The 45279-nt window shown below is 63.0% G+C and carries 44 protein-coding genes, 1 tRNA gene and 2 pseudogenes (1 of these 47 running past the window's edge); 11 read left to right on the forward strand and 36 right to left on the reverse strand.

What is annotated here, in order from left to right:
- The 6 genes from NKI47_RS11530 to msrB form a co-directional block, all read left to right on the forward strand.
- On the forward strand, positions 1-512 hold the 3' portion of the coding sequence (locus tag NKI47_RS11530) for an AAA family ATPase (RefSeq protein ID WP_352590015.1). Its footprint begins 328 nt before the window's first position; only the last 512 of its 840 coding nucleotides appear in the window; its start codon lies off the left edge, out of view; it ends in the stop codon at positions 510-512.
- A gap of 116 nt (positions 513-628) precedes the next feature.
- Complete coding sequence (locus tag NKI47_RS11535) at positions 629-1075, forward strand: GNAT family N-acetyltransferase (protein ID WP_352590018.1); 447 nt, start codon at positions 629-631, stop codon at positions 1073-1075.
- A 33-nt stretch (positions 1076-1108) separates the two neighbouring features.
- Positions 1109-1369 carry a type II toxin-antitoxin system HicB family antitoxin gene (locus tag NKI47_RS11540; protein WP_352590021.1) on the forward strand — a complete coding sequence of 87 codons (261 nt, stop codon included), beginning with the start codon at positions 1109-1111 and terminating at the stop codon, positions 1367-1369.
- Positions 1370-1372: 3 nt separating this feature from the next.
- Positions 1373-2563, forward strand: coding sequence for a vWA domain-containing protein (locus NKI47_RS11545; RefSeq protein WP_352590024.1), 1191 nt, complete (start codon positions 1373-1375; stop codon positions 2561-2563).
- The gene (locus NKI47_RS11550; RefSeq protein WP_352590027.1) at positions 2564-3385 is read left to right on the forward strand and encodes an MBL fold metallo-hydrolase; all 822 of its coding nucleotides are present in this window, start codon (positions 2564-2566) and stop codon (positions 3383-3385) included.
- 109 nt (positions 3386-3494) lie between these two features.
- Entirely contained in the window at positions 3495-3899 is a 405-nt protein-coding gene (msrB, locus tag NKI47_RS11555) for a peptide-methionine (R)-S-oxide reductase MsrB (protein WP_352569565.1), read from the forward strand.
- Between the two features lie 3 nt (positions 3900-3902).
- Here the strand turns inward: msrB and NKI47_RS11560 are convergent, their stop codons facing one another.
- From NKI47_RS11560 to NKI47_RS11620, 13 genes and pseudogenes are all read right to left on the reverse strand, one after another.
- Positions 3903-4217 (reverse strand): hypothetical protein, encoded by a 315-nt coding sequence (locus tag NKI47_RS11560; protein ID WP_023678043.1) that lies wholly within the window; start codon positions 4215-4217, stop codon positions 3903-3905.
- Between the two features lie 66 nt (positions 4218-4283).
- Positions 4284-4724, reverse strand: coding sequence for a hypothetical protein (locus tag NKI47_RS11565; RefSeq protein WP_352590031.1), 441 nt, complete (start codon positions 4722-4724; stop codon positions 4284-4286).
- Positions 4725-4785: 61 nt separating this feature from the next.
- The gene (locus NKI47_RS11570; protein WP_023719653.1) at positions 4786-5046 is read right to left on the reverse strand and encodes a DUF2312 domain-containing protein; all 261 of its coding nucleotides are present in this window, start codon (positions 5044-5046) and stop codon (positions 4786-4788) included.
- Between the two features lie 160 nt (positions 5047-5206).
- The gene (gene pyc / locus NKI47_RS11575; RefSeq protein WP_352590034.1) at positions 5207-8665 is read right to left on the reverse strand and encodes a pyruvate carboxylase; all 3459 of its coding nucleotides are present in this window, start codon (positions 8663-8665) and stop codon (positions 5207-5209) included.
- Positions 8666-8896: 231 nt separating this feature from the next.
- Positions 8897-10027 carry a branched-chain amino acid ABC transporter substrate-binding protein gene (locus tag NKI47_RS11580; protein WP_023678047.1) on the reverse strand — a complete coding sequence of 377 codons (1131 nt, stop codon included), beginning with the start codon at positions 10025-10027 and terminating at the stop codon, positions 8897-8899.
- Positions 10028-10165: 138 nt separating this feature from the next.
- The gene (locus NKI47_RS11585) at positions 10166-10513 is read right to left on the reverse strand and encodes a DUF6867 family protein (protein ID WP_023678048.1); all 348 of its coding nucleotides are present in this window, start codon (positions 10511-10513) and stop codon (positions 10166-10168) included.
- A gap of 19 nt (positions 10514-10532) precedes the next feature.
- Positions 10533-11261, reverse strand: a complete 729-nt coding sequence (locus NKI47_RS11590; RefSeq protein WP_023678049.1) for an ABC transporter ATP-binding protein — start codon at positions 11259-11261, stop codon at positions 10533-10535.
- Positions 11262-11269: 8 nt separating this feature from the next.
- Positions 11270-12430 (reverse strand): annotated as a pseudogene (locus NKI47_RS11595) (ABC transporter ATP-binding protein); the annotation flags it as partial.
- The gene (gene livM, locus NKI47_RS11600; protein ID WP_023678051.1) at positions 12430-14058 is read right to left on the reverse strand and encodes a high-affinity branched-chain amino acid ABC transporter permease LivM; all 1629 of its coding nucleotides are present in this window, start codon (positions 14056-14058) and stop codon (positions 12430-12432) included. The gene livM and the pseudogene NKI47_RS11595, both read right to left, overlap by 1 nt.
- Before the next feature lie 4 nt (positions 14059-14062).
- Complete coding sequence (locus NKI47_RS11605) at positions 14063-14965, reverse strand: branched-chain amino acid ABC transporter permease (RefSeq protein ID WP_023678052.1); 903 nt, start codon at positions 14963-14965, stop codon at positions 14063-14065.
- A gap of 333 nt (positions 14966-15298) precedes the next feature.
- A complete protein-coding gene (locus NKI47_RS11610; protein ID WP_023678053.1) occupies positions 15299-16300 on the reverse strand; it encodes a 4-hydroxyproline epimerase in 1002 nt (333 codons plus the stop codon).
- Positions 16301-16328: 28 nt separating this feature from the next.
- Complete coding sequence (locus NKI47_RS11615; RefSeq protein ID WP_352590037.1) at positions 16329-17579, reverse strand: NAD(P)/FAD-dependent oxidoreductase; 1251 nt, start codon at positions 17577-17579, stop codon at positions 16329-16331.
- Positions 17580-17627: 48 nt separating this feature from the next.
- Entirely contained in the window at positions 17628-18521 is an 894-nt protein-coding gene (locus NKI47_RS11620) for a dihydrodipicolinate synthase family protein (RefSeq protein ID WP_352590039.1), read from the reverse strand.
- Positions 18522-18687: 166 nt separating this feature from the next.
- Between NKI47_RS11620 and NKI47_RS11625 the strand changes: the two genes are divergently transcribed.
- Complete coding sequence (locus tag NKI47_RS11625; RefSeq protein WP_502895519.1) at positions 18688-19278, forward strand: GntR family transcriptional regulator; 591 nt, start codon at positions 18688-18690, stop codon at positions 19276-19278.
- A 13-nt stretch (positions 19279-19291) separates the two neighbouring features.
- Here NKI47_RS11625 and NKI47_RS11630 read toward each other — a convergent pair whose 3' ends face one another.
- The 3 genes from NKI47_RS11630 to NKI47_RS11640 form a co-directional block, all read right to left on the reverse strand.
- On the reverse strand, positions 19292-19606 hold the full coding sequence (locus NKI47_RS11630; RefSeq protein ID WP_352569558.1) for a hypothetical protein: 315 nt from the start codon (positions 19604-19606) through the stop codon (positions 19292-19294).
- 303 nt (positions 19607-19909) lie between these two features.
- On the reverse strand, positions 19910-20206 hold the full coding sequence (locus tag NKI47_RS11635; protein ID WP_352574655.1) for a hypothetical protein: 297 nt from the start codon (positions 20204-20206) through the stop codon (positions 19910-19912).
- 208 nt (positions 20207-20414) lie between these two features.
- On the reverse strand, positions 20415-21911 hold the full coding sequence (locus NKI47_RS11640) for a CoA-acylating methylmalonate-semialdehyde dehydrogenase (protein ID WP_023678059.1): 1497 nt from the start codon (positions 21909-21911) through the stop codon (positions 20415-20417).
- Between the two features lie 378 nt (positions 21912-22289).
- Between NKI47_RS11640 and NKI47_RS11645 the strand changes: the two genes are divergently transcribed.
- Positions 22290-23171 (forward strand): LysR family transcriptional regulator, encoded by an 882-nt coding sequence (locus NKI47_RS11645; RefSeq protein ID WP_352590043.1) that lies wholly within the window; start codon positions 22290-22292, stop codon positions 23169-23171.
- Between the two features lie 37 nt (positions 23172-23208).
- Here the strand turns inward: NKI47_RS11645 and NKI47_RS11650 are convergent.
- From NKI47_RS11650 to rsfS, 8 genes and pseudogenes are all read right to left on the reverse strand, one after another.
- A pseudogene (locus tag NKI47_RS11650) lies at positions 23209-24486 on the reverse strand (D-amino acid dehydrogenase); the annotation flags it as partial.
- A gap of 117 nt (positions 24487-24603) precedes the next feature.
- Positions 24604-25755, reverse strand: coding sequence for an alanine racemase (gene alr, locus NKI47_RS11655; RefSeq protein ID WP_352590046.1), 1152 nt, complete (start codon positions 25753-25755; stop codon positions 24604-24606).
- Positions 25756-25784: 29 nt separating this feature from the next.
- Entirely contained in the window at positions 25785-26306 is a 522-nt protein-coding gene (locus NKI47_RS11660; RefSeq protein WP_352574652.1) for an RNA pyrophosphohydrolase, read from the reverse strand.
- A gap of 1 nt (position 26307) precedes the next feature.
- Entirely contained in the window at positions 26308-27504 is a 1197-nt protein-coding gene (locus NKI47_RS11665; RefSeq protein ID WP_023678064.1) for a divergent polysaccharide deacetylase family protein, read from the reverse strand.
- 202 nt (positions 27505-27706) lie between these two features.
- Complete coding sequence (locus tag NKI47_RS11670) at positions 27707-29032, reverse strand: S41 family peptidase (RefSeq protein WP_023678065.1); 1326 nt, start codon at positions 29030-29032, stop codon at positions 27707-27709.
- A complete protein-coding gene (locus NKI47_RS11675) occupies positions 29033-30376 on the reverse strand; it encodes a murein hydrolase activator EnvC family protein (RefSeq protein WP_023678066.1) in 1344 nt (447 codons plus the stop codon).
- A gap of 151 nt (positions 30377-30527) precedes the next feature.
- Positions 30528-31010 (reverse strand): 23S rRNA (pseudouridine(1915)-N(3))-methyltransferase RlmH, encoded by a 483-nt coding sequence (gene rlmH / locus NKI47_RS11680; RefSeq protein WP_023678067.1) that lies wholly within the window; start codon positions 31008-31010, stop codon positions 30528-30530.
- A gap of 61 nt (positions 31011-31071) precedes the next feature.
- Complete coding sequence (gene rsfS / locus NKI47_RS11685; protein ID WP_023678068.1) at positions 31072-31449, reverse strand: ribosome silencing factor; 378 nt, start codon at positions 31447-31449, stop codon at positions 31072-31074.
- 239 nt (positions 31450-31688) lie between these two features.
- Between rsfS and NKI47_RS11690 the strand changes: the two genes are divergently transcribed.
- A complete protein-coding gene (locus NKI47_RS11690; protein ID WP_023678069.1) occupies positions 31689-32546 on the forward strand; it encodes a mechanosensitive ion channel family protein in 858 nt (285 codons plus the stop codon).
- Positions 32547-32575: 29 nt separating this feature from the next.
- Here NKI47_RS11690 and NKI47_RS11695 read toward each other — a convergent pair whose 3' ends face one another.
- The 5 genes from NKI47_RS11695 to obgE form a co-directional block, all read right to left on the reverse strand.
- On the reverse strand, positions 32576-33865 hold the full coding sequence (locus NKI47_RS11695; RefSeq protein WP_023678070.1) for an MFS transporter: 1290 nt from the start codon (positions 33863-33865) through the stop codon (positions 32576-32578).
- A 74-nt stretch (positions 33866-33939) separates the two neighbouring features.
- Positions 33940-34527: a nicotinate-nucleotide adenylyltransferase gene (locus NKI47_RS11700; protein WP_031212055.1), complete on the reverse strand. Its 588-nt coding sequence runs from the start codon at positions 34525-34527 to the stop codon at positions 33940-33942.
- 250 nt (positions 34528-34777) lie between these two features.
- Complete coding sequence (locus tag NKI47_RS11705) at positions 34778-36064, reverse strand: glutamate-5-semialdehyde dehydrogenase (RefSeq protein WP_023678072.1); 1287 nt, start codon at positions 36062-36064, stop codon at positions 34778-34780.
- Between the two features lie 13 nt (positions 36065-36077).
- Positions 36078-37232 carry a glutamate 5-kinase gene (proB, locus tag NKI47_RS11710; protein WP_023678073.1) on the reverse strand — a complete coding sequence of 385 codons (1155 nt, stop codon included), beginning with the start codon at positions 37230-37232 and terminating at the stop codon, positions 36078-36080.
- A 2-nt stretch (positions 37233-37234) separates the two neighbouring features.
- Positions 37235-38266, reverse strand: coding sequence for a GTPase ObgE (gene obgE, locus NKI47_RS11715; protein WP_352590050.1), 1032 nt, complete (start codon positions 38264-38266; stop codon positions 37235-37237).
- Between the two features lie 171 nt (positions 38267-38437).
- Between obgE and NKI47_RS11720 the strand changes: the two genes are divergently transcribed.
- Complete coding sequence (locus tag NKI47_RS11720; protein WP_023678075.1) at positions 38438-39307, forward strand: endonuclease/exonuclease/phosphatase family protein; 870 nt, start codon at positions 38438-38440, stop codon at positions 39305-39307.
- 10 nt (positions 39308-39317) lie between these two features.
- On the opposite strand, the gene NKI47_RS11725 is transcribed toward NKI47_RS11720, so the two are convergent.
- From NKI47_RS11725 to NKI47_RS11735, 3 genes are all read right to left on the reverse strand, one after another.
- Complete coding sequence (locus NKI47_RS11725) at positions 39318-39905, reverse strand: GNAT family N-acetyltransferase (RefSeq protein ID WP_023678076.1); 588 nt, start codon at positions 39903-39905, stop codon at positions 39318-39320.
- Between the two features lie 120 nt (positions 39906-40025).
- Entirely contained in the window at positions 40026-40295 is a 270-nt protein-coding gene (gene rpmA, locus NKI47_RS11730; RefSeq protein ID WP_023678077.1) for a 50S ribosomal protein L27, read from the reverse strand.
- Positions 40296-40393: 98 nt separating this feature from the next.
- On the reverse strand, positions 40394-41101 hold the full coding sequence (locus NKI47_RS11735; RefSeq protein ID WP_023678078.1) for a 50S ribosomal protein L21: 708 nt from the start codon (positions 41099-41101) through the stop codon (positions 40394-40396).
- Positions 41102-41439: 338 nt separating this feature from the next.
- Here NKI47_RS11735 and NKI47_RS11740 point away from each other — a divergent pair.
- Positions 41440-41529 (forward strand) — tRNA-Ser (locus NKI47_RS11740).
- Positions 41530-41741: 212 nt separating this feature from the next.
- Here the strand turns inward: NKI47_RS11740 and NKI47_RS11745 are convergent.
- The 4 genes from NKI47_RS11745 to NKI47_RS11760 form a co-directional block, all read right to left on the reverse strand.
- Entirely contained in the window at positions 41742-42074 is a 333-nt protein-coding gene (locus tag NKI47_RS11745) for a hypothetical protein (RefSeq protein WP_352590053.1), read from the reverse strand.
- Between the two features lie 284 nt (positions 42075-42358).
- The gene (locus NKI47_RS11750; RefSeq protein ID WP_502898033.1) at positions 42359-43219 is read right to left on the reverse strand and encodes a hypothetical protein; all 861 of its coding nucleotides are present in this window, start codon (positions 43217-43219) and stop codon (positions 42359-42361) included.
- A 53-nt stretch (positions 43220-43272) separates the two neighbouring features.
- Positions 43273-44559: a DEAD/DEAH box helicase family protein gene (locus tag NKI47_RS11755; protein ID WP_352590056.1), complete on the reverse strand. Its 1287-nt coding sequence runs from the start codon at positions 44557-44559 to the stop codon at positions 43273-43275.
- Between the two features lie 436 nt (positions 44560-44995).
- Entirely contained in the window at positions 44996-45148 is a 153-nt protein-coding gene (locus NKI47_RS11760; RefSeq protein WP_352590059.1) for a hypothetical protein, read from the reverse strand.
- Positions 45149-45279: the final 131 nt, after the last annotated feature.

The raw sequence follows: 45279 nt of genomic DNA on the forward strand, positions 1-45279 counted from the left end.
TCGTGCTTCTGATCGACGAGATCGACAAGGCCGATATCGAGTTCCCCAACGATCTGTTGCAGGAACTGGATCGGATGGAGTTCTTCGTCTACGAGACCGGCGAGACCATCCGTGCCACCGTCCGGCCGATCGTCATCATCACCTCCAACAACGAAAAAGAGCTGCCGGACGCCTTCCTGCGCCGCTGCTTCTTCCACTACATCCGTTTTCCCGACGTCGAGACGCTGCACAAAATCGTCGACGTGCACTATCCCGGCATCAAGCAGAACCTGGTGCGCGCCGCACTCACGCAATTCTATGAAATCCGTGACGTGCCGGGCCTCAAGAAGAAGCCGTCGACCTCCGAGGCACTCGACTGGATCCGCCTGCTGGTCGCCGACGACATCGCGCCCGAGGACCTGCGCGCCGAGCCGAAGAACGCGCTGCCCAAGCTGCACGGCGCCTTGCTGAAGAACGAACAGGACGTGCATCTGTTCGAGCGCCTGGCCTTCATGGCGAGACGGCAGGGGTGAGGGGCGGTCGGCCGGAAGCCCACGAAGTCACCGGACAGCGCTTTCCCGGTGCTGGACCGTTGCCTCTAGCCGGGCACGGAGGCAGCTTCGGGTTGCCGACTTCAGAGGGAAACGAAATGACCGAGATCACCGTCCGCCCATTGGCGCAATCCGACCATGCCGATTGGCGGCGTCTGTGGACCGCCTATCTCACCTTTTACGAAACCAAGCTGCCGGAAGCGGTTTATGCCGTCACCTGGAAGCGGCTGTTCACGGCGGGCGAGTTCGAGCCGAAAGGTTTCATCGCCACCCTCGACGGCAAGGCCGTCGGCCTGACGCACTATCTCTACCATCGCTCCTGCTGGTCAGAGATAAACAACTGTTATCTGCAGGACCTGTTCGCCGACCCCGATGTGCGCGGCAAGGGCGTCGGCGCCGCCCTGATCGAAGCGGTCAAGCAGGAAGCCGGCAAGATCGGCGTCAAGAACGTCTACTGGATGACCCACGAGACCAACACCACCGCCCGCAAGCTCTACGACCACGTGGCGCGCAGGACCGGCTTCATCGAATATGATCTGCTGTGATGAGAGCGGTTGAAATACCTGAGGACGAGCTGAATGATCTGCTATTTCGGAATTCTGGATAGCGCGAATGACGTCTGGGGAGTGCGGGTGCCCGATCTTCCCGGCTGCCACGGCGGCGGCGCAAGCCCCGAGGAAGCAATCGCCGACGCGACGTCCGCCACGCGCGAATGGGTCGAAGCACGTATTGCAAAGCACTTACCCATGCCCAACCCAAGTACAGTAGCGGATTTGCTGCGATCCGGCGAAATCGACAGTTCCGGGGGTGAATCCGCCGTGATTGTGAGGCACAGATAGCAATTGTTCATCCCCTTCTTCCTCGAATTGAAGGCAGCGCGGGTTCCGGTCTCGCTCCGCGAATATCTGTCGCTGCTGGAGGGGCTGGAGGCCGGGCTGGTCGACTATGATGTCGAGGGCTTTTACTATCTCGCCCGCGCCGCTCTGGTGAAGGACGAGCGCCACATCGACCGCTTCGACCAGGTCTTTTCGCACATCTTCAAAGGTGTCGAGGCGCTGGCTGGCGAAAACGCGGTCGATGTCGCAAACATCCCGGAGGAATGGCTGCGGAGGCTCGCTGAAAAGCACCTCTCCGACGAGGAAAAAAAACTTGTCGAGGCGCTGGGCGGCTTCGGAAAGCTGATGGAGACGCTGAAGAAGCGGTTGGAGGAGCAAAAGGGCCGGCATCAGGGCGGTTCGAAATGGATCGGCACCGGCGGCACCTCGCCCTTCGGCGCCTATGGCTACAATCCCGAAGGCGTGCGCATCGGCCAGCACGAGAGCCGCAACCGCCGCGCGGTAAAAATCTGGGACAGGCGCGAGTTCAGGAATTTCGACGATGCCGTCGAACTCGGCACCCGCAACATCAAGGTCGCGCTGAAGCGCTTGCGCCGCTGGATGCGCGAAGGCGCCGAAGAGGAGTTCGACCTGCCCGGCACCATCCACGCCACCGCCGAGCACGGTTATCTTGACGTTAAGACACAACCCGAACGTCGCAATGCCGTGAAGCTGCTGATGTTCTTCGATGTCGGCGGCTCGATGGACGACCATGTCAGGAGCGTCGAGGAGCTGTTTTCGGCCGCCCGCGCCGAGTTCCGCCAGCTCGAATATTTCTATTTCCACAACTGCCTCTACGAAGGCGTGTGGAAGGACAATCGCCGCCGCCATGCCGAGGTGATTCCGACCTTCGATCTCCTCCATAAATATGGCCCCGACTACAAGGTGATCGTCGTCGGCGACGCCTCGATGAGCCCCTATGAGATCGCCCAACCCGGCGGCTCGGTCGAGCATTGGAACAAGGAGGCCGGTGCCGTCTGGCTCGACAGGCTGCTGCAGCAATGGCCGAACGCCATTTGGCTCAATCCGGAAGACGCGAAGAACTGGGGCTATACCCATTCGATTGCCATGATCCGCGATATCTTTGGCGGCCGCATGTTTCCGCTGACGCTCGCCGGCCTCGAAGCCGCGACGAAGCAACTTTCAAGGAAGCACTGAATGGATCCACGCAAAACAGGACGGTCGACCTGTTTCCTTTGCCTGCAATGCGGTGTCCAGTTCGCGGCGACAGCGACGCCGCCGCGACATTGCCCGATCTGCGAGGACGAGCGGCAATATGTGCGCTGGGAGGGCCAGGCCTGGACCACGCCGGAAGAGCTCGCCGCCGGGCATCGGCTCGTGATCAAGGATGATGCCGGCGTGCTCGCCTTCGGCATCGAGCCGCGCTTCGCCATCGGCCAGCGCGCATTGCTGGCGCAAACGCCGCACGGCAATGTGCTGTGGGACTGCATCTCAATGGTAAGCGACGAGGCGGTGGCGGAGATCAACCGCCGGGGCGGCCTGGCCGCCATCGCCATTTCGCACTGCCATTATTATTCGGCAATGGTCGAATGGAGCGCGGCGTTTGGCGGCGTGCCGATTTATCTGCACGCCGATGATCGTCAGTGGATCATGCGGCCGCATCCGGCAATCATCAGTTGGGAGGGCGAGATGCGCGCCATAAACCCGTCGCTGACGCTCATCCGCTGCGGCGGCCACTTTGCCGGTGGCCAGGTGCTGCACTGGAAGCGCGATGCCGGCAATGCCATCCTGGCCGGCGACATCCTGCAGGTGACGCCGACCCGCCGTCATGTCAGCTTCATGTACAGCTATCCGAACTATATCCCGCTCAACGCGACGAAGGTGCACGGCATCAAGGCCGCGCTGGAGCCTTTCGCGTTCGACCATATCTACGGCGCATGGTGGAACCAGAACGTCATCGGAGATGCAAAGGCGGCATTTTCAGCATCGGTTGCGCGCTATCTCGCGGCCATCGCCTGAGGAATTCTTTGCAACGGGATAGGAAATACGGGCAAACGCCGTAACAAATGCCTATTTCAGGCGAAGTTGGGAAGGCAACCCAAATAGCGAGATAAGCTAAGAGGAAAAAATGGACAGCCACACCTACCCCGTTACCCGCACCGATGCCGAATGGCGCGCCCGGCTGACGCCCGAGCAATATGCGGTGATGCGCAACCACGGCACCGAGCGGCCGGGAAGCTGCGCCCTGCTGCACGAGAAGCGCGCCGGCACCTTCTCCTGCGTCGGCTGCGACCAGCCCTTGTTTGAATCCAAGCTGAAATTCGAGAGCGGCACCGGTTGGCCGAGCTTCAACGACCCAGTGCCGGGTTCGCTCGAGACCACCGTCGACCGCAGCTATGGCATGGTCCGCACCGAGTGCCATTGCGCCCGCTGCGGCAGCCATCTCGGCCATGTCTTCGACGACGGCCCGCCGCCGACCGGTCTGCGCTATTGCATCAACGGCGTGGCGCTCAAATTCGATCCGGCCGCCTGATCGTCAGGCCACAACCACCAGGATCAGCCACAACGTGGCGCCAAGCGTCATCAGCGAGGCCATGACGCCACTCGATTTTCCGGCAGTTCGCCAAACGGCAAAGGTCAGGAAGATATTGTAGGGCACCGGCGCGAAATGCACCGCCAGGACTAGCGCAAGCGGCAGCTTCAGCCCGAGCAGAATGAGTGCCGCCACCGACGACGCGACGTTGATCGCTGTGCCGACAACGACCAGGTCGCGCCAGAACAGCCGATCGAGCGGCACGCCGCCGAACCAGCGTGAGCGGAAGAAGGCGGCAACGCGCGACATGATCGTCATCGATCCACCGGCTCCCTCGCTCTGCTCACCAGAGCGATTCTAAGGATTGCGTCTGGAAACCCTGCTTTATTCCCGACCCAGAACTTCGGCAATCGCGCGCTCGAAACGTGAGGCTTCCGTCACCAGCCAGTCGGTCATCGCCGGCCAATTGTCCTCGGCAAAACAATTCACCCGCCACATCGAATTGATGCCGAGGCCGTCGCAACTTTGTTCTGGCCTGAGCTTCAGCCTGTCTTCGATGGCCGGCTGGACCGGCTTCAACCGCGACCAGGCTTGCGTGGCACCGAACTTCTCGTTGCGGCCGAAGAAGACGCCGACATGATTCTGCGCAGGCGCGACGTACATGGAAAGGACCAATGCGAAATCGGGCAGCCCACGCTGCCAGAACCACGGTCCGCGCCTCGCCAGCAGAGCCCTTTCATCCGGATGCCGTTCCGCGAACAGCGTCCAGAAGCTGCGTTGGCGGAATTCAGAGGCGCGGCGGGCGCCAAAATCGAATTCGCTCATGGCTGGAATCCATGGTCAGAACCGCTTCTCCCGCGATCGTCTCCGGCGCCGAGGCCGGCCTTTACACCATGCCGAGCGCGGCCTTGTACAGATCGAGAATGGATTCCTCTTCCTGCCGCTCGGCCTGGTCCTTCTTGCGCAGCCGGATGATCGACCGCATCGCCTTGGTGTCGAAGCCGGTGCCCTTGGCCTCTGCGAACACTTCCTTGATGTCGTCGGCAATCGTCTTCTTCTCTTCCTCGAGCCGCTCGATGCGTTCGATGAAGGCGCGCAGCTGGCCGGCGGCAACAGTCTGGCTGGTCTCGGTGATGTCGTCGGCCATAGTCTTCTCTCCGCGTCGTTTCTCGCCGCGACTCGGGGTGACCCGAGCGGCGAATTGCAGCGGTTCGATGCCCGACCGGGCGCGGCGGGTCAAGGTGCTATCGATGCGGCATGAAGGGCTGCTGCCAGGCGCCGACAACTCTCTCTGACGCCGGCCTATTTCACCCGAACGCGATCAGCAGATCCTTGGCATCGATCTGGTCGCCGGCCTTGACCAGCACCTCGGCTATGGTGCCGTCGCGTTCGGCATGCAACGCCGTTTCCATCTTCATCGCTTCGATCGACAGCAGCACGTCACCCGCCTTCACCGGCTGGCCGGCAGCCACCGAAAGCGCCGAGACGACGCCAGGCATCGGCGCGCCGACATGCGCCTCATTGCCCGGCTCCGCCTTGCGCCGTGCCTTGGCGGCGGAGGCGCCATGCGCCCGGTCCGGCACCTTCACCCGGCGCGGCTGCCCGTTGAGCTCGAAGAACACGGTGACCATGCCCTTTTCGTCGACATCGCCCATGGCAAGGCAGCGCACCACCAGCGTCTTGCCTTTTTCGATGTCGACGAAAATCTCGTCTTCCGGCTTCATGCCGTAGAAATAGGTCGGCGTCGGCAGCACGCTGACCGGCCCGTAGGTCTCCTGCGCGGCGGCAAAATCGGAAAACACCTTCGGATACATCAGCCACGACGCGAACTCGAACTCACTGAGCTTGCGCTCGAGCTTTTCCTCGACCTCCGTGCGACTGGCCTTGAGGTCCGCCGGTTTGAGCAGCGAACCCGGCCGCACCGTGATCGGCTTTTCGCCCTTCAGCACCTTCTTCTGCAATGGCTTTGGCCAGCCGCCCGGCGACTGGCCGAGATCGCCGCGCAACATCGACACCACCGAATCCGGGAAGGCGATGTCCCTCGCCGGATTCTCGACGTCGGCGACGGTCAGGTCCTGGCTCACCATCATCAGCGCCATGTCGCCGACGACCTTGGACGACGGCGTCACCTTGACGATGTCGCCGAACATCAGATTGACGTCGTGATAGGTCTGCGCCACTTCGTGCCAGCGTGTCTCCAGCCCGAGCGAGCGCGCCTGTTCCTTGAGGTTGGTGAACTGACCGCCCGGCATTTCGTGCAAATAGACCTCCGATGCCGGCCCCTTCAGGTCGCTTTCGAAGGCTGAATACTGGTTGCGCACCGCCTCCCAGTAGAACGAGATGTTCCTGATCCACTGCGGGTCGAGGCCTGGATCGCGCTCGGTGCCCTTCAGCGCCTCCACGATCGAACCGAGGCACGGCTGCGAGGTGTTGCCGGACAGCGAATCCATCGCCGCGTCGATGGCGTCGACGCCGCTCTCCACCGCCGCCAGCACGGTTGCCGCCGACAGGCCGGATGTGTCGTGGGTGTGGAAGTGGATCGGCAGGTCCGTCGCCTCGCGCAGTGCCTTGAACAGCACGCGGGCAGCGCTCGGCTTTAGAAGCCCAGCCATGTCCTTGACAGCGATGATATGGGCGCCTGCCGCCTGCAATTCCCTGGCCAGGCCGACATAGTATTTCAGATCGTATTTGGCCCGCGCCGGATCGAGTATGTCGCCGGTATAACAGATCGCCGCTTCGATCAGTCTGCCCTCGGCGCCGACCGCATCCATGGCCACGCGCATGTTCTCGACCCAGTTCAGGCAGTCGAAGACCCGGAACAGGTCGATGCCGCCGGCAGCGGCCTGGCGGACGAAATGCTGGACGACATTGTCGGGATAGTTGGTATAGCCAACGCCGTTGGCACCGCGCAGGAGCATCTGCAGCACAAGGTTGGGTGCTGCCTCGCGCACCAGCGACAGCCGCTCCCATGGGTCTTCGGTGAGAAAGCGCATGGCGACGTCGAATGTGGCGCCGCCCCAGCATTCGAGCGACAAAAGCTGTGGCAGCGCGCGCGCATAAGTGCCGGCAATGCCGGCGATGTCATAGGTGCGTACCCTTGTGGCGAGCAGCGACTGATGCCCGTCGCGCATTGTCGTGTCGGTGACCAGCACCTCTCTTTGCTCGCGCATCCACGCGGCGAATTTCTCCGGCCCGAGCACGTCGAGCTTCTGCTTGCTGCCTTGAGGCACATTGCCGTTGAGATATGGCACCACCGGTGGCGCCGCATCGGCCTTTGGCTGCGGCCGGCCGCGCGTCTCGGGATGACCATTGACCGAAACGTCGGCAAGGTAGTTGAGCAGCTTGGTCGCGCGGTCCTGCCGCTTCACACTGGCGAACAGTTCCGGCGTCGTGTCGATGAACTTGGTGGTGTAGGAATTGTCGGCGAAGCTCGAGTGATTGATGATCGCCTCGAGGAACGTGAGGTTGGTCGCCACGCCGCGGATGCGGAACTCGCGCAGCGCCCGGTTCATGCGGGCAATGGTCTCGGCCGGCGTCGGCGCCCATGCCGTCACCTTCTCCAGCAGCGGGTCGTAGAAGCGGGTGATGACCGCGCCCGAATAAGCGGTGCCGCCGTCGAGGCGGATGCCGAAGCCGGTGGCGCCGCGATAGGCGGTGATGCGGCCATAGTCCGGGATGAAATTATGCTCGGGATCTTCGGTAGTGATGCGGCACTGCAGCGCGTGGCCGTTCAGCCTGATGTCCTTTTGCGCCGGCACGCCCGATTCCGCCGTGCCGATGGCAAAGCCGTCGAGGATGTGGATCTGCGCCTTGACGATGTCGATGCCGGTCACCTGTTCGGTGACGGTGTGCTCGACCTGGATGCGCGGATTGACCTCGATGAAATAGAATTTTTCGGTATCGGCATCCTGCAGGAACTCGACTGTGCCGGCGCCGATATAGCTGGTCTCGCGCGCGATCCTCAGCGCGTAGCCGCAAAGCTCCTCGCGCTGTGACATTTCGAGGTAGGGCGCCGGCGCCCGCTCGACCACTTTCTGGTTGCGGCGCTGGATCGAACAATCGCGCTCGAACAGGTGCACGGCGTTGCCATGTGTGTCGCCCAGCACCTGCACCTCGACATGGCGCGCGCGCTCGATCAGCTTTTCGAGATAGACTTCGTCCTTGCCGAAAGCCGCCTTCGCCTCACGCTTGCCTTCCATCACCTCGCGCGCGAGATCGGCCTCGGAGCGGATGGCGCGCATGCCGCGGCCGCCGCCGCCCCAGGACGCCTTGAGCATCACGGGGTAGCCGATCGTCTTGGCGAGTTCCTTTACCGCCGCCATGTCGTCCGGCAAGGGATCGGTAGCGGGAATTACCGGCACACCGACTTCGATTGCGAGATTGCGGGCGGCGACCTTGTTGCCCAGCCTGCGCATCGTATCCGGCTTTGGCCCGATGAAGATGATGCCGGCCTTGGCGCAGGCTTCGGCGAATTCCGGGCTTTCCGACAGCAGGCCGTAGCCCGGATGGATGGCATCGGCGCCCGATAGCCTGGCGACGCGGATAACCTCCTCGATCGACAGATAGCTTTCGATCGGCCCCATATCCCTGGCCAAATGCGGCCCGCGCCCGACCTGGTAGCTTTCGTCGGCCTTGAAGCGATGCAGGGAGTATTTGTCCTCCTCTGCCCAGATCGCCACGGTTTTGAGGCCGAGCTCGTTTGCCGCGCGGAAGACGCGGATGGCTATTTCGGAGCGGTTGGCGACAAGGATCTTCGAGATTGCCAAGGACAGGGCTCCGGACGCGGGGAAGGGGACTGCCGGACATGATTAGCGCGAAAATGCTGCAGTGCAAACAAAATCGAAAAGAGGATTAAACCGATTTAATTTGATCTATCGCGCTGACACATTGCGTGTCGATCCGAAGAACGCCTGGGCAGTTCCGATCCAGGCTTTCGGGAACTCTCATAAAAAATGCCCGGCGCGAGGCGCCGGGCATTCTCATGTAGCAACGTCCGGTTATTTGCCGGGTGCGTTCTCGACATAGGTGTACTTGCCGTCGTCACCCTTCTTCCAGGTGTACATGACGTAGTCAGGACGGGTGATATCGCCCTTCGCGTCGTAGCCGATCTCGCCGATCGCGGTCTTCCAGGGGCCGGCCGACTTGATGGTCTCGGCTACCTTCTGAGCGTCATCGGCTGAACCGGTCTTGGTGATGGCGGCCGCGATGATTTCCATCGCTGCGTAGGAATAGAGGGTATAGGCCTCGGGCTCGAAGCCGGCCGCACGGAACTTCTCGACGAGTTCCTTGGCGTTCGGATTCTTGCGCGGATCCGGAGCGAACGTCATCAGCGTGCCCTCGACGGCGTCGCCGGCGATGGAGGCCAATTCGTTCGACACGATGCCGTCGCCGGACATGAAGGTTGCCTTGAGGCCCTGGTCAGCGAGCTGGCGTATGATCAGGCCGGCTTCGGTGTGCAGGCCGCCATAGTAGACGACCGAGACGCCCGCGTCCTTCATCTTGGCGATGAGGGCCGAGAAATCTTTGTCGCCGACATTGATGCCTTCATACATGGCCTCAGTCACGCCGTTGGCTGCGAGCGCCTTCTTGGTTTCGTCGGCGAGGCCCTGGCCATAAGGCGTCTTGTCATGGATGACAGCGATCTTGGCATCCTTAAAGTTCGCGGCGAGATAGTCGCCAGCGACCTTGCCCTGCTGATCGTCGCGTCCGCAGGTGCGGAAGGTGTTCCACATGCCACGTTCCGTCAACTTCGGATTGGTCGCGGCCGGCGTGATCTCAAGGATGCCGTTCTCGGCGTAGACTTCCGACGCCGGGATCGAGACGCCGGAGTTGAAGTGGCCATCGACGTACTTGACGCCGTCGGCGACGAACTTGTTGGCGACCGAGATGCCTTGCTTGGGATCGGAGACGTCGTCGCCGACTTCAAGCTTGAGCTGCTGGCCAAGAACGCCGCCCGCCGCATTGATATCGGCGACTGCCTGTTCGGCACCCTTCTGAAGCTGGGCGCCGAACGCTGCGTTCGGACCGGTGATCGGACCGGCGACGCCGATCAGGATGTCAGCCCACGCGTTGCCGCTGAACGCGACAAGCGCGGTCAGGGCGACGGCAGACAAAAGTGACTTTTTCATTGAAACGCTCCCATTTACCGAGTGGGCGTGGATGTTGCTTTCATGCGATGCCCACTCTTGCTCGCAGAAAGAGTACTTTGCCGATTTTCAGGCACTTGTCACGCCGATTCATCCCTGAAACGCCGTTAATGATAAATGTCAACCTTTTGGTTTCCAGCTCAAAAGAGAGGCTCTTTCGTAAAGCCAATTATACTGCGTTACCATCTGGTTGGTGCGCGTGTATTGGTAGCCGATGAAGCCCAAGATCATCAGCACAATGGTATCGACGATGTAGTAATGCAGCGAGAACATCGTTCCGCCGAACAGCGCGTGATGAATGAACCTTATGCCGATGCCGAGCCCCAGCATGAAGGCGAACAACTGGGCGAAGCTGCGCCACGTCTGCGCACACGCCTTCCCCGTCATCCACGCCGCCCAGCCGCCGAGCAGGCAGGTGACGAAGAAGAACTGCCAGATCGAGGGTTCCTCATAGAGAATGCCCTGCATGATTGATGTCTCCTGAAACTCAGTGATGGCCGCCTTCGAGATAGGCGGCGCGCACTTCCGGATTGGCGAGCAACTCCTTGCCGGTGCCGCTCATCGTCACATTGCCGTTGACCATGACATAGCCGCGCGTGGCGAGCTTCAGCGCGCCGAAGGCGTTCTGCTCGACCAGGAACACGGTCAGGCCTTGAGTCCGGTTCAACTCGCGGATTGCGTCGAATATCTGCTTGACGATCAGCGGCGCCAGGCCGAGCGACGGCTCGTCGAGCAAAAGCAGCTTCGGCCGCGCCATCAGCGCGCGCCCGATCGACAGCATCTGCTGCTCGCCGCCGGACAGCGTGCCGCCACGCTGGGCAATGCGTTCCTTCAGGCGTGGAAACAGCGTGAACACCTTCTCGACGTCCTCGTCATAATGCTCGAGGTTGTCGAGGCTGGCGCCCATTTGCAGGTTTTCCATCACCGTCATGCGCGGGAAAATGCGGCGCCCTTCCGGCGACTGGGCGATGCGCATGCGCGCGATCTCGTGGGTCGGCAGTTGGGTGATGTCGGTACCGGCGAATGTGATGGTACCCGCGCGGGCGCGGGGAGCACCGAAGATGGTCATCATCAGCGTCGACTTGCCGGCGCCGTTGGCACCGATCAGCGCTACGATCTCACCTTGCTTGACCGTGACATCGACGCCGTTCAGCGCCCTGATGTTGCCGTAGTAGGTCTGGACGCCCTTGATATCGAGCAGCGTTGTACCGGCCATCATTTACGCCCTCCGCGCCGATTGGAGACGCGCGGCGTCTTCGGCTTCACCGGAGCCTTGGTGGCCGGCTTTGCTGCAGAGGATTTCGCGGCAGAAGATTTCGCCGTCGGTTTGGCTTTGGCCTGCGCTGCCGCCTTGCTTGCTGCTGCACTCGACCTCGCATCGAACTGCCCGGCTTTCGAGGCACCTTTCGACACGGTGACGCGCTCGCCCTCGCTGTGGCCGACCGTGTCGGCAACCGGTCCGGCGAGATACGAAGCCGATGTGCCTGGGCCGTGGGCGGCATCCGGGCCCGTATCCAATTGCTCGATGACATCTTCGTCGCCGACTTCGGTGAGCACCGTCTCGACCTCCTCGTCGTCGACGCCAAGATAAGCGGCGATGACGCGCGGGTCGGTCCGCACCGATTGCGGGTTGCCGTCCGAGATTTTGCGCCCGTATTCGAGCACCACGACGTGATCGGAAATCTGCATCACCACCGCCATGTCGTGCTCGATCAAAAGGATCGACGTGCCGGTGTTGTCCTTGATGTCCATCAGCAGCGCATTGAGCCCCGCCGATTCTTTCGGATTGAGACCAGCGGCCGGCTCGTCGAGGCACAGAAGCTCAGGCCCGGTGCACATGGCGCGAGCGATTTCGAGCCGCCGCTGCGCGCCATAGGGCAGATCGCCGGCCGGATCGTCGGCGCGGTCGACAAGGTCGGCCTTCTCCAGCCAGTGCTCGGCCAGTTCAACCGATTCCGCCGAAGCCTGTCTGTAGCCGCTGTAGCCGAACAGGCCGAGAATGGTGTAACCGGAGGCCTTCATCAGCTTGTTGTGCTGAGCGACCAGAAGGTTCTCCAGTAGCGTCATGCCCGAGAACAGGCGGATGTTCTGGAAGGTGCGCGCCACCTTGGCGCGCGCCGGGATCTCATGGTTCGGCAAGCGTTCAAGCAGGAACGTGGAGCCGTCGCGCCGGTTGAGCGTGATCATGCCTTCCGACGGCTTGTAGAAACCGGTGATGCAATTGAACACGGTGGTCTTGCCGGCGCCGTTGGGACCGATCAGGGCGGTGATCTCGCCGCGCTTGGCCTGGAAGGAAAGGTCGCCGATGGCGACGAGACCGCCGAACTTCATCGACAAATGCTCGACCTGCAGGATGGCATTGTTCACGGAGGGGCTCGCGTTCATCAGCCGTGTCCCTCCTTGGTGAAGGACCCAGACACCGCCCTGCGCACCTTGAGGAAAGCTGTCGGCTCGCGGCTGCCGACGAAGCCGCGCGGCTTCCACAGCATGACGATGACCATCGCCATGCCGAACAGCAGCATGCGGTACAGTTCCGGCGTGAAGCCGGACCCGAAACCGGGTATGACCGTAGTGTTGCCCCACCTGAGGCCGGTCTTGAGGAAATCCAGTTCGCGCAGGACTTCGGTGCCGCCGATCATCACCATGGCGGCGACGGCAATGCCGACCAGCGAGCCCATGCCGCCAAGCACGACGATGGCGAGGATGATCGCCGATTCCAGGAAGACGAAGGATTCCGGGCTGACGAAGCCTTGCCGCGCGGCAAAGAACGAGCCAGCGAAGCCGCCGAACATCGCGCCCGTGGCAAAGGCGGTGAGCTTGGTGGTGGTGGTGTTGATGCCGAGCGAACGGCAGGCGATCTCGTCCTCGCGCAGCGCTTCCCAGGCACGGCCGACCGGCATCCGCCTGAGCCTCACGGTGACGAAGGCCGTCAGCAGGCAGAGCCCGAGGATCAAATAGTAGAGGAATATCTTGTAGTAGGCACCCGATTGGGCGATGCCGAGCACCTTCGAGATGTAGTTCGGATCGGAGACGTTGAACGACATCAGGCCGAAGAAAGACACCTTCGGGATGCCGGAAATGCCGGCCGAGCCGTTGGTCACCTCGCGCCAGTTGATGATCACCAGCCTTATGATTTCGCCGAAGGCGAGCGTCACGATCGCCAGATAGTCACCGCGCAAGCGCAGCACCGGGAAGCCTAGCATCACCCCCCAAAACGCAGCCATCAGGCCGGCGGCGGGCAGCAGGATCCAGAAGGAGAGGCCGAAATGCGTGCCGAGCAGCGCATAGGCGTAGGCACCGACGGCGTAGAAGGCGACATAGCCGAGATCGAGCAGGCCGGCCAAGCCGATAACGATATTCAGCCCCCAGGCCAGCATCACGTAGATCAGGATCTGGATGCCGTAATTGTCGACATATTTCAGCGAGCCCTGGAAACCGGCGGCCATCGACCCGGCATATAGCGCCAGCACCAACACCACCACGATCGGGTAGAGCGCCAGTGCAGTTATGCCCAATGCCGAGAAATGAGCATGAATGAAGGCCCGGAAATGATAAATCAGCCAGGCCAGCGCATAGATGATTGCAAGCGCCCGCACGAACCGCACGAAATCGGAAAGTTCCGGCCCTAAGGCGTCGGTCAGAAAGCCGCTGAGCGCGAGCAGAATAACGGCGACGGCGAGCGCCACGATGAACGCGGGAAAGCGGAAGAATCGCGAAGCCAGGCTGACCGGCAGCAGGCCGGTGGCGACGTCGACGATCTTCTGGTTCGCCAGGAAGGGTTGGCCATAGGCGACGTAAAGGAAGCGTCCGGCCATGGTGGCGATCACGACGCCGGCGAGCAAGCCCCAGCGCTGCACCAGGATCAGTTCGTTGGAGATGTTCTGGTCGGTCTTCAGGCCGATGAACAGCACGAACAGGCCAAGCGAGATGGCGCCGGCATAGAGCGCTTCGCGAAAAGCGCGCTGGACCGGGGTGGCGACGACGGTGCTTTCCGGAGACACGGTAACCGCCATGATCTCAGACCTTTTCGACTTCTGGCCGGCCGAGAATGCCGGAAGGCAGGAAGATCAGCACGATCGCCAGGATGGAAAAGGCGGCGACGTCCTTGTAATCGATCGAAAAATAAGCCGACCACATGCTTTCGATGAAGCCAATCATCAGCCCGCCGAGCACGGCGCCGGGCAGTGAGCCGATGCCGCCGAGCACCGCGGCAGTAAATGCCTTCACACCGGGCGTAAAGCCGTCGGAAAACACCACCACACCGTAGTACATCAGGAACAACGTGCCGGCGACGGCGGCAAGGGCGGCGCCCATGATGAAGGTGATCGAGATGGTGCGGTCGACGTCGATGCCAAGCAGTGCGGCCATCTTGCGGTCCTGCTCGCAGGCGCGCTGCGCCCGACCGAGCGAGGTCTTGTTGACCAGGTACCAGAACAGCGCCAGCAGGACTATGGTGACCAGGACGATGATGATCTGCTTCAGCGAGACGCTGATGCCTTCGATGTTGTAGACCTTGGACACCATTGGCGGGACCGGCTTGTTGCGCGGCCCTTGGGTCACCTGGACGAAATTGGACAGCGCAATCGACATGCCAATCGCGGTGATCAGCGGCGCCAGCCGGAATGAACCGCGCAAAGGCCGGTAGGCCACCTTCTCGATCGTCCAATTATACAGGCTGGTCAGCAGCATCGCGACGATCATCATGATCAGCAGCGCAACGACGATCGGCAGCGAATAGAACAACGCACCGAGGATAAGGAAAACGATGAGCGCGGTGAAAGCGCCGATCATGAAAATGTCGCCATGGGCGAAATTGATCATGCCGATGATGCCGTAGACCATCGTATAGCCGATCGCGATCAGCCCATAGATCGATCCCAGCGTCAGCCCATTGATAAGCTGCTGGACAAAATACTGCATGCTGTCGTGGCTCCCCTGGAATGTCGCCCATGCAGACGCATTCCTTTTCGTATTTCCCCTAGTCGTAAAGTTTCGAGCCCGGATTGCAACGTGATTTTTCGATCATTATGCGTGTTTTCGCCGCACGCCGTTCGATTGCCCGTTTTGTTCCCGTCCGCCCCCTGGACCATCGCGGACCCTACCATTGGCCTAACGCAATGTCTTTGACGATTCAATCGCAGCATGCGCTCCATTTCGAAGAAATCGCCGTCAAAATAAGTTGATGAGCGGGATCGTTGCGCCGTTGACGTCAATCCGCTTGCGCTCTCTCTTTCCCTTGCGTCAGTGTTTTTTCTATTTGACGACGAAGCCGTGCGCGAACGGGTCGCGGTCGTCGATGAAGATCGTGTTCAATCCGGTCATTCGTGCCCAGCCGCCGATCGAGGGAATGATTGCCGGCTTGCCGGCGACGGTGACCTCTTCCTCGACCCTGCCCTTGAACAGCGAACCAATGATCGATTCGTGGACGAAGTCGTCGCCAACCCCAAGCTTGCCCTTGGCGTGAAGCTGCGCCATACGCGCCGAGGTGCCGGTGCCGCAGGGCGACCGGTCGATTGCCTTGTCGCCGTAGAAGACGGCGTTGCGGGCATCGGCTTGCGGGTTGGTCGGCGCGCCGGTCCACAATATGTGCGACAGCGTATTGATGCCGGGATTCTCCGGATGCACGAAGGTATATTTTTCGTTGAGCCGCTGCCGCACCACCGGGCTCCAGGCGATCAGTTCGCCGGCCGAATGGTCGGCCATGTCGCGATAGGTCTTTTGCGGTTCGACGATGGCGTAGAAATTGCCGCCATAGGCGACATCGACGCTGATCTCGCCGAGCCCGGGGCATTCGACCGTCAGTGCCTCGGCATAGAGGAAGGAAGGCACATTGGTGATGCGCACCTCCTCGACATAGTCGCCGACTTGGCTGTACTCCGCTACGACCACGCCTGCCGGCGTATCCAGCCTGAGCACGCCCGGTGTCTTCGGCTTGATCAGCCCATGCTCGACGGCAAAAGTTACCGTGCCGATGGTGCCGTGGCCGCACATCGGCAAGCAGCCCGAGGTTTCGATGAACAGGATGGCGATGTCGCAATCTTCACGCGTCGGCGGATAGAGGATCGAGCCGGACATCACGTCATGGCCGCGCGGCTCGAACATCAGCCCGGTGCGGATCCAGTCATATTCGGCCAGGAAATGCGCTCGCCGCTCCATCATCGTTGAGCCCTTGAGCAAAGGCCCACCGCCGGCGACCAGCCGCACCGGATTGCCGCAGGTGTGGCCGTCTATGCAGAAGAAGGAATTCTTGGCCATGCCGGCTCCCAACTGAATGTCTTCGAACTCAAAACCGTTGCAGGCTGAACGGGCCGAGATCGAGCGATGGATTCTGCTCGAGAACGAGCTCGCGGATCAAGCGCCCGGTCGCCGCGGCCTGGGTCAGGCCGAGGTGACCGTGGCCGAAACCATACACCACCGACGGCGTTTGTTGCGATCGCCCGATCACCGGCAGCGAATCCGGCAGCGACGGCCGGAACCCCATCCATTCGCGTCCATTGGCCGGATCCAGTCCCGGCAGGAATTTCTGCGCCTTTTCGAGCAGCGCTTTCGAGCGCGCATAATTGGGCGGCCTCTCAAGGCCGCCGAGTTCGACCGCGCCGCCGACGCGCAGGCCCGTCTCGAGCGGCGTGATGACGAAGCCATGCCCGGAGAAGATCAATTGCCGCTTTACGTCGAAGGCAGTCTTCGGCAACGTCGTGTTGTAGCCACGCTCGGTCTCCAGCGGGATTCCGTCGCCGAGATGTCTCGCCAGCAGATGCGACCAGGCCCCGGCAGCGATGACGACGTGCTTCGCCCGTCGCCGCGTGCCGTCGGCCGTGGTCAAGATCGCGCCGTCCTGTCCCGCCTTGACACGCTCGATCCGGGCCCTTTCGAACCCGGCGCCCAACCTCTCGGCATAGGCCCACAAGGCCTTTCCAAGCAGCTTGGGATCGGCAACGGTTTTCCACCCCGGCACGAACGTTCCCTTGACGAAGCGCGGCGACAGACCGGGCTGCAGGGCTGTGAGAGCGCTCCCCTCGACATGGCTGAAGCCGATGCCGAAGCGCTGCCTTGCCGCCCAGCCGGTCAGCGAGGCCTTGAACTCGGCCTCGCTGTCGTAGAGTTCGAGCGAGCCGTCCTCATGCAGCATCGGCCGTGTGCCGGAGCGGTCGAGCAAGCCCATCCATTCCGCCTCGGCGAGCTTCATCATCCCGGCCTGCGCGGCAAGGCCGGCTTCATAGCGGTCGCTTCGGCCGGCGCGCCAGAAGCGGACCAGCCAGGGCAGCAGCTTCGGCAGATACGCGGGTGGGATGCTGAGCGGGCCGAGCGGGTCGGCGAGCCATTTCGGCAACTGCTTGATCATGCCCTTGTGGGCGAGCGGCAGCACATCGGAGAAGGCAAAGGCAGCGGCATTGCCGGAGCTGGTTTCCTCACAGATCCCCGTCCGATCGATGATCGTGACATTTTGGCCCGCCTCGGCCAGAAAGGCGGCGGCGCAGATGCCGATGATGCCGCCACCAATGATGGCGACATCGAGCGTAGCATTATCATTCATTGCCATGCGCCGCGCTGCACATCTGCAAATGCCTTCAAAGCGACCGGATCAGAATGTCGGCAGCTCTGGCCGCACCGCCAGCGCATCCCTGACGATCTTTTCGACTGCCTTGCGCTGCTCGCCCGACAATGGCTGGCGCGGCATGCGCACGCGGTCGTTGGTGTTGATCGCCAACACTTCGGCGAGCTTGATGTTCTGCACCAGATAGGTCGAGACGTCGAGGTCGAGCAGCGGCCGGAACCAGCGGTAGATCTTCAACGCCTCCTCGCGACGGCCCTGTCTCATCAGCTGGTAAATGGCGACCGTCTCGCGCGGGAACGCGGTGACCAGGCCCGCCACCCAGCCGATAGCGCCGACCGACAGCGCCTCGAAGGCGAGATTGTCAACGCCGGTGAACAAATCGTAGCGGTCGCCGAGGCGGTTGATGATCTCGGTCGAGCGGCGGATATCGTCGGAGGACTCCTTGATGGCGACGAAGCGCTGGTCCTTCGCCAGTTCCTCCATCTGGTCGACGGTGACGTCGACGCGATAGGCAAGCCGGTTGGAGTAGATCATCACCGGCAGGTCGCCGGCCGCGGCGACGGCGCTGAGTGCCGCGACCGTCTCCTCGGCATTGGTATGGTAGATCGGGCTCGGCACCACCATCAAACCGTTGGCGCCTTCCTTGGCGGCGCGGCGCGCGATCGCCGCCGCCTCGCGTGTACCGGCCTCGTTGACCGTCAACAGCACCGGTTTCTTGCCGGCGATCTTCTGCGCGGTCTTCAGCACCGCGATCTTCTCGTCGTGCGACAGCATCGGGCCCTCGCCGAGCGACCCGCAGACGATGATGCCGTCACAGCCGGCCTCCATCTGCAGCGCAAAGCAGCGCTCCATCTCGGCATGGTCGAGGCCGTCGTCCTCGGTGAATTTGGTCGTAACGGCGGGGAAGACTCCGGCCCACATGTCGATCACTCCATCTGATATATCAGCCGTATATTTCTTAAGAAGCCGGCTGTCAACATTGAATCTGATATGATATATCAACAATATATCAGGAGAAGTCGCATTGGTATATGACAGACCGGGCTCCGAGCCGGCGACCGCGAAGGCCTACCGCAGGCTCGAGCACATGATCGTAACTCTCGAACTGGCGCCGGCGAGCTTCATCACCGAGGGGGCGCTGATCGACAGGCTCGGCCTCGGCCGCACCCCGGTTCGCGAAGCAATCCAGCGGCTGGCCTGGGAGGGGCTGCTCGAGGTCCGGCCGCGCGCCGGCATCGCCATCGCGCCGCTCCACCCCGGCGACTGGCTGCGTGTCCTCGACGCCCGCCGTGGCGTCGAGGTGGTGCTTGCCCGCTCGGCCGCCCGCTTCGTTACCCGCGAGGCCGCCGACCTGTTCCATGACGCTGCCCTTGCCATGCAAAAGGCGGTGATTTCGGAAAATGTGTTCTACTTCATCCAGGCCGACAAGGCGCTCGACGAGGCGCTGGCGCTGGCTGCCGACAACCCGTTCGCCGCGCGCCTGGCGGCACCCTTGCAAACCCACAGCCGCCGCTTCTGGTTTCGCTACAAGGCCGATACCGGCTTGGCCGAATCCGCCGAGCACCATGTCGCGCTGATCCGCTCGATCCTCGCCGGCGACGAAGAGGCCGCGGCCAAGGACGCCAAGCGGCTGATGGCGCTTTTGCGCGGCCATGCCGAGGCGGCTGCTACGCGCTGAGCCTGCCATTTCGTCATGCGCCCTGGCCGGGCAGGGCCATCACGTTTTCCCAATTGTCGCCGGCCGCGACGATGCAGCTTCTGCCAGCGATATCGGTGACGACGATGGTCCAGGTTCCGGTCTCGGCGACAAAGACTTCCATGACCGCCTCATGACCGATTAGCCCCAAAGCAAACTGCCTTTCCTGGAACTTCTCGCTCAAATGGGCGACGATCTCGCCATGTTCAACGCAGTATTGATATTGCGCGCCTGCGGTGTTCGTACCCACCGCCAATGCGCCAGCAAAAACCAGGGTTTTCACCCATCTCAACAGCGATTTGCGTGCCATAGGGCACCTCCTTTGCCATCACGTTCCGGCAAAGGAGGGGTTTGACGGCCTCATTTTGCCGGAGCGATCCAGGCCGGTTCCGACGTCATCATCATCGCGTCGTTCCTTTCTGTGTTCCGGTCTGCCATTGGTGGGAACGATTCCAGATGTTCCCATTATGTTCTCGATATATGGTATCGGCAATGGAAAAGCGCAAGCAGGCGCCCAAGCGGGCGCCTGCAGATCCGTTTTACGGTTGTCGCCGAAAGAATGAGCGACAGGCCGCGCGGCCATGCCGAGGCGCGCAGACCCGTGATAAATCGTTCAGATGCCTGGCAGCGCCGCTGTCGTCATCGCGCTTTCCCAGCCTTCGCCGACTGAAATCACGCAGCTTTGACCTTTTGTGTCGCTGGCGAGGATGGTCCATGTGCCCTTGTCGGAAACGAAGACTTCAAGCACCACATTCGGATTGACGACGCCGACTGCGCTCGGGTTTTCATGAAACTTCTCGCCGAGCGCCTTGACCATATCGGCGCGAGCCGCGCATTGCTCGGCAGCCATTGCCGGTATCGCGGAAACTGCCACTGCAGCGCAAGCTATTGTCGCCATGAGACGTGCCATCTGACACCTCCTTTGCGCCGGACATATCCCCCGGAGCCGTCACCAGCGCCGTTGGTTGATCTGCCAGCGTCTCCTTCGCGGCAGGACTGCAACCTAAGAAGATTGCTGCCTTCTTGGTTCCATCACATTAGTGTTCATGCCGATGAAGACCGCGACAAAAAGGCCCGAGCTTGGTGCCCGGGCCTTTTCTTGCTTTCTGCGATTTGGATCAGTTCATCGTCGGGATGACGAACTCGGCACCATCCTTCACGCCGGACGGCCAGCGCGACGTTACCGTCTTGGTCTTGGTGTAGAAGCGGAACGCGTCCGGCCCGTGCTGGTTGAGGTCGCCGAAGGAGGACGCCTTCCAGCCGCCAAAGGTGTAGTAGGCGATCGGCACCGGGATCGGCACGTTGATGCCGACCATGCCGACCTGAACCCGCGAGGCGAAGTCGCGCGCCGCGTCGCCGTCGCGGGTGAAGATGGCGACGCCATTGCCCATCTCGTGCTCGTTGGCGAGCTTGATGGCGTTCTCGTAGGTCGGTGCGCGCACCACCGACAGCACCGGCCCAAAGATCTCTTCCTTGTAGATGCGCATGTCGGCGGTCACGTTGTCGAACAGGCAGCCGCCCATATAGTAGCCGTTCTCGTAGCCCTGCATGGAAAAGCCGCGGCCGTCGACGACCAGCTTGGCGCCTTCCTTGACGCCGGTGTCGACATAGGATTTGACCCGTTCCAACGCCTGCGCCGTCACCAGCGGGCCGAAATCGGCGGAAGAATCCGTCGACGGACCGACCTTCAGGCTCTCGACGCGCGGCACCAGTCTTTCCATCAGCCGGTTGGCGGTGTCGTTGCCGACCGGGACGGCCACCGAGATCGCCATGCAGCGCTCGCCGGCCGAGCCGTAGCCGGCGCCGATCAGCGCGTCGACCGTCTGGTCCATGTCGGCATCGGGCATGATGATCATGTGGTTCTTGGCGCCGCCGAAGCACTGCACGCGCTTGCCGGCCGCACAGCCGCGCGAATAGATGTACTGGGCGATCGGTGTCGAGCCTACGAAACCGATGGCCTTGATGTCGGGATCGTCGAGGATGGCGTCGACCACTTCCTTGTCGCCGTTGACGACATTGAGGATGCCCGCCGGCAGACCGGCCTCGATGAACAGTTCGGCAATCCGCATCGGCACGCCCGGATCGCGCTCCGACGGCTTGAGGATGTAGGCATTGCCGCAGGCGATGGCCGGCGCGATCTTCCACAACGGGATCATCGCCGGAAAATTGAACGGCGTGATGCCGGCGACCACGCCGAGCGGCTGGCGCATCGAATAGACGTCGATGCCGGGGCCGGCGCCATCGGTGAACTCGCCCTTCATCATATGCGGCGCACCGATGCAGACCTCGACCACTTCGAGGCCGCGCTGGATGTCGCCCTTGGCGTCGGCGATGGTCTTGCCGTGTTCGCGCGCCAATATCTCGGCCAGCGCGTCATACTCCTTGGCGACCAGCTCGAGGAACCGCATCAGGACGCGTACGCGTCGCTGCGGATTGGTCGCCGCCCAGCCGGGCTGTGCGGCCTTGGCGTTTTCGACCGCCGCGCGCAATTCCGCCTGCGAAGCCAGCGCCACCGTGCCGCGCACCGTGCCGTCCATCGGCTGCATGACGTCCTGCTTGCGGCCGCTGGTTCCGGCGACGCGCTTGCCGCCGATGAAATGACCGTATTCGATCATGGTCTCTCTCCCTGGTTCGTGATGAGGCATTGTCCGCCTTTGCGGGAGCGATGGCAACGCGAGCGAAAACGCAACCGTTGTGCGGAGAATAGATAGCGGTTGACGGCAGAGCATCAATTCTCGCAAATAGGAAGAATGCAGGTCCCCAGCAGCAAGGATTGAGATTGAGTTCCTTCACCGCCCCCCTCTGTCCTGCCGGACATCTCCCCCTCAAGGGGGGAGATTGGCTGTCACGCCCGCCTTCGGAAATCTTCACCGCGGCAAGAAAGACGCCTGCGGCGAAACTGCCAATCTTCCCCCTTGAGGGGGAGATGTCCGGCAGGACAGAGGGGGGCGCGAAGGAACGCGGTTTTGATCGTTATCGCCAGGACCACCCTCATGAACTGGGATGATGCCCGTATCTTCCTTGCCGTAGCGCGGGCCGGCCAGATCCTCGGCGCCGCCAGGCGGCTGGAGCTTAATCACGCGACCGTCTCGCGCCGCATTGCCGCCCTCGAGGATGCGCTCAGGACAAAACTGTTTCGCCGGCTTACCACCGGCAGCGAGCTGACGCCGGCGGGCGAGCGTTTCCTCGAGATTGCCGAACGCATGGAGGGCGACATGATCGCCGCGCGCTCGACCGTTTCAGGCGAAGGCGACGACGTCTCGGGCACCGTGCGCATCGGCGCGCCGGATGGCTTTGGCGTCGCCTTCCTGGCCAGGCGCCTCGGCGCGCTGACCGCTCTGCACCGTGAGCTCACCATCCAGCTGGTGCCGGTGCCACGCTCCTTCTCTTTGTCCCGGCGCGAGGCCGACATTGCCATCACCGTCGAACGGCCGACGGAAGGCCGCCTGGTGGCGGGAAAGCTGGTCGACTACACGCTCGGCCTGTTCGCGTCGCGGGCCTACGCCGACACCCATGGCCTGCCCGGAACCGCCGCCGAGCTAGGCCAGCATACGCTGATCGGCTACGTGCCGGACCTGATCGTCAGTCGCTCGCTCGACTACGCGGCCGAATTCAGCCCCGACTGGCGCACCAGCTTCGCTATTTCCTCCGCGCTCGGCCAGGCCGAAGCAGTGCGTTCCGGCGCCGGCATCGGCATCCTGCACACCTTCGTTGTCCGCTCGATGCCGGAGCTGGTGCCTCTCGATATCGTCGCACCCATACGCCGCGCCTACTGGCTGGTCTATCATGAATCGGTCAGGCCGCTGCGCCGCGTCCAGGTCGTCGCGAGCTTCATTACCAAGGCCGTCGAACGGGACAGGGGTTTGTTTGCGTGAGCCTGCCGGCCGCTGGCTGTCTTAGCTGGTGGGCGTCTTACTTGGCGTATCGTCCGGGCCCGAGATCGCCGACGTCGATGTCCGGCACCCGGCTGGAGATGATGTCGGCCAGAACTTTGGCCGAGCCGCAGGCCATGGTCCAGCCGAGTGTGCCATGGCCGGTGTTGAGATAGAGATTGGAGAAATCGGTGCGGCCGATCAGCGGCGGCCCGTCGGGTGTCATCGGCCGCAGCCCGCACCAGAAGGTCGCCGATCGCATGTCGCCGCTGCCCGGAAACAGGTCGCCGACCGAATGTTCGAGCGTGCGCCGCCGCGATTCGTGCAGCCGCAGGTCGAAGCCGGAAATCTCCGCCGTGCCGCCGACCCGGATACGGTCGCCGAGCCGGGTGATCGCTACTTTGTAGCTCTCGTCCATCACGGTCGAGACCGGTGCGGCGGCGGCGTCCTTGATCGGCAGGGTGATCGAATAGCCCTTGACCGGGTAGACCGGGATGGGCCGCTTCAGCATGCGCATGAACCGTGCCGAATAGCTGCCCATCGCCATCACATAGGCATCAGCGACCATCCAGCCCTTGCTGGTGCTGACGTTGGTGATGCGATCGCGCTTCTTGACGACGCGCCGTATCTCCGTGTCGTATTCGAAGGTGACGCCGCGTACCGCGCAAAGCTTGGCAAGCCTGTCGGTGAACATCTTGCAGTCGCCGGTTTCGTCGCCGGGCAACCGCAGGCCACCGACGAATTTTTCGCGCACGCCGGCCAGCCCAGGCTCGGCCGCAATGCAGCCGTCGGGGTCGAGGACCTCGTAGGGGACGCCATAGGCCTTCAGCACCTCGACATCGCCGCCGACGCCGTCGATCTGCTTTTGCGTTCGGAAGAGCTGCAGCGTGCCTTTGGCGCGCTCGTCATAGGCGATGCCGGTCGCCTCGCGCAGCGCCTTCAGCGTGTCGCGGCTGTACTCGGCCAGCGGCACCATGCGCGCCTTGTTCAGCGCGTAGCGTTCAGCCGTGCAATTGCGCAGCATCTTGACCAGCCACATCCACATATGCGGATCGAGGGCCGGTCGCACCACCAGTGGACCGTGCTTCATCAAAAGCCATTTGATGGCCTTCAGCGGAACGCCGGGCCCGGCCCAGGGCGAGGCATAGCCGGGCGAGATCTCGCCGGCATTGGCAAAGCTGGTTTCCAGCGCCGGGCCTTTCTGGCGATCGATCACCGTCACCTGATGACCGGCCTCGGCAAGAAAATAGGCGGTGGTGACCCCGATCACGCCGCCGCCCAGCACGAAGATCTTCATCGTTTGGTTCTCCGCGGCGGCATCTCGTCGGGATTCGAGACCGGGATCATCGCCGCCTCATGTCTGCCGGATTCTGTGGCGTCAGCCAAGTGCCGATGCTTAGGGAAAAGACATGCGTGAGGACAACAACCTTGCGTCCTAGCCATTCACATAGCGCCGGTGGAAACGGTGGCCGAGGCAGGTCAAGACCTCATAGCCGATGGTGCCGGCTTGGCCGGCTACCTGGTCCACCGTCTGCGACGACGGTCCAATGAGTTCGACGAGGTCGCCGGCCTTCAGCCTGCCGGGCGGCAATGCGGAAATGTCGAGGATGATCGAATCCATCGAAACCCGGCCGACGAAGGGCAGCCGCACATTTTCGAGCCAGGCGGAGGAAGCGGCGCGTCGATGCCAGCCATCGCCATAGCCGAGCGAAATCGTAGCCGCGGCAAGCGGAGCCTTGGTGTGGAAAGTGTGACCGTAGCCGACACCGGCGCCGGCCTCCAATATCCGCGTCTGGATGACCTTGGCTTGCAATCGCACCACCGGCAGCATCGGATTGTCCTTCGCCGGCGTCGGATTGACGCCATAGAGAGCGGCACCCGGACGAACGAGGTCGTAGTGATAGCGCTGCCCGAGAAAAATGCCTGATGAATTGGCAAAGGAAGCCGGCGCTTCCGGCAGCATCCGGCGCAGCCGTTCGAATTCCAGCCGCTGCCGCTCGTTGGCCGGCTGCTCGGGTTCATCGGCGCAGGCGAGATGGCTCATCACGAACGTCAGTTCGACACCGTCGAAAGCCTGCGGATCCTGCGCGACTGCCTTCACCTCGGATGGCGTCATGCCGAGCCGCGACATGCCGCTGTCGACCTGGACGGCGGCTGGCAATTTGCGGCCCACCCGCCCCGCCGCTTCACGCCATGCCGAGAGCTGGCTGGCGCTGTTGAGTACGGTGCAAAGCCCTGCCGCAACCGCTTCCCTTTCCGCACCCGGCGGAATGCCGTTCAGCACATAAATGGCCGGGTCTGAGCCGAGCGCCTTGCGCAGCAAGATGCCGCCGGCCAAATGCGCAACAAAGAAAGTATTACAGCCCTCACCCATCAGCGCCGCCGCCACCGGCGCCGCGCCAATCCCATAGCCGTCGGCCTTGACCACTCCAGCACAGCCGACGCCGCCCAGCCGCGCCTTCAGCCGCCGGTAGTTCTCACGGACGGCGCCGAGATCGATGGTCAGGATCGCCCCTGCCGCGGCTTCGCTGATCGGTTCGCCCAGGGTGACGGTCGGCGGAAGAGATTTGCTGGAGATGTCGTTCATGCCGACCTGTTTTAACGGAAGGCCGGCGGCTACGCCACCAGGTGCCGGAACGCCGCCACCACGTCTTCGTAGACCTTGCGCTTGAACGGCACGATTAGGCCCGGCAATTCCAGCATCGGCCGCCACGCCCACCGGTCGAACTCGGCCTTGTGGCCACCCGGCGGCGGATTGATCGCGATCTCGGTTTCGTCGCCGTGGAAACGGAAGGCAAACCATTTCTGCGTCTGGCCGCGATATCGTCCCTTGAAGGCGACGCCGACCAGATGCGCCGGCAGGTCGTATTTGATCCAGTGCGGCGCCTCGGCCAGCAGCGACACCGAGCGCATGCCGGTCTCTTCGTAAAGTTCACGCGCCGCCGCGGGCAGCGGCTCCTCGCCATCATCGATGCCGCCCTGCGGCATCTGCCAGAGCTGCGTCGTTCCAGCGAATTCGCTGTCCGGCTCGGCAATGCGACGGCCGACCCAGACCAGGCCGGCCTCATTGAGGACCATCACCCCTACGCAGGGCCGGTAGGGCAGCGTCTCGGGGTCAACGAGCTTGTTCTTTGCCATCTCAGCCTTTTTCCGGATCTATGGCCACCGCCGAAACCGGCACGATCTCGATGCCACGCTTCTTGGCCTCGGTCACCCAGGAAGACACGGTATCCACCGTCAGGTCGAAAGCCGAGCCGATGCCGACGGCAAACCCTTTCGCCCGTGCCGTCGCTTCCAGCCCATCCAGTTTCTTCAATATGGCGCCGCGGTCCTGCACCGCATCGATCGCCGTATCGCCGCCGACGAACGGCACGCCGTCCTTCAGCGCCAGTTCGGGTGCCAGGCTGCGCGCCGACGAACCGTCGTCGACATAGGCCAGACCACGCTTGCCAAGCTCGGCCATCAACGGCCCCATCGCCGTCGCGTCGGCCGAAAAGCGGGCGCCCATATAGTTCATGACGCCGGTGTAGTTGGTCGTTCGCGACAGCGCCCAGCGTAAATTCTTCAAATTCTCGTCCGGCGTTGCAGCCACGGTCAGCGTGTTACGGCCGGGATTGACGTTCGGATAGTCGAACGGCTCAAGCGGTACCTGCATGATGACCTCATGGCCGCTCTGCCGCGCCACCTGCATCCAGCGGCCGATGCTGTTGCCTTGCGGCGCGAAGGCCAGCGTCACTTCCGCCGGCAGCTTGGCGATGGCTGCCTGCGTGCCGGTCTGCGACACGGCAAGCCCGCCGATGACGAGCGCGACGCGTGCACCGCGAGCCCCGGACCACGGCCGCGCATAGACATCGAACGGGCGCCTGCCGTCGGCGGCGCGGATCGGCAACGGACCGGTTTCGCTGGCCTCGACCAGCGCCTTGTCGGGAATGTGCGCGATCCTGAGGTTCTGGCCGATCGTCGAAGGGTCGCGGATGACGATGGCCGCATTGGGTGGACCGTCGCCCTCTTCGGTCTGGACATGGATGATCTGCGGACCGCCCGTCTTCGGCCCGCTTATGTTGGCCCCCCTTGCGTTGCTTGGCGCAGCCATTTCGGGCGTCGCCTTGGCGGGCGCGGCGACGGTATCCGCCGCCGGCGTCTTCGGCGTCGAAACGGCTACTTCTTGCAGCTTCCGGAACGGCTTGTCTCGCAAGGCGATCGCGCTGGAGACGCCGACCACGGACAGCACGACAAGCGCGGCCGCGACCGCACCGGCGCTGATCCCGCTGCCTGAGCGCGGCAGCCGGATCGCCTGTCCGAGAGGTCGTTCTATGTCCTTGCCGATATCAGCCAAGCCCGCACCCCCCGGCGTGCATCCCCGAAGTAAACCTTCTCCGGAGGCGCAAAATCCAAAATGTCGGCGCGTCCCCTTGCTCCACTGGACGCGCAGCATGCCGGCCGCAGCCCCGAATCAAACTGCCGGAGCCTCGCGGCCCCGGCAGCATCGCATCGCTTCGCTCAGGCAGCCAGACCTGTTTGGCCCGGCTTGCCCGCCCTTACTGGTTCAACACGGCCTTTTGCGGATTCGGCGGGAACGCCGGATCGGTCTTCTGGCCGCGCAGCAGTTGCTCGGCATAGATGAGCTGCAAATCGTCCTTGGGTTCCGGCGGCACATAGGCGGCCGAGCCCGAACCGGTCGTGCTTTCGTCGGCGCCCTTGATATGGCCCTTGAGGTCCGATTCGCCGCGCGTCAGGTCCCTGCCCTGCAGTTCCGCCGGCAGCGGCTGGTCGACCTTGATGTCGGGCGTGATGCCCTTGCCCTGGATCGACTTGCCGGACGGCGTGTAATAGAGCGCCGTCGTCAACCGCAGTGCCCCGTTCTCGCCGAGCGGAATGATGGTCTGCACCGAACCCTTGCCGAAGGACTGCGTGCCGACCACGGTGGCGCGGCGCAGATCCTGCAGCGCGCCGGCAACGATTTCCGATGCGCTGGCCGAGCCGCCATTGACGAGCACGATCAGCGGCTTGCCGCCGATGTCGTCGCCGGCCCGCGCGTCGAAGCGGGTGACGTCCTTCGGATCGCGGCCGCGCGTCGAGACGATCTCGCCACGGTCGAGGAAGGCATCCGACACGCTCACCGCCTGGTCGAGCAAACCGCCCGGATTGAGGCGCAGGTCGAGCACGTAGCCCTTGAGCTTGTCGTTCGGCACCTGCTTCTTGATGGTGTCGATGGCATTCTCGAGGTCGTCATAGGTCTTTTCGGTAAAGGAGGTGATCTTCATGTAGCCGATGTCGTTTTCGACCCGGAACTTGACCGCCTTGACCTTGATGATATCGCGCACGACGGTCAGTTCGATCGGCTTGTCGGCGCCCTGGCGCAGGATGGTGAGCTTGATCGGCGTATTGACCAGCCCGCGCATCTTCTCGACGGCGTCGTTGAGGGTCAGGCCGCGGACCTCCTCGCCGTCGATCTTGGCGATATAGTCGCCGGCGAGCACGCCTGCCTTGGCGGCCGGCGTATCGTCGATCGGCGTGATCACCTTGACCAGGTCGTTCTCCATGGTGACCTCGATGCCGAGGCCGCCGAATTCGCCCTTGGTCTGCACGCGCATGTCCTGCGCTTCTTCGGCATTCATGTAGGAGGAGTGTGGGTCGAGCGACGACAGCATGCCGTTGATGGCATTTTCAACCAGCGACTTGTCGTCGGGCGGCGTCACATAATTCGCCCTTACCCGTTCGAAGATATCGCCGAAGATCGCCAGTTGCTTATAGGTCTCGGAGCCCGCAGCCTTCGCTGTCGAGCCGGGCGCGCCATAGACCAGGCTCATCGCCGATGCACCCATCAGCGCACCGGCAAACAGAAGCGACAGTTTCCGCATCATTCACGTCCTTCCAGAAAAACGGTCCGCCCACCATGGGGCCGGATCGACGGGTTTTCCATCCTTGCGGAACTCGACATAGAGCTCCGGTGTGGCATTTCCATTCTTCGATGCCGAGGTGCTCGCCACCCGGGCCTCTCCCATCGCGCCGACCGGCTCACCTGCGAGCACCGACTGGCCAGACGCGACGCTGATTCTGCTCATCCCCGCCAGGACGACATGATAGCCGTCACCCGCATTCAGGATCAAGAGTTGACCGTAAGAGCGGAAAGGCCCCGCATAAAGCACATTTCCATCCGCCGGCGCTGTGACGATGGCTCCCGATTGTGTCGCAACCATGTCACCGAGCATCACCGCGCCGTTACCGTCGTCGGCCCCGAAGCGCCGCTTGATCCTGCCGGTGACCGGCAGCGCGATCTGCCCTTGAAGCGCGGAAAACGGCGCGGCAGCGGTGAGCCTGTTGCTCTCCGGCACCGGCAGCGAGGCCAATTCCGTCGGCGCCGCAGCCGATGCCGGGCCCTTGTCGGCGTCGGCCGTCTTTTGCTCGGCTGCCTTGGCCGCATCCGCCGCCTTGCGGGCTCTGTCGGCCTCGAGCGAGGCGATCAGTTCTTTCAGGCTGCCGGCCTTGGCCGCCAGCGTCGCGGACCGCTGCTTTTCGGCGGCCAGCGCGGTTTGCGTATCGGCGGCGAGCTTCTGCTTGGCTTCGAGCAGCATGCCGAGCCGCTTTTTTTCCGCCGCCTGCTCGCCGACAGCTGCCGTCAGCCGCGCCCGCTCGGCCTCGATCGAGGCCGTCACCCGCGACTGCTCCTTGAGGTCGGCCAGCAACATGTCGGTCTGGTGGCGCAGTTCCGGCACCACGGCACCGAGCAGGATGGCGCTGCGCACCGACGACAATGCGTCCTCCGGCTTGACCAGGATCGCCGGCGGCGGATTGAGCCCCATGCGCTGCAGCGCGCCGAGCACTTCGGCCAGAACGTCGCGTCTGGCGGCCAGTGAGGCGCGGATCTTCTGCCCCTGCGCCTTCAGCCCTTCCAGCTTGCCGCCAATGTCCTCGATGTCCTGGCCGAGCTTCTGCTCGGTCATCGCCGACTGGATCAGCGCCGCGGTGATCGAGGCGTGGTCCTTCTTGACAGCCGCTATGTCAGCGGCGAGCTTGGCCAGCCGCTCGGACGACAGCGTGATCTCTTTCGATACTTTTTCGTATTCGGCGCGGCTCTGGTCCGGGTCGGGCGCCAGGTCGAGCGTGTTCTCGGCCCGCGCGACGCCGAGCGAAAGCGCGATCGTCGCCACGGCGATGCCGTAGCGCACGCGCCAGGAGCCCGTTCGTGATTTCCAGTCTTCAGACATTGAAGCCCAACTCTATGCGCGGCTTCGTTAACGAACCATCAACCATGTTCGAGCCCCGGCCGTCATCGACAAACCCCATGAGCCCAAACTGTCGATGAGCATTGGGGCAAAAATCCGGGCGGCTGGCATCAATTCGCCGACGGAGCCGACTTCATGAACGATGGTAGGGGTGACCGGAAAGGATCGTGGCCGCCCGGTAAAGCTGCTCGCCCAGCATCACGCGGACCAGCTGATGCGGCCAGGTCAGCGCGCCGAGCGACACCGTCAGATCAGCCAGGTCGCGCAGTGACTGGTCATGGCCGTCGGCGCCGCCAATGGCGATCACCAGCGCCTTGCGCCCGCCATCGCGCAGCGAACCTATGCGACCGGCGAAATCCTCGGAGGAAAGGTTCTTGCCGCGCTCATCCAGCAGCATCAGCGCCGTGCCCGGTTGCAAGTGCGTCTGCAGTTTCTGGCCTTCCTCGCGCCGGCGCTCATTGGCCGTCTGCGCGCGACCTTCGGCAATCTCGACGATCCCGGCGAATTCGAGGCCCACGGCAGGACCGCTCCTGGCAAAACGCTCGAAATAGCGGTCGGCCAACTGCTTCTCGGGGCCGGCTTTCATTCGGCCCACGGCATGAACCGTAATCTTCATCCCTGCCTCGAAGAGCCGCTGATGCATGTCGGACGACGACATGCATCAAGACGAATACGGCTCAGTGGAGGGTCTCCTCCTCGAGATCGGGCGCCTGCCACATCTTTTCGAGATTGTAGAAGTCGCGGACCTCGGGACGGAAGACATGGACGATGATGTCGCCCGAATCGATCAGGACCCAGTCGGCGCCAGCCAGCCCCTCGACGCGTGCAGTGCCGAGCCCGGCATCCTTCAGCGCCTTGAGGAGATGATCGGCAACAGCCGAGACATGACGGTGCGATCGGCCCGACGCGACGACCATGTAGTCGCCGAGGCTCGATTTCCCCTGAATGTCGATTGAGACGATGTTTTCGGCCTTGGAGTCTTCCAGACTGGCAAGGACTGTCTTGATGGCGCGGGACACGGCGTCGTTTACGCTGATCCCGGCCGGCGAAGGCACGATGTCGGCCTTCTTCCGCAGTGCTGTTCTCAGTGTATTTCCTTTCGCAGCAAGAACAACCAAATCACCTCTGAAATCAGGTGACACTGCTTAGATAGGCAGAGTTAGGTTGCAGTTTCAAGACACCGCTCGCAAGCAGGCACCCGGCAGCGGCCGAATATCCGGCTTTTCGGGCCAGAAAATCGGAACCGCCTCGCCCCGCAGCGGTTATCGGCTCATCCACGAACCGGAATCCCGACATGCCGATCGATCCCCAGAACGCTCTCCTCACCGTGCAATCCGGCCTGGCGCAACTCAGCACGCTGATCGTCTCCTACTCGCTTTCGGCGGTCGGCGCCGTCATCCTGCTGGTCATCGGCTACATCGTCGCCGGCCTCGCCGAGCGTTCGATCTATGCCGGCCTCGGCCATATCAGCGGCTTCGACGAAACGCTCCGCCATTTCTTCTCGCAGGTCGTCCGCTACGCCATCCTGGGACTGGTCGTAATCATGGTTCTCGGCCAGTTCGGCGTGCAGACGGCTTCGATCATTGCCGCTATCGGTGCCGCCGGCCTGGCCATCGGCCTGGCGCTGCAAGGCACGCTGCAGAACATTGCCGCCGGCATCATGCTCCTGGCGCTGCGGCCGTTCCGCATCGGCGAATATGTCGAAGTCGGCGCGATATCCGGCACCGTCGAGGAGATCGGGCTGTTTGCCACAACGCTGAGGACGGTCGAAGGCGTCTACGTGCTTGCACCCAACTCGACCCTGTGGAACCAGCCGGTCCGCAATTTCACCCGCAACGGTGTGCGCCGCGGCGACATCACGCTCAGCATCGGCTCCTGGAACGACATCGATTTTGCGCAGAAGACCATGCTCGGTGTCGCCGCCGCCGACCGACGCGTCAGGCGGCAGCCGGCGCCGATCGCCTTTGTCGCGACTGTCGGCGACAGCACCGTCGCCATCACCTTGCGCTACTGGACGGCGGCTGCCGATTTCTTCGCCGCCCAGATCGACCTCACCAAGAGCGTCAAGCAGGCGTTCGATGCCGAAGGCCTTTCAATCCCGGCGCCGGCGCCGCAAGTGCCGCAGCCGGAGGCCTCAGCCACGCAGCAATAGAGCATTTGAACCCGGCCGGCAGATGGCCCTCAAAGCTCTCCGCGCCCGCGCTGATCTTCGGGCGCGAAGGCGAGATCGACAGGCAACGGCGCCTGCGCCGTCATTGGCGCGAAACTGCCGGTCTCGGTGGCGGGCACCGGCCGAACCATGACGACGCGCCAGAGAACGAACAGGCAGTAGGCTGTGGCAATGACGATTGCCACATAGATGAAGGCCTGCGTGCCGTAGACGGCGGAAAGTCCGGTCACAATGCCGGGTACGACGAAGCCGGACAGCGACCAGGCAAACAAAAGCGAGCTCGACAACGCCACCATGTCGTCCTTGCCGGCGCGGTCGCCGGCATGGGCGCTGGCAAGCGAATAGATCGATTCCGAGGCGCCGTCCCAGACCACATAGATGACGAGCAGCACCGCCAGCGCGCCGCCGTCGAAACCGAGGGCAAACAGGCCCGCCGCGGCGGCAAGCGCCGACGCCGCGATCAGCACAAAGCGCCGGTCGGTGCGGTCGGAAATCCAGCCGAGCGGAATCTGCAGGATCAGCGTGCCGACCGGCATTGCCGAAAGCAGCAAGGCGACGTCGGCCTGGCTGTAGCCCTTGGCCGTGGCATGGATCGGCGCAAAACCCGAGATCGTCATCGACAGGCCGCCGACGGCAAGCATACCGGCAACGCCGACCGGGGAGATCCGCCAGGCGCGGCCGAGCGCCACGGACGCCGCTTGCGGCGCCGGCGGCTGCGCAAGCCGCGTCAGCCCGACGGGAAGGATCGACAGCGCGGTGAAGGCAATGCCGATCAGCGGCGCGTCGGCCGCGCGGATATCGATCAACGCCAGCGTCGAGTAGCCGACGCCGAGCCCGGCGACGTAGGCAACGTAGAAGATAGCCATGACCCGGCCGCGGATGGCGTTGGCGACGACATCGTTCAGCCAGCTCTGCGCGACAATGAACAGGCCGCATATGGCAAAGCCGTAGAGTGCCCGTGCAGCGATCCATGGCAATGGGTGCGGCCCCGCGCCGACCGCGGCGTTGGACAGCACGATCAGCGCCGACAGCACCATGAACACGCGGGCATGGCCGACACGCCGCACCAGCGGCCCGGTCAGGATGCAGCCGGCGAGGCCGCCAGCCGAAAGGCCGGTGACGATCAGCCCCGCCCATGTCGGATCGAAGCCCTCGGCGCCGAGCCGGACTGGGATATAGGCGAACATCAGCCCATTGCCGACGGCGATCAGCGCCATCGACAAAAGGATGCTGGCAATGGCGATCGACGGCGCCGGCTGCCCTAGACCGTTCTTGTCCTGGTCGCGCTCGAGAATCGTCATGACCGAGGATCGCCCATCAAGCAGGTCAAGGCAGCGGCAAAAGCGACATCACCGGACTTGCCTTCCGCGCCGGTTCAGCCCTTTGCCACCTTGCGGATCGCGCTCGACGACAGCGACGAACGCGGGCCGTGGATGAAGGTCCAGGCCGGCGCCGTCATGCGGGCGAGCCGCGGTGCGTCGCCCTCGTCGACGCGGGCATAGTCGAAGGTCTTGGCGACCACCGACGACAGGAACGACAGCGTCGCGCCTGGCCGGTCGACCACCGCGATCGGGAACGTCATGACGATGCGGCGCCAGCGCTGCCAGCGGTGGAAGTCGCGAAGCGAGTCGGCGCCCATGATCCAGACAAAATCGACGCCCGGGTTACGCGCCTTGACCAGCGCCAGCGTGTCGGCGGTGAAGCGGACGCGGTGGGCCGCCTCGAATGCGGTGACCTTGATCTTCGGGTTCTTCGCGATCTTTTCGGATAGCTGCAGCCGCTCGGCCAGCGGCGCCAGGTCTCCGGCATTCTTGAGCGGATTGCCGGGCGTCACCATCCACCACAGCTGATCGAGCGCAAGGCGTCTGAGTGCGATCTCGGCGACCAGCGCATGGCCGGCATGCGGCGGGTTGAACGAACCGCCGAACAGCCCGACCGCCACGCCTTTCCCGGCATGCGGCATCTTGAGATAGCGGGAGGATATGGCATGTTCGGACAAGGCAAGCATGCGTCAGGCACCCCCCTCTGCCGCGCCGGGCATCTCCCCCTCAAGGGGGGAGATTGTCAGCTTCATCGCAGGCGCAAATCTTGCAACGCCGCCGATTGGCGAAATCAGAAATGACAGCCAATCTCCCCCCTTGAGGGGGAGATGTCCGGCAGGACAGAGGGGGGTGGCTGGGCGCACGCCTCTCAGGCTCGGACTGTGGACGGATTCAAGGCCTCACCTGTCCCGACCCGCGCACGCGATATTTGAACGAGGTCAGTTGCTCGACGCCGACCGGCCCGCGTGCATGCATCTTGCCGGTGGCGATGCCGATCTCGGCGCCCATGCCGAACTCGCCGCCATCGGCAAACTGGGTCGAGGCGTTGTGCAGAAGAATCGCCGAATCGACCTCGTTGAAGAACCGGTCGACCGCTGTGGCGTCCTCGGCGATGATCGCCTCGGTGTGATGCGAGGAAAACGTCTCGATATGCTCGATGGCGCCGCCAATGCCGTCGACCAGCTTCACCGCAATAATGGCATCGAGATACTCGGTCACCCAGTCTGCATCGGTCGCGGGCTGGGCATCGGCATAAAGCCTCAGCGCCTCGGCATCGGCATGGATCTCGCAGCCTGCCGCCCGCAAGGCCTCGAGGATCGGCACCAGGTGCGTGCCGGCGGCGGCACGGTCGACCAGCAGCGTCTCGGCAGCACCGCACACCCCGGTGCGCCGCATCTTGGCATTGACCGCGATCTTGACCGCCATGTCGAGATCAGCCGATCGGTCGATATAGAGATGGCAGATGCCCTCGAGATGCGCGAAGACCGGCACCCGCGCCTCGTTCTGCACACGCTCGACCAGGCTGCGGCCGCCGCGCGGAATGATGACCTCGAGATTGCCGGAAAGTCCTTTCAGCATTTCGCCGACGGCGGCGCGATCGGTAGTCGGCACCAATTGTATGGCATCCTCCGGCAGCCCGGCTGCCTTCAGCCCCTCGACCAGGCAGGCATGGATAGCGGCGGAAGAATTCGCCGAATCCGAGCCGCCGCGCAGGATCACCGGATTGCCCGCCTTGAGGCAGAGCGCGCCGGCATCGGCGGTCACGTTAGGCCGGCTCTCATAGATGACGCCGACGACACCGAGCGGCGTGCGCACCCGTTCGATATGCAACCCGTTCGGCCGGTCCCATGCGGCAATGACATCGCCGACCGGATCGCGTAACCCGGCGATCTCGCTGATACCGTCTGCCATGGCGCGGATGCGGGCGGGATCGAGCTTCAGCCGATCCATCGACGCTGCCGATAGGCCAGCCTCCCTGCCATTTCTGATGTCGATGGCATTGGCGTCGAGGATGTCCTGCTCATGCCGAAGGATCGCCTGAGCCATGCCGAACAGCGCCGCGTGCTTGCGCTCGGCCGCAGCGATGGCCAGCGGGCGGGCCGCGGCACGCGCGCGGCGGCCGATATCGGCCATCAGCGCCACGGTATCATCCCGGGATTTTTCATGCAGCGTCAGCATGGCTCATCCTCCGCTATGTAACCTGGTCACCGACTACTTGCTCGCCACCGGCATGGCTCACCACAAGATCGTCGCGGTGGATCATCGCCGAACGCGCCTCGTAGCCGAGCACGGTTTCGATCTCTGTCGTCCTCAGCCCAGCGATCCTTACGGCATCGGCGGCATCATAGGCAACCAGCCCTCGCGCGATCTCGCGGCCCTCGGGCGACAGGATCGCCACCGTGTCGCCACGCGCAAAATTGCCGCTGACCAGTTTGACCCCGGCCGGCAGCAGCGACTTGCCGGAGAGCAGCGCGCCGATGGCGCCGGCATCGACGGTCAGCCGGCCGGCCGGTTCGAGCTGCCCGGCGATCCAGGTCTTGTAGCCCTTGACCGGATTGGCGCTCGGCCGGAAGAAGGTGGCACGCTCGCCGCGCTCGATTGCCAGCAGCGGCGACAGCCGCGTGCCCGATGTGATGATCATGGCGGTGCCGGCGGCGGTCGCGATCTTGCCGGCGTCGAGCTTGGTGCGCATGCCGCCGCGCGACAATTCCGAAGCAGCGGCACCCGCCATCGCTTCGATGTCGGGGGTGATGCGGTCGACGACCTGAATGAATCGAGCTTGCGGGTCACGCGCCGGCGGTGCCGTGTAGAGCCCGTCAACGTCGGAGAGCAGCACCAAAAGGTCGGCGCCCATCATAGTGGCGACGCGCGCCGCCAGCCGGTCGTTGTCGCCATAGCGGATTTCGGAGGTGGCCACCGTATCGTTCTCGTTGATGACCGGCACCGCCTTCATCTTGAGCAGTGTCGAGATCGTCGCCCGCGCGTTGAGATAGCGGCGGCGCTCTTCGGTGTCGCCGAGCGTCAGCAGGATCTGGCCCGATTTCAAGCCATTCTTGCCGAGCGCATCCGACCAGGCGCCGGCCAGCGCGATTTGCCCGACGGCGGCCGCCGCCTGACTCTCCTCGAGCTTCAGCGCCCGCTTGCCGAGGCCGAGAATGGTGCGGCCAAGTGCAATCGCGCCCGAAGACACGACGAGAATTTCGGCGCCGCCATTGGCCAGCACGGCGATGTCGTCCGCAAGCGAGGCCAGCCAGTCGCGCTTCAGGCCCGTCGTGCGGTCGACAAGCAGCGCCGAGCCGATCTTGACGGCAATGCGCCGATAATTTTTCAGCGATTGCGCGGCCATGGCTATGTGTTCCAGCGCGTCTCGACCGGCGCAGCGACAGCCTCGCGTGCATCGGCCACCACAGCGATCAGCGCGCGCAGCACCGCCTCGACGCCTTCGCCGGTGACTGCCGAAAGCAGCATCGGCGCGCGGCCGGCGGCACGTTTCAGCGAGGCGGTCTTTTTCTTGCGTGCGTCGGCATCGAGTATGTCGACCTGGGAAAGCGCGACGATCTCGACCTTGTCGGTCAGGCCGTTGCCGTAGGCTTCGAGTTCGGCACGCACGGTCTTGTAGGCATTGGCCGGATTTTCTTCCTGCGCCGAGACAAGATGCAGAAGGACACGCGTGCGCTCGACATGGCCAAGGAAGCGGTCGCCGATGCCGACACCTTCATGCGCGCCTTCGATCAGGCCCGGAATATCGGCAATGACGAATTCGCGACCGTCGATGCGGGCCACGCCAAGGCCCGGATGCAGCGTGGTGAAGGGATAGTCGGCGATCTTCGGCTTGGCCGCGGTGACCGCCGCCAGGAAGGTCGACTTGCCGGCGTTGGGCAGCCCGACAAGGCCGGCATCGGCGATCAGCTTCAGCCTGAGCCAGATGTTGAGCTCTTCGCCCGGCAGTCCGGGATTGGCGCGGCGCGGCGCCTGGTTGGTCGAGGTCTTGAAGTGCTGGTTGCCGAAACCGCCATTGCCGCCCTTGGCCAACAGAAAGCGCTGGCCGACGACCGTCAGATCGCAGATCAGCGCCTCATTGTCCTCGGCAAAGACCTGTGTTCCGGCCGGCACTTTCAGCGTTACGTCGGCACCCTTGGCGCCGGTCATGTTGCGGCCCATGCCGTGCGTCCCGGTCTTGGCCTTGAAATGCTGCTGGTAGCGATAGTCGATCAGCGTGTTCAGCCCATCGACCGCCTCGACCCAGACATCGCCGCCGCGACCGCCGTCGCCGCCGTCCGGGCCGCCGAACTCGATGAACTTTTCGCGCCGGAACGACACCGAACCGGCGCCGCCGTCGCCGGAGCGGATGTAGACCTTGGCTTGATCGAGAAATTTCATCGGATTGTATGGTTTCTGCTATTGGCTTTGCGGGATTGCTCTAAACCAAGGCGGGTCGAAGGGCGAGGGCCGTTTTTGCTACTGTACCGTCGCGCGTAGCTCTGGACGCGTAGCATTTGGTTGACCCTTGCCGAAAATCGATCCTCGGCTTTCCAAGCGCGAGATGTCGGAATGAAGCTGGTTACTTACAATATCCACTACGGCGTCGGCCTCGACGCCCGCTATGATGTCGGCCGTATCGCCGATGCCGTGCGCGGCGCCGACGTGATCGCGCTGCAGGAGGTCACCCGCGCCAACCCGAAGAATGGCGGCCGCGACATGGTGGCCGACCTCGGCGAGGCGCTGCCCGACTATTTTGCCGTCTACGGCAGCAATTTCGAAGCCGACGCCGGCTCGCGCCTGGAGAACGGCCGCGCCATCACGACCACCTTCCAGCTCGGCAACATGGTGCTGTCGAGGACGCCGATCCATCTGTCGCGCAATCTCCTTTTGCCGCGCAGCCGCAGTGTCGAGGCGATGAACTTCCAGCGCGGCGCGCTGGAGGCGCTGATCGAAACGCCGCTTGGTCCGATCCGCTTCTATTCCACCCATCTCGACCACCGTAGCCCGGTTGAACGGCTGAGCCAGATCCGCTTTCTGCGCCAGCGTCTGTTGAAATACCCGCTCGAGGGCGGCGGGCTCTCCGGCGTCGCCGAGATCGGCTTGCCGGACCTGCCTTGTCCCGAAGCCTTCGTCGTCATGGGCGACTTCAACATGCTGGCCGGATCGCCGGAACATGTCGAACTCGCCGGCCAGCCTGACCATGAATTCGGCATGCCGGTGACCGCCGACCTCGCCATCGATGCTGCCACCCGCCTCGGCGCTGCCGGCGCCGATCTCGTCACCTGGGTCGACCCCAAGCGGCCGGGCGATACCAGCCGCTACAAGCGCATCGACTACATCTTCACCAGCGCCTCGCTTGCCAAATCGCTGAGGCGCCTGTGGGTCGACCGGCAAGCGGCCGGTTCGGATCACTTGCCGATCTGGCTCGAGATGACGTGAGCCGCATCCATCAAAAATGCACCCAGTTCCGCAGGCTGGTCCAGGTCTTGCGATCGAGGCGGTAGCGCTCGACCGGCACCTGACCGGCAACGATCGAATTCAGCATGCCCTGGCCGGCATACTGGAAGCCGCATTTGTGGATGACCCGGCGCGAGGCCGGATTGATAACCCGCGTCGAGGCGTGCAGCACCTGGATCGTGGTTCTCTGGAAGGCAAGGTCGACCAGTGCGTGCGCTGCCTCCGTCGCGTAGCCGCGTTTCCAGTACGGCTCGCCGATCCAGTAGCCGAGCTCCAGCCCACGATCCGTGGTGTTGAGCCCGGCACAGCCGACGAAGGTCTCGGTGCCGGCCAGCGTCAGCGCATAGGCGATTCCGGCCCGGCGCGATGCCGTCATGGCCAGGAAAGCGCGTGCCTCCGCCTCGCCATAGGGATGCGGCATGCGGGCCAGCATTTCCGCGACATGGCGGTTGTCGGCGAGCGCCACCAATTGCTCGATGTCGCTCTCACGCGGGGCACGCATAACCAGCCGCTCGGTGACCAGGACCGGGCAATCTATCGTGTAACTTTCGTCGTCTGTCGCTTCCGCTTCGGCAACCATATCAAAGTCCTCCAGGCACAAGAAAAAGGGGAGATGGAAACCCATCTCCCCTGATCCATTTCCTGGCTTGGCCAGACACCGGTTCCCGAGATGGGTGCCGGTGTTCTCGTGCGGAACCGGCTACTCCGCTGCCTTCGTCATCGGGTTCACCGATACGTAGGTTCGGCCATTGGCTTTTTTGTTGAAGGTGACTGCGCCAGCTTCGAGCGCAAACAGCGTGTGGTCCGTGCCAATGCCGACATTGGTGCCGGGATGCCACGTCGTGCCACGCTGACGAATGATGATGTTGCCCGGAATCACGGCTTCGCCGCCGAACTTCTTCACGCCGAGCCGCTTGGAATGGGAGTCGCGACCATTGCGCGACGATCCGCCAGCTTTCTTGTGTGCCATCTAACTACTCCGATGCGCCGCGAGGCGCCTAAACGATCTTATGAACGCGTTCGCGTTCCGTTTCAAGTCCGATCCGGCGACGATTGCGCCGGTTCGTTCTACTTCTTCGCCAATTCCTTGGCCTGCTCGCGCCAGTCCTTGATCTGGTCGGCGCTGAACGGCATGTGCTCGTCGATCTTGGCGACGTCCTTGTCGGACAGCTTGGCGATCTGGGCAAAGGTGGTGATGCCCTGTTCGTTGAGCTGGCCGGCGGCGACCGGGCCGATGCCCTTGATCACGGTCAGGTCGTCCGGCTCGCCCTTCGGCGCCTTGAACAACGGCGCGGCGGCTTCGGCAGCCTTGTCCACGGTCGTCTCGGCCTTGGCTTCCTTCTTCGGCGCAGCCTCTGCCTTCGCTGCTGCCTTCGGCGCGGCTTCAGCCTTCGCCTCGGTCTTGGCTGCAACTTCGGCCTTCGCTTCGGTCTTGGCGGCGGCCTTCTTCGCCGGCTTGGCGCCACCCAGCAGGATTTCGGCAATCCTGACGGTGGTCAAAAGCTGGCGATGGCCGATCTTGCGGCGCGAATTCTGCCGGCGGCGCTTCTTGAAGGCGATGACCGTGCGGTTCTTGCCTTGCTCGACGACTTCGGCGGTGACCATCGCACCATCCACGAACGGCGCGCCGAACGTGACGTTTTCGCCTTCGCCATGCGCGAGCACATTACCGATCTCGACGATGTCGCCGACATTGGCTTCGAGTTTTTCGATCTTCAGGAGATCGTTGGCGGCAACGCGATACTGCTTGCCGCCCGTTTTGATGACTGCGAACATTTTTTGCCTTTCGCTGTTCGGTCGGCCTTGATGAACCGCTTCAGGCGGTTCGGCCGTCTTTTTGTCAGTCTGCGGGTTCAAAAAACAAGCGGCGCGGAAGATCCCTCCACGCCGATTGCGCGCTGTCCCTAGCCGAAGGTTCGGCTTGAGTCAAGGCAAGCGCCGCGGGCAAGCTGCGAACGGGTTGAGCCCAGTCCTAGCAAATATCGAGCAGCGGCTGCCGGAGGCTCGAAGGAAGCACGGACAGAAGCTGCGGCGCCGGGGCAGATTGGCCCTTGTAACCTGCCTGTCCAGCCGTTATCTAGTGCGCCGCGCCGGCAACGGCGGACCATGACCGCGGAGAGGTGGCAGAGTGGTCGAATGCACCGCACTCGAAATGCGGCATGGGTGCAAGCCCATCGGGGGTTCGAATCCCTCCCTCTCCGCCACATTTCACCTCTCAAATCTTCACCTAACTGATTGAATTTACTCGCTAATTCGCCGTTTTGGTTTGCGCCACCGGGCGACTATTTGCACTTTTAGCTCTGGTTTTAGCTCTAGAATCTGCTCTGGTTTCTGGCGGAGAAAGGTCCGCCGGTGGCTCTTGTAGGAGTATGGGCAAACAAATCAAACTCAGGCGGCGCGGTAGGGGCGGCACGCTCTATGTCGTCCGCGATGTCACGGCGCGCAGGTTGGGTGCAAAGCCACCGGCTTCATGTGCTGGCGTGAGGCAGACGGCATGCCCTTGTGGTCGGTCGATATCAGGTTGAGTTGATGCCTGCTGAGGTGGAAAGTTGACGACCAATTCACTAGCTTCCGGCATAACCAAAGGATCGAGCACAGATGTGGGGTGGCCTTCGAATTTTATTCGATATTGCACCGTGGTTTGTGCTGGCTCTGATTTTTGCAGTTGTGGTCGTAACGATTGTTCGCCGCATGCGCCATTGAAGGGCGGGCGGTAGCGGGCGCGGTCGATTGCCGGGGCGATAGGCATTCGCGGACGCCGGAGGCTCCAGCCAGCAGCGTTTCAAGGTTAAGTGCAGATTTCGGGACAATTTCTCAGCCCGAAGGTGAGGTCGGTGAGGTCTGGTTCCCTTACGCAAGTGACGCGAAAAAAACTCGTTGTCCGGAGAGACGGTGAGAACCAGCTACCCAACACATGATGATTTTTTTGGGTGACTATGCCCGACAGAAGCAGACCTCACCGACCTCACTCACCAGCCTCGATGGGCACCTCGTAGAAGCACCACCGGGCACCGTCCTTCTGCCGTTTACCCTTCACAAGTTCGACCCAAATCGTTTCATCCGTTCCCGATTTCGTGAGGGTGTAGGTGTCGAGAATTGCCAATGTAGCGAGCAACGGCCCTCTCGTCTCACGTCTCCGAACACGTCATCGATCTTGAGACATCCATACTGGAGGGCTCCGTTGTCGTAGGCGATGTTATCTGCTGCCGCCTTCACGTCCTTCAGCAGCTTGCGCAGAGCCGGGTCGTCAAAGATTTCCACTGCCTTATCCTTGGCCGCCTCTCGCGCCTTGCGCTGCTCCAGCTCCGGCGCGTCCTGGCCCACGCGGGCTGCAAGCGCATCCGGGTCGACGGCATCGAGTAGGCGCCCTGCCAAACCCGCGAGATCGACGCCGCCCGTCACTTTTGTGATTGCCGCGCGATCCTTGTCGCCGATCCTTTGGTCAAGAGCGGCCAGACGGGCCGCAAGGGTTGCGAAGGCGTCATCGTCCCGCCGTCCGGCGGCGATCTCGTCGATCAGCCGATCGAATCCTATGACCCGGTCACGATCGAGAGGTTGCGATACCGTCTTGAGGCTTTCGGAAACGCCAACCGCGTCGACCAGTACGAAACGCGTCTTTGCTTCGGCGTCCGGAGTGACCTCGCGCAGTTTCTCCGGCGATATCGTGCGGGCGCCACGTCCTTTCATCTGCTCGAAATAAAGCTCCGAACGGACATCTCGAAGGAAGATCAGCGCCTCGATCGGCTTGACGTCCGTTCCTGTCGCGATCATGTCGACGGTGACGGCGATGCGCGGGTTGTAGTCGTTGCGGAAGGCGCGGATCAGCTGTTCGGGATCGGCGCCGTCAGTCTTGTAGGTGATCTTCCTCGCGAAGTCGTTTCCCTTGCCGAACACCTCCCGGACCAGCCCAACAATCTCCTCGGCGTGGTGGTCGTCCTTGGCAAATATCAGAGTTTTCGGAACCTCGTGACGGCCGGGGAATAGTTCGGTGAAGAGTGTGTCACGAAAGGATTCGAGAACCGTGCGGATCTGGTTCGGGACCAGGACAGTCCGGTCGATCTGGTCCGGCGTGTATGCGAAATCTTCCGACAGGGTCTCGTAGCGTTCGGCTCGCGTTCGCTTATCGCGTAGCCTGCCTTCACGGTCGACCCGCGTTCACCGATTTCCGTCCGGATGCGGAAGATTTCGAAGCCGACATTGACGCCGTCGACCACCGACCGCTCATAGGGATACTGAGCCACGAGGTTCTTGTTGAAGAAGCCGAGCGTGTGAAGCGAGGGAGTGGCGGTGAGACCGACCGTGAAGGCATCGAAGTATTCGAGCACTTGCCGCCACGTGCCATAGATTGACCGGTGGCATTCGTCGGTGATGACCAGATCGAAGCTCTCGATCGGTATCAAGGGATTGTAGCTGATCAGGCGCTCGGTCGCCGGGCCAGACTGCTCGAAGGACGAAATCTCTTCGGCCTCTTCCGCAAGCTCCTTGCCGGTCAGCACTGAGTAGATGCGCTGAATAGTCGCGACCACTACCTGTGAATCCTTGTCCAGCCCCGCCGCGCCGAGCTTCTGGACGTTGTAGATCTCCGAGAATGATCTGCCTGTTCCCGGCGGGCGGTAAGCGAGAAACTCGTCCCGGGTCTGGCGGACCAGGTTCGCGCGGTCCGCCAGGAATAGGATGCGCCGGAAGCCGGCACGCGCCAGCAGCCGATAGCTCAGCGTGCAGGCAGTGAATGTCTTCCCGGCCCCCGTCGCCATCTGAACGAGCGCTCGCCGTTTGTTCGCCGCCAGCGACTGCTCAAGTGCAGTTACGGCGTCTACTTGACAGGTGCGCAAGCCAGTTGGATCGACCGGTGGCATTGACTGCAGCCGGGCACGAAGCGTCGCGGAATCCTTGATCCAGCGGTCAAGGGTCTCCGGACGGTGAAACGAAAAGACGATACGTGATGTGGAATCCGGATCGGCGTGGTCCCGGAAAAGCGTTTCCGAGGAGGAGGCAACATACTCGAAACGTACCTGTCCATCCGACCGCACCAGATGGCTTGGCGCGCCCGCCATGTACCGTGCCGCCTGCTCGGCGAAACCTGAAAGCGTCGATCCTTCCGGCTTGGCTTCCACGACGCCGCACAGGATTCGTCCGACAAACAGGGCATAGTCGACGGGACCGGTAGCGGTCTGGAATTCCCGGACAGCGACGCCAACGCCCGCTCCCAGGTTCATCTCGTCGCGAGTCTGCACCACCCATCCGCACAGCAACAGGCGCCGATCAATCTGGGATCGCGCCCTGTCTTCCGGATGAAATGCCCCCTCGTTCATTCGCGCACACTATGATGTGCAACCCTTCGGCGAAAGCCCGTTAGACGTTCGAAATGTTTCAACTGACTGTCTCACGGCGACTCTTCTACCGTGCGGGACTTAACAATCAGCTTTGCCGGCCAGCGGCTTTCCCTTCAGTCAAGCGTCCTGTTCTCGACGCAAAGGCAGGTTTAGCGGTTAGCTCAGGCCTCGAAGATTTCACCCCTACACAGACTTTGTTGGCGGACGGCTCAATTGCGCCGATAGTGTTGAAAAGTCCGCCACCGAGGCCGTAGGGCTGCGCGGATAGAATTTCGTTCCGCAAATGAATTGCCTGTGAATCTTGATTCCAGCAGTACGCCCAGCGAGAAATGCCTTTCTACTTCAGAGGTATGCCCTCCGGAGCACCAGACTTTTTCAACAAAATCCGCCAGGAGCGGTCATTGCCGAGCAGATACTCTAAGGTCGCGTTCTGGTCGAAATGGGCCGAGAGCAGACCGGCAGCTTCGCCGCGATATTCAACAGCGGACATTCAGGTTGGTGTGGGCATCGTCGTGACCTGTGATGGGTTTCGGATGCCGGCCGTCTACTGAGATGGCGTGGCTCGAGGCCGGCGTCCGGAAGCCTCCAGGGAAGGAACCCGCGGGGTGGAGATTTCGGTTT

The organism is Mesorhizobium sp. M0633 (assembly GCF_040320645.1).
In the GTDB taxonomy this organism is placed as follows: Bacteria; Pseudomonadota; Alphaproteobacteria; order Rhizobiales; family Rhizobiaceae; genus Mesorhizobium.

What these genes read in the sequence shown, in the direction of transcription:
- rlmH (WP_023678067.1), bottom strand. Translation starts at nt 31,010, where the DNA reads ATGAAGATTACGGTTCATGCCGTGGGCCGAATGAAAGCCGGCCCCGAG.
- obgE (WP_352590050.1), bottom strand. Translation starts at nt 38,266, where the DNA reads ATGAAATTTCTCGATCAAGCCAAGGTCTACATCCGCTCCGGCGACGGC.
- NKI47_RS11670 (WP_023678065.1), bottom strand. Translation starts at nt 29,032, where the DNA reads ATGATGCGGAAACTGTCGCTTCTGTTTGCCGGTGCGCTGATGGGTGCA.
- NKI47_RS11605 (WP_023678052.1), bottom strand. Translation starts at nt 14,965, where the DNA reads ATGCAGTATTTTGTCCAGCAGCTTATCAATGGGCTGACGCTGGGATCG.
- rpmA (WP_023678077.1), bottom strand. Translation starts at nt 40,295, where the DNA reads ATGGCACACAAGAAAGCTGGCGGATCGTCGCGCAATGGTCGCGACTCC.
- NKI47_RS11560 (WP_023678043.1), bottom strand. Translation starts at nt 4,217, where the DNA reads ATGACGATCATGTCGCGCGTTGCCGCCTTCTTCCGCTCACGCTGGTTC.
- NKI47_RS11540 (WP_352590021.1), top strand. Translation starts at nt 1,109, where the DNA reads ATGATCTGCTATTTCGGAATTCTGGATAGCGCGAATGACGTCTGGGGA.
- NKI47_RS11745 (WP_352590053.1), bottom strand. Translation starts at nt 42,074, where the DNA reads ATGCCTATCGCCCCGGCAATCGACCGCGCCCGCTACCGCCCGCCCTTC.
- NKI47_RS11695 (WP_023678070.1), bottom strand. Translation starts at nt 33,865, where the DNA reads ATGACGATTCTCGAGCGCGACCAGGACAAGAACGGTCTAGGGCAGCCG.
- NKI47_RS11760 (WP_352590059.1), bottom strand. Translation starts at nt 45,148, where the DNA reads ATGTCCGCTGTTGAATATCGCGGCGAAGCTGCCGGTCTGCTCTCGGCC.
- NKI47_RS11585 (WP_023678048.1), bottom strand. Translation starts at nt 10,513, where the DNA reads ATGCAGGGCATTCTCTATGAGGAACCCTCGATCTGGCAGTTCTTCTTC.
- NKI47_RS11610 (WP_023678053.1), bottom strand. Translation starts at nt 16,300, where the DNA reads ATGGCCAAGAATTCCTTCTTCTGCATAGACGGCCACACCTGCGGCAAT.
- NKI47_RS11615 (WP_352590037.1), bottom strand. Translation starts at nt 17,579, where the DNA reads ATGAATGATAATGCTACGCTCGATGTCGCCATCATTGGTGGCGGCATC.
- NKI47_RS11550 (WP_352590027.1), top strand. Translation starts at nt 2,564, where the DNA reads ATGGATCCACGCAAAACAGGACGGTCGACCTGTTTCCTTTGCCTGCAA.
- NKI47_RS11705 (WP_023678072.1), bottom strand. Translation starts at nt 36,064, where the DNA reads ATGCTGACGCTGCATGAAAAATCCCGGGATGATACCGTGGCGCTGATG.
- NKI47_RS11735 (WP_023678078.1), bottom strand. Translation starts at nt 41,101, where the DNA reads ATGTTCGCAGTCATCAAAACGGGCGGCAAGCAGTATCGCGTTGCCGCC.
- NKI47_RS11580 (WP_023678047.1), bottom strand. Translation starts at nt 10,027, where the DNA reads ATGAAAAAGTCACTTTTGTCTGCCGTCGCCCTGACCGCGCTTGTCGCG.
- NKI47_RS11700 (WP_031212055.1), bottom strand. Translation starts at nt 34,527, where the DNA reads ATGCCGCATGCCGGGAAAGGCGTGGCGGTCGGGCTGTTCGGCGGTTCG.
- NKI47_RS11570 (WP_023719653.1), bottom strand. Translation starts at nt 5,046, where the DNA reads ATGGCCGACGACATCACCGAGACCAGCCAGACTGTTGCCGCCGGCCAG.
- NKI47_RS11625 (WP_502895519.1), top strand. Translation starts at nt 18,688, where the DNA reads ATGATCGTAACTCTCGAACTGGCGCCGGCGAGCTTCATCACCGAGGGG.
- NKI47_RS11630 (WP_352569558.1), bottom strand. Translation starts at nt 19,606, where the DNA reads ATGGCACGCAAATCGCTGTTGAGATGGGTGAAAACCCTGGTTTTTGCT.
- NKI47_RS11535 (WP_352590018.1), top strand. Translation starts at nt 629, where the DNA reads ATGACCGAGATCACCGTCCGCCCATTGGCGCAATCCGACCATGCCGAT.
- msrB (WP_352569565.1), top strand. Translation starts at nt 3,495, where the DNA reads ATGGACAGCCACACCTACCCCGTTACCCGCACCGATGCCGAATGGCGC.
- NKI47_RS11690 (WP_023678069.1), top strand. Translation starts at nt 31,689, where the DNA reads ATGCCGATCGATCCCCAGAACGCTCTCCTCACCGTGCAATCCGGCCTG.
- NKI47_RS11590 (WP_023678049.1), bottom strand. Translation starts at nt 11,261, where the DNA reads ATGGCCGGTACAACGCTGCTCGATATCAAGGGCGTCCAGACCTACTAC.
- NKI47_RS11720 (WP_023678075.1), top strand. Translation starts at nt 38,438, where the DNA reads ATGAAGCTGGTTACTTACAATATCCACTACGGCGTCGGCCTCGACGCC.
- alr (WP_352590046.1), bottom strand. Translation starts at nt 25,755, where the DNA reads ATGAACGACATCTCCAGCAAATCTCTTCCGCCGACCGTCACCCTGGGC.
- NKI47_RS11660 (WP_352574652.1), bottom strand. Translation starts at nt 26,306, where the DNA reads ATGGCAAAGAACAAGCTCGTTGACCCCGAGACGCTGCCCTACCGGCCC.
- NKI47_RS11640 (WP_023678059.1), bottom strand. Translation starts at nt 21,911, where the DNA reads ATGATCGAATACGGTCATTTCATCGGCGGCAAGCGCGTCGCCGGAACC.
- NKI47_RS11675 (WP_023678066.1), bottom strand. Translation starts at nt 30,376, where the DNA reads ATGTCTGAAGACTGGAAATCACGAACGGGCTCCTGGCGCGTGCGCTAC.
- proB (WP_023678073.1), bottom strand. Translation starts at nt 37,232, where the DNA reads ATGGCCGCGCAATCGCTGAAAAATTATCGGCGCATTGCCGTCAAGATC.
- NKI47_RS11725 (WP_023678076.1), bottom strand. Translation starts at nt 39,905, where the DNA reads ATGGTTGCCGAAGCGGAAGCGACAGACGACGAAAGTTACACGATAGAT.
- NKI47_RS11635 (WP_352574655.1), bottom strand. Translation starts at nt 20,206, where the DNA reads ATGGCACGTCTCATGGCGACAATAGCTTGCGCTGCAGTGGCAGTTTCC.
- NKI47_RS11565 (WP_352590031.1), bottom strand. Translation starts at nt 4,724, where the DNA reads ATGAGCGAATTCGATTTTGGCGCCCGCCGCGCCTCTGAATTCCGCCAA.
- NKI47_RS11645 (WP_352590043.1), top strand. Translation starts at nt 22,290, where the DNA reads ATGAACTGGGATGATGCCCGTATCTTCCTTGCCGTAGCGCGGGCCGGC.
- NKI47_RS11620 (WP_352590039.1), bottom strand. Translation starts at nt 18,521, where the DNA reads ATGTGGGCCGGAGTCTTCCCCGCCGTTACGACCAAATTCACCGAGGAC.
- livM (WP_023678051.1), bottom strand. Translation starts at nt 14,058, where the DNA reads ATGGCGGTTACCGTGTCTCCGGAAAGCACCGTCGTCGCCACCCCGGTC.